Here is a 56800-nt window from a genome sequence, read left to right as displayed (position 1 = left end):
GCTGACCGGCCATGGCGACATTGCCCTGTCGGTGCGGGCGATCAAGGCCGGCGCGGTCGACTTTCTCGAAAAGCCGTTCGAGAAGGCCACCTTGCTGCGTGCCGTGGAGGAAGCATTCGAGCGGCTCGGCGCCGCACAGACCGGGCAGATGGATGCCGCCGCGGCCACCCTGCGCCTCGCTGTACTGACGCCGCGCGAGCGTGAGGTGCTTGACGGTATGGTGCGCGGACAGGCGAACAAGATCACCGCTTACAAGCTCGGCATCGCCACCCGTACCGTGGAAGTCCATCGATCGAACCTGACGCACAAGCTCGGTGTACGCAGCATTTCCGACGTGTTGCGCATAGCGTTCATCGCTGGTTTCGGCGGGCCACCGACCGGCGACTAGACGAGCGCTTGGTTTGGCGCCTCCGCGTTTTCGCGCAGTTTGGCTAATTGCGAACGATAAAGATCGGCCAATCCTTCATGCGACGCGCGACCGCATTCGCCCGAAGAATGTTCGGCCTGACGTAGCGTCCTGGCAAGGCGGGTTTCGAGATAGACGATTTCATTATGACGCTTCGGCATGGCGACCTCCTCATCGTTGAGCGGTGATGAGGCTCTAACCGGTTTTGTTTCGCGCTGGCCGGGTCGGAATCTACTTAGGGCTCCCCGCCACGATCTACGTGGTTTCCGACACTGATCGCGCGCGGTCGCGCCCGGTACATCCTCACTGGGGAAAGCCATTCCGATTAAGGGTAACCAGTGTGAACCAGACCAAGACAGGTGACATGCTCACCACGCGAACCGGTTTCCGTTTCCATGTCCGGCCCGCTTTGTACGAGGACGATGGAACGCTGAAGGATTTCTTTTCGCACGTCACCCGCGCCGACCTGCGCTTCCGTTTCCTGACTGGCCTGAACGAAGTCGGCGCGAGCCAGATCACCGCGCTGACTCATCTCGATCACGACCATGCGGAAAACTTCCTCGCCTTTACTGCCGACGGGTTGATGATGATCGCGACCGGCATGCTCGCGTGCGACACGAGGTTCGAGCATGGCGAGGTCGCGATCGCGATCCGCGAGGATCACAAGCGTCTCGGGATCAGTTGGGAATTGCTCGCCTATATCGCCCGCTATGCGGAGTCGAAGGGGGTGCACACACTAGAATCGATCGAAAGCCGCGACAATCACCAGGCAATCGAACTGGAACGCGACATGGGCTTCACTGCCGCGCCCTATCCCGGCGACCCGACCCTGATGCTGGTCAGCCGCCAGCTCGACCGGCGCTGACAGGTGATCGGAAAACACGCGTTATTGCGGTGCGGGGTCATGGTCGCACTGATGGGAATGACTACCGTTGCGACCGCGCAAACGCCGCCGGCATCGACCGATGGCGCGGTCGAAGCGCTCAAGCCCGGAGAGTTCCTGTGGGCACCGGACATCGCGCCGGACGGGCCGGTGACGATGATCGTCGGTCTCAAGACGCAGCGCGCCTATCTCTATCGCAACGGCCTCCCGATCGGAGTTTCGACGATATCGAGCGGGCGGCCCGGTTATCGAACCCCGACCGGCATCTTCACCATCCTGCAAAAGGATGCGGACCACAAATCCAATCTCTACAAGGATGCACCGATGCCGTTCATGCAGCGGCTGACCTGGGGCGGGATCGCGTTGCACGCCGGCGATCTGCCCGGCTATCCCGATTCCCACGGCTGCGTGCGGCTGCCCTTGGCATTTGCCAAATTGTTGTTCGGGGTCACCCGCCTGGGCCTGACCGTCATCATCACGGATAACGCGCAGGCGCCGGAAATATCGCCCGCGCCGGGCATCATCGCCGCAACGCCGGACGATCCGCGCCAACCTCCCCAAAGCTATATCTGGCAGCCGGACAGGTCGCCCGCAGGACCCATCTCCGTTGTCGTCAGCGGGCGAGATCGTCGCGTTGTGGTGCTGCGCAATGGCATAGAGATCGGATCCGCAGCCATCACGATCGATGGCCCGGTCGAGACGACGGAGGCTTTCACGTTGAAAAGCATCGATCCGGCCGGCATCCGCTGGCTGCGTCTGCCGCTGCCCGGAAAGCCAAAGCCGATTGCGCCGGAACTCACCCCGATCGAACGCGCCCGAGCGCATCTTCCCGAAGCCTTCCGCCTCCTGCTGGACGGTATTTTGAGTCCGGGCACAACCTTGCTGGTCACGCGCGACTCGCTTCGCAGCAGCGGCACCGGCACGAATATCGTTGTGCTTGCGGCGGACGGCAAAGGAACTGCAACGCCGTAAATCGGCCGTGAAGGTCAGTTTTCCGGAGATTTGTGCCGGTGCCGCCGCTGCACATCGGCTGCACGCTTTGACTCGATTCAGCTGGTGCTCGGACATCGTCACGTCGAATTCGTCAATGATCAGGCGCTGCGCGATATGGGCGGATAGGTCCGTATGCCCTCGACCACCGGCACCGGTCGCGCGCACCGACCTTCATCGGCGGGCTTGTAGCTGTCGGCACAGCCGATCGCGAAGGTTGGAATCTCGGCTGTTCTGGACGGAATCGTTCAAAAGCGAACTTGTGCTTTCAGATCACGTCGGCGTCAGCACTGATGCGACGATCGCTGCCGCTTTGGCATAAGGCGCATAGAAAGCATCGATCATATCGCCTTGCCCACGAACGACCACCCCGCGCTGGTTCGAGAATTCGCGGAAGCCCTCGATCCCGTGATGTCGCCCCATGCCGCTCATGCCCGACCCGCCAAAGCCCATCGACGGCAGCGCGCTTTGCACCGCGCATGTGTTGATCGCTGCGCCTCCGGACGTGGTCGCGGCAAGCACGTGGTCGGTCACCACCGGATCATCGCCGAACACGTAAAGGCCGAGCGGGCGGTCCCCGGCGTTGATGCTCTGGATCGCGTCATCGAGATTGTCATAGGGTACGACCGGTAGAATCGGCCCGAAAATCTCCTCGCGCATGATGCGCAGGTCACTGGGCGGGTCGAGCACCAGCGACATCGGCATACAGCGGGTCGCGCGGTCGGGCGTGTCGTCTGCCTCCAGTGTGACGATGCGGCTCTGGCGGTCCCGCGCTTCGGCCAGCATGTCGGCCATCCGGTCGAGATGGCGCTCCGATATCATGCCGGTGCATTCGTCGCCGCGCGCATAATCAGGCGCGGCTTTCGCCATGAATGCCGCAGCGAGATCAACGAACGCGTCCAGATCCGCCCGCGGCACCAGCGCATAGTCCACCGAAACGCACATCTGGCCGTTCTTGATGATCTTGGTGCCGATCACCGCCTCGACGCTCGCCGCGGTCACCGACCCAGGCGTCAGCAAAGCGGGGCATTTGCCGCCGAGTTCGAGCGTGACCGGGGTCAAATTCGCCGCCGCCGCCGCCATCACCTGGCGCCCCACGCCTGGGCTTCCGGTGTAGAGCAGGTGATCCCAGGGCACGCTGGAAAAGGCGCGCGCCAGATCGACGCCGCCGACCGCGACCGTGACAAGCGACGGATCGAACGTCGCTGCGATCATTTCGCTCAGCAGCTCGGCACAGGCCGGCGTATATTCCGAAGGCTTCAGGATCACGCGGTTGCCGGCTGCCAGCATCTCGGTCATCGGCCCTACCGACAGGTCGAATGGAAAGTTCCACGGCACGATATTGCCGATCACGCCTTTGGGCTGACACTGGACATAGGCGCTGGCCGAGCCGAACAGCCCGGCATCCATCTCGCGCGGGCTGGGGCGCATCCATTGGTCGATATGCTCAAGCACATATTGCGCGCGGCCGATCACGCCGAGCACCTCGATCAGGTCGGAAGCGGGCACCGGGTGCGCACCGAAATCGCTGGCGACCGCTGCGCTGATCCGCGCGCGATTGGTGACCATCATGCCGATCAGCGCCTGCAGCCGCTCCTGCCGCTCGGCCAGGGTCGGATTGCGATTGGCGGCGAACGCGGCGCGCTGCACCCCGAAGGCGCGGGTGAGTTCGGCGATCGCCGGCATATCGTCGGCAACGGGCGTGGCGGCATCGAGAATGGACATATCGGTTTCCTGATTTTCAGCCGGCGGCCTGCATCGCCGCAAGCAGGGCGGTGCGTTCTTCGCGGACGGTTTCGGGTTCGCTGACGACCTGTGCGTGGAAGTCGCGCAGCTCCTCCGGAATATACCAGTGCAGCGTGTCGGCATGATAGGCGGCCCACACCGTTTCGGCGACTTCGCGCGGCTTGACCAGGCGCCACATGCCGGCGGGGGGCGCCATCCGGCGCATGCCATCCGACAGCAACGGCGTGTCGATCAGGCCCGGGAGGAGATCGGCCGCGCGAACGCCGTAGCGCTTGAGCTCGATCGACAGCGCTTCGGTCAGCCCGCGCACCGCGTGCTTCGTGGCGGAATAGACGCCGATCCCGGCGGTCCCAAATATCGCCGACGAGGAAGATGTGGTCAGGCACAATGAACCGGGCGTCCGGCGCAACAACGGCACCGCCGCGCGAACCCCGATCATCACCCCGAGAAAGTTGATGTTCACGATGCGCAGGATGTCGTCCCAGCTCTGTTCGTCGAGCAGGCCACCCGCGCCGATACCGGCATTGTTGAACATCAGGTCCAGCGTTCCGCCGGTTGCTTCGGCGAATCCCTGCATCGCCGTCTCATAAGCGGCCGGATCGGCGACATCGAGCGTCGCGAACAAGCCGTTCGCCGCGCCGATCTCCTCCCTCAGCGCGTCGAGCCCGGCTGTATTGACGTCATAGGCTCCCACGAACCAGCCCTTTTCGGCAAACAGTAACGCTGTTTCGCGGCCCATGCCGGATGCGGCCCCGGTGATGAAGATCGACTTGCGCTTCTGGTCGTCGCTCATGATTTTGTCTCCTCGCGCGCATGGGCGCCGTTCAATTCCATTCCGGCCAAGTCGCCCTGCTCGCGCCATGCCTCAAGCAGTTGGACGAAGGCGATCGGCCCAGCGCCGAACGGCACGCTGCGCGCGCCCGCTTCGGAGGGCCGGCCTTCATTGTTGTAATAGCCCGGCGTGCAGGTCTCGGTGAATTTGCGGCGACTTTCGCCCATCCGCACGATCGCCTCGACCCAGTCACCCTCCGCCTCGGCGGTTGGTTCGATCGTGGCGATACCGTTCGCGGTGCAATGCTCGACGATGTGCGCGAGATGCCGGGTCTGCTCGCTCAGCATGTGCGGGAAATTGGGCGACATGCCCGATTGAGCCTGGCTGATGATGAAGCAATTGGGGAAGCCGCGTGTGTGCATGCCGTGCAAGGTCGACAGTCCGCCTGCCCATTTGTCGGTCAGCGACTGTCCGCCGACGCCGTGTATCTCCACGCCCGATCGCTTGGCATAGCTGGTCGAGACTTCGAAACCGGTGGCGAAGATCAGGCAGTCGAGCGGATATTCGATGCCCGCGACCACCACGCCGGTCGCTGTGATGCGCTCGACCCCGCGGCCGGCGGTATCGACCAGCGTGACATTGTCACGGTTGAACATCGACAGATAATCGTCGTGGAAACAGGGGCGCTTGCAATACAGGCTGAACCACGGCTTCAGCGCCTCCGCAGTTGCCGGGTCCGCGACGATATCGTCGATCCGCGCGCGAATCTGGGCCATCTTCTCAAAGTCGGACTGCTCGAGCAGCGTACCCGGATCGAGCCCGTCTGGATTGTCGGCGAGCTTCGCGCGTACCGCCCGCGCCAATACCGTCCAGCCATCTGCAACCTGGTCGTCGTGCGGCAACTGGGCTGTGAATTGCGCGGTGAAATTGGCCATCCGTTCCTGCTGCCAACCCGGCTGCAGGCTCGCCGCCCAGACCGGATCGGTCGGCGCATTGTCGCGCGCATCGACCGAGGATGGCGTGCGCTGGAACACGAATAATTGTTCGGCCGATCTGGCGAGCGGCGGTACGCACTGAACTGCGGTCGCACCAGTGCCGATGATCCCGACGCGCTTGTCCGACAGGCCAGTGAGCGGCTCGCTCGCGCTGCCGCCGGTATATGAATAATCCCAGCGGCTGGTGTGGAACGCGTGGCCGGCGAACGTCTCGACGCCCGGAATGTCGGGCAGCTTGGGCCGGTTAAGCGGCCCGGTGGTGAGCACGACGAAGCGCGCCCGCACATCGTCGCCGCGATCAGTGCGAACACGCCAGCGTGCCGTCCCGGCATCCCAATCGAGCGCCGTGACCTGGGTAGAGAACAACGCCTTGTCGTACAGGTCGAAATGCTCGGCGATGCGGCGGCAATGGGCGCGGATTTCCGCCGCCTTCGAATAGCGTTCGACCGGCATGTACCCGGTCTCTTCCAGCAATGGAAAATAGATGTAGGATTCGATATCGCACGCCGCTCCCGGGTAGCGATTCCAGTACCAGGTACCGCCGAAGTCGCTGCCCGCATCGGCGATGCGGATGTCGGTCAGGCCAGCTTCGCGCAACCGAGCCGCGGTCAGCAATCCGCCGAATCCGCCGCCGACGATGAACACATCGACGTCCTCGGTCAGCGCCTCGCGCGGCGGCGCGCTGCCATAGGGATCGACCAGCAGGTGCGAGAAACCCTGCTCCACGTCGCGATATTGCCGCTCGCCCGGATCCGCCGCCGTGCGGCGATCGCGTTCGAGGCGATAGCGTTCGCGCAAGCTTTCGATGTTCAAAGTTTCGGTATCTGCCATGTCGTATCCATTCGATAATCAGGTGCCGGCAAGCGGCGTGCCCGCCACGACCTTGGCCGCGGCGAGCCTGCGAAGATTGTCCTCGTGATCGCTACGTTCGAGCCGATACAGGCTGAGCACCGCGATCATGCCGAGCCACAAGGCGAGGATGGTGGGAACATAATAGGCGCCGAGCCGCCATAGCGTGTCCGCCGACACCTGCCCCTGCCGCGCGCCGACCGGAAAATCCGCCAGCGTCAGGATCAGCGAAGCGGCGATCAGACCAAGCCCGAGCACGGTCTTGCGCACGAAGGTGACCGCAGCGAAGAACACGCCTTCCGAGCGACGGCCGGTGCGCAGTTCGGATTGATCGACCAGGTCGGCGATCATCGCCGCGGTCAGGATCTGGAAACAGATGATCAGCCCGGTATCGAGCGTGTTGGTCACGAACACGAGCCAGAACACCGCCGGGTCGCCATTCTCGGGCAGAACCCCGATCAGGCGCAGGACGATCGGCAGGGGGGCGCCCAGAAATGCAATCAGCCCGATGATCATCGCGCCACGCTTCTTGCCCATCCGCCGCGACACGATCGGCGCGATGCCCGAACCGAGCGCGGCCGACACGAACACGCCGACGACGATGATGCCGATCTGTGCCGAATTGAAGCCCCAGAAATAGGTCGTGAAGTAGAATGTCAGCGATGCCGCCAGCCCGGTGGCGATCGCGCCCAGCATCGCGGCGGCGAACAATGCGACGAACGACCGGTCTGCCAGAGTCTGGTACATCTCTCGGAAGATCGTGGTCACCGTTATGCGGCGTTTGGGCGGGGCAGGGCTGAATCCTGCGATGCGCGAATGCGTGCCGATTGCCGAGACCATGATCGCGAAGAAGATCAGCACCGCGCAGATCACACCGTACTGCACATAGGCCTCGCGGTTGAACTGCCCGTTGGGGATGGTGGCGGTCACTGCGGCGGGGAAGATCACCGCGAACATCAGCACAGTCATCACATTGCCGCCGCTCCAGCCGAAGAACAGCCGCCAGCTGAGGATCGACGAGCGTTCGTCATAATCATCGGCGAGTTCGGGCGCGAGCGCGCTGCTCGGCGTCTCATAGAATGTCATGAAGATGCGGATCAGGACGCCGAGCACGAGCAGGTACCAGAAGGTCTGATGCAGGTCCCATCCCGCCGGGGGATTCCACAGCATGAGATAGGATAGCGCGGCCGGCAGCGCCGCTGCATACATGAACGGGTGTCGCCGCCCCCAGCGCGACCGCAGATTGTCCGACCAATAGCCGGCGATCGGATCGATGAACGCGTCGATCATCAGCGAAGCGGTGATCGCCAGCCCGACCAGCCGGGCGTCGATCCCGATCACCTGAGAATAGAAGATCAGCAGGAAATAATTGAAACCGGTTTCGGTCACCCCGCTCGCCATGCTGCCAAAGCCATAGGCGAACTTGGTCGTGGTCGACGGCCGTGCGAGCGTCGGCTCGGCGTAGATCGCCGGGTTAAGGCTCATTGGTTTCGGCCGCCACGCATCGCAAAAAATGCCCGTTCAAAAAAATGGCAGGTGCGGGTTCTCGGTCCGCACCTGCCAGGAGGAGAGCTCAGAACTTGAAGCGAACCGTGGCGCCATAGGTGCGCGGCTGGTTCCTGTATCCGAACACGCTGCCGCTCTGTGCGACGCCGTCGAATATCGCGGTGAGGTAGCGGTTGTTCGACAGGTTGCGGCCATACACGGACAGCTCGATGCCGTTGTTCAACTGCAGTGTCGCCGCCGCGTTGAATTCATTGACTTCGCGCGTATAGCGTCGCCCGATGGCCAGCGCGTTGGTGTAGTTCGGCACGCCGCCGGTCGTCGTAACGAAACCGGGCAGTCCTTGTACGACCTGTGTATCGCTCTGGAACTGATAGTCGCCGCGCAGGATGAACTTCATCCCGTTGTCGAACTTGTGCGTGAAAGTGGCACCAGCCGAGGTCGATAGCGGCGATACCCCGGCCACTTCCTGGCCCGAAATATTGCCCACCGCCGAATTGGCGAACGAGTCGAACTTCGCGTCGAGATAGGTCACGGCAAGGAACAGCGTCAGCGGATCGATCGGCGTGACCGTCCCTTCCAGTTCGAAGCCTTGCGTCGATTGCTTGCCGGCATTGGACAGCACGAAGCCGGTGCCGGTGAAGACATTGCCCTGGAAGCCCTTGATCGACTGTTTGAAGGCCGCGAAGTTGAACGACACGCGGGCGAAATTGCCCTTGATGCCGATTTCGTAGGATTCGGCGTTTTCCGGTCCCGCGAAGCGCGATCCAGTGGTCAAATTGGGTATTGCGAGACCGGCTGTACGGATCGGCGAACTGGCCGGGGACGACACCGGCGAGCCGGGGATGAAGTCCTGCGGCGAAGGCCGTGAATCGCGCGAAAGGTTGAACGAGCTAGCCTTGAACCCGGTCGCGTAGGTGGCATAGAAATTCAGTTCGCGGCTGAGCTTGTACGACGCGCGCAAGGTGTAGGAAAAGTCGCTGTCCCGTGTCTTGCCGTCTTCCACCGCGTTCGGAAAATTGAGGAACGGTGGCAGGAACTGCAGCGCGCGCAGCGGCAGCAGCGGATTGGCCGGAGTGTTGGCGAGCGCGGGCGGCACGCCGAGCGCCACGCCGAGCGCCACCAGATCGATCGCCGAGAATGGTTCGGTCGTGCGAACCGCCGATGTCACGTCCTTGCGGTCATGCGTATAGTTGAATCCTGCCGTCAGCGTCAGTCGATCGGTTGGCGTGAAATCGATCGTGCCGAACGCCGAATAGGCCTTGTTCTTGAACAGGAAATTGTCACTCGTCCCCTGGCCAGCCTGAAAGAATCTCCGGCCGACTGCGGGCGCGCCGCCGATGATTCCCTCGACCGCACTCAGTCCGCCCTGGCTGAGGATGTTGAGATAGGGCCGCGCATCCCGGCCGAGAATGACGTCGTTATTGAAATCGATCTTTTCGTTGAAATAGAACCCTCCAACCAGGAAGTTCAGCGGACCGTCGAAATCGGATGCGAGGCGCAATTCCTGAGTGAAGGTGTTGATCTTCGTATTGCTGGCCTGCGAGATGATCTCGGCTGCCGTGAAATCGCTATCGTCTGCGGTGCGTGTGCGAACTTGGCGATAGGCCGTGATCGAGGTGATCGAAACTTTGCCGAGATCATAGTCGATCTGCGCCGAGCCGCCATAATTCTGGATATGGTTTTCGGGCAGACGATTAAGGTTGATCGTCGTCGAAAAAGGAGCGTTCGGAATCACCGCGGGCGAACCGATCACCGCGCTCAGGATAGGCCCGGTCGGACCATTCAGCACGTTCGGCGCACCGCAGCATTTTTCGTCGATCTTGCTGTAATCGCCGATCAGCCGGATCGACAGGTCGCTTGATGGTTCGAACAGCAATTGCGCGCGCGCATCCCAGCGGTTGCGATCGTTGATATCGGCATTGCCCTGGTTCGCGACGTGGTAGTAGCCGTCACGCCGATTATAGCCACCGGCCAGGCTGAAGGCGATCGTCTCGCTGAGCGGGCCGGTGATGTCCGCCTTGGCGACCACCGTATTGTAATTGCCATAAGTGCCCGACACCGAGCCGCCGAATTTGAATTGCGGCTTCTGCGTGACCACGCTGATCACGCCAGCCGATGCGTTCTTTCCGAACAGCGTCGATTGCGGCCCGCGCAACACTTCGACGCGCTCGATATTGGGCAGATCGGTAATCTGCGCGGCGGAACGCGACCGGTACACGCCATCGATGAACACGCCGACCGATGGCTCGATGCCCGGGTTGTTGGCGCCGTTGCCGAAGCCGCGGATCAGGAATGTGGTCGCCGCGCTGTTCTGATTCTGGCTGACGCGAAGCGAAGGAACGACCGATTGCAGGTCGATCAGGTCGCGGATCTGCGCCTGTTCGATGGTCGCGGCGGTCGTCACGGATACGGCGATCGGCGTGTCCTGCAACGTCGTCTCGCGCTTCGACGCGGTAACGATGATGTCGCCATCGCGTTCATTTATCGGCGCGGATGCGGCATCGCCGGCCGGTGCTGTCGCTGTCGGTGACGGCGCGGCCGACTGGGCCAGTGCCGGCATGCTGGCGCCAAGCGCTAGAAGCGAAAGTCCGGAGGCGTAAAGAGTGCGCATTTCAATCTTCTCCCAGGCTGCGGGCGCCATGTCCTGCCGGCGCTTTGCTGTGTCATTCTATTTCATAATTAGAAATCTAATTCAAGGTAGAATTTATGCAATCTGCGCTTGCGCTTCCGGGTCGTGAAAGCGCACAGCCTCGTGATGACAAAAGCGCAGCGCACCGCGATGGGGGCGAACGACGATGTGCAGGCGGCCGAATCGGCACGCCCGTTCGCGCGCACGCGAAAATCGGAAAAAAAGCGGCACGCAATCATTCGCGCGGCCACCGATATCATCAACGCCAAGAGCTATGCGCTCGCGACGATGACGGAAATCGCGGCGGCGCTCGATCTGCGTGATGCGACGCTCTATTATTATTTCCCGAACAAGCAGGCGCTCGCCTATGCCTGTCACTGCCGCTCACTTCAGACGTTCGAGCGCTTGCTGCACATGGCTGATGAGCATGGCGGGCAGGGCGGGGAAAAGCTTGAGCGCTTTCTAAGTGGTATGCTGGAAGATGCCGAAATCCATGGCGCGCAGATCTACTTTGGCGACTATACCTATCTCGAAGCTGAGCAATGCGCGGTGATCGCCACTTGGCTGACGCGTCTCACCTCGCAACTCGAAGATTTTCTCAAGGCAGGCATAACCGATGGTTCGATCATGCCGTGCGAGACCCAGCTTGTCGTGCAATTGCTGGTCGGGATGCTGATGTGGCTGGCAAAATGGGCGCCTTCGGTCAAGGGTATGACGACCACTCGGCTAATGATGGCGATCAGTGCATTCAGTCTCGACGGTCTGAGGAACGTTCCGACCGCAACTTGATGCCCCGGCAATTAGTCATGGTCCGCGATCAGGTGCGTGCTGCGTATCACCGTGGACCAAGGAAACGAACGGTTAGGAAATAGCGCATTGGTGGTCGAATTACCTCGGGCAATTTCGTGTATGGATGCAATTTAGCGACCGGCATCCCAGCGCTCATCGTCAAGGATCGGCCTGATATCCAACCTTGCTGCTCATCTACAATGAAGCAGCCCTTGTGGACAATGATCGTTGGACTCGTCGAGCCAATTCAACAGGAGGAAGGAATGACGGGCGAAACACTATTGATTGCCGATCCAGTTCCCTTCGTAAGACTGCTGACCATAGATCGCCCCGACTTTCGCAACGCTCTTGCGACGCCTCTTCTTTGCCAGATAGCAGATGCTATCAAGGCGGCCGATGTGGACGAAACCGTGCGCGCGGTCGTCATCACTGGCGGCAGCACGATCTTCGCCGCAGGCGCTGATATCGGCGAGATCGCCATGCTCGGCGACGACGAACCATTGAAGAGTGAACGCTTCCTTGCCTGGCAGGCAATCCGCGGCTTTCGCAAACCGATGATCGCTGCGGTCGAAGGCTGGTGCCTTGGCGCCGGTATCGAACTTGCCATGGCATCCGACCTGATTATCGCCGGCGCCGATGCTCAATTCGGGCAGCCCGAGACTAATCTCGGCATCATCCCGGGTGGTGGCGGCACGGCTCTGCTGACCCGCCTTGTAGGTCGCTCATTGGCGATGCGCATGATCTTGACCGGCCGACCTATCGACGCGACGAGCGCCCTGGAGGCAGGGTTGGTGGCAACGGTCGTCGCAAAGGGAGACGCTACCTCCGTTGCTGTTCAACTCGCAGCCGAGATCGCCGCACGACCACCGCTCGCAATGGCGGCAGCCAAAGCCAGCGTGCGTGACGCATTTGAGCTTTCGCTGTCGGAACATTTCGGCGCCGAGCGGAAACGATTCATCGCCTTGCTTGGTAGCCATGACAAGGCCGAGCTATTTCTGGGGACTGACGCCGGCGCAGATCTCGCTTCTGGTCTCCGGAAGCTTCGTGTCGGCGGCGGTCGCGCTGGCCTTGGCGCCGCGGCTGTCGATCTGGTTCGACAAGCGCCGCGCCGCGATCGGCACGACCTGCGCGATCCTCCTGACCACGCCGGTGCCCCTGTTGCTCAGCCTGTTCGGACTGTTCCCGGCTAATGGATCGCCGGCATTGATGCCGTTGCTGCTGACCTCCGGCATCGTCTCGACCGCGCTGCTCATCATTCAGGGCATTTTGTTCACCGCCATGCTCGCCGATGTGGTGGAGGAGAATGAAGTGCGCACCGGCCTGCGCGAAGAGGGCGTGTTCTTCGCCGCCAATACCTTCGTACAGAAATGCGTATCGGGGCTCGGCGTGTTCACTTCGGCCGGTTTGCTCGCGCTGGCGGGCTTTCCCGCGCGCGCCGCACCCGGCAGCGTGCCGGGTGAAACGCTGACGCGGCTGGCGATCGGCTATGCGATACTCTTGATGGTGCTCAATCTGTGCGCGATCGGCTGCATCATGCTTTTCCGGATCACGCGCGTGACCCACGCGCAGAATCTCGCCGTGCTGGCGACGCGCCGCGTTGCGATGCCTGGCGGAGACAATTCATGACCGAATCGCGCTTGGTCGCTGCGGAACGGTCGGAATATTCGCCCGTCTACAAGCGCACCGTGCTTGGCCTGTTGGTCCTCGCTTATACCTTCAATTTCATCGATCGGACGATCATCGCTTCGATCGGTCAGGCGATAAAGGACGATCTCAAGATCACCGATACGCAGCTCGGCCTGCTCGGGGGCCTCTACTTCGCACTGCTCTACACCATCCTCGGTATCCCGGTGGCGCGGTTTGCCGAACGCTTCTCGCGCGTCAACATCATCACGGGTGCGATCGTCATCTGGTCCGGTTTCACGGCGCTGTGCGGCTTGGCGGGAAGTTATGCGGCGCTCGCCGCCTGCCGCTTTGGCGTCGGAGTCGGCGAGGCGGGCCTTTCGCCGCCGGCCCATTCGCTGATCAGCGACTATTATCCGCCAAACAAGCGCGCATCGGCCTTGTCGATCTATTCGCTCGGCGTGCCGCTCGGCGTCCTGGTCGGGGCGGTGGCGGGCGGCTGGCTGGCGCAGAATTACTCCTGGAGGATCGCTTTCCTCGCGGTCGGCTTTCCCGGATTGCTGGTCGCGCTGGCGCTCAAGCTTATCGTCCGCGAACCTCCACGTGGAAATTCCGACGTGGCGACGCCATTGGCCACGTCGATGCCAAAACCGGCCGCATCGCTGCGCGGTGAATTACGCGAAATCGCCAGCGTCGCCGGCATCCTGTTCGGGCGCTGGCCGATTCTCAATATGGTGCTGGGGATCACGCTGATCTCGTTTGCCGGTTATGGCGGCGGTCAATTTGTACAGCCTTATTGGATTCGCGCGTTCGGGCTCGATTATGCGCAAGTCGGGTTGATCACTGGGCTGATCGGCGCAAGCAGCCAGGCGGTCGGCGTGATCCTGGGCGGCTTTGTCACCGACCGGCTGGCGAAATCGGGCAGGGCGGCCTGGTACGGGCTGGTGCCCGCAATCGGCATTGCGCTCGCCTATCCTTTCATTGTCGGCATCTACACCGCTTCGACGTGGCAGGCTGCGGCGTTGTGGCTCGCATTCCCGGGCGCGCTTTCCTATGTCTATATGGGCCCGACGTACGGCGTGATCCAGAACATGGTGCCGGTGACGCGGCGGGCGACCGCAACCGCTGTATTATTCTTTGTCCTGAACCTGATCGCGCTGGGCGCCGGTCCGCCGCTCACGGGCTGGCTGATCGATCATCTGGCGGCATTCCATTACCTCAACCCAGCAAACCATGACGTCATTCCGGCACTCACAAACCTGTTCGCGGTCGATGCCGACGGCTTCCAGCTGTCCTGCCCCGGTGGTGTCGGACCGGTGGGCGCCGGGGCTATGGCGGACCAATCCTGCAAGGCGGCCGTTCGCCTCGCCACCCGGCAGGGCATATTGCTTGCTTACGCGGTCGGGCTGTGGGGCGCACTACACTATCTGCTGGCATCTTTTGGCCTGCGAAGCGCGCTGGCGAAAGCGCGTTTGGAGCGCGGCGAGGGTATCTCGCCATTATGATCGAGCGCCTCCGCTTCGAATGGAGACGGAGGCGCCGGTTAACGATGGTGTCGACCGGCGGGTTCGGGAGACATTGTCCAACACCAGAACTATTCCTGTACTCAAGGCCAAACTCACGATGGTCGATGCGAGGGGAGGGCATAGCCTTCCTGCCTTCCACAGCGACAATTAACATGCATTCAAGCCGGCGTTAGATGGCGCCAGCGTTGTGCATTTCGATCAGCTTTTCGGGCATTTCGCGACAATATTGGCTTCCGCGCCGCTGCCCAGGGCAACCCGCGACAGGCTGAAACCCAAACTTCCGTCGGTCACCAGGCGAAAGGGGGCGGTGATGCGAGTCATATCCGCGCCGGTTGCGAAACACTTCAGCGGTACCCCCAGCACACGCCACTGGCCGGGCGCCAGTTCGGCGAGCTCGGACAGGCGAAGCGGGCGCCCGCAGTCCGATCCGTCGCACCGAAGCGACATGGTAACGGGTGCCGAAGGAGGCGTATCGATCCGCATGGTGGCAAGCAACATGACGTCGCCGTTGGTCTCTCGCGACAGGTCGACGGCATCGTGCGTATTGATCTCGATCGCCGATCCGCCGGGACCGTCGGCGATGGCGAATTTTCGCGCACCTTCCTGGACGCCGTGATCGGTCGCGGTGACGATCGCCCGCCCCGAAAGGCCGGTGGCCGGGACTGTCGTCACGCGTAGTGAATCGCCGCCGTCGATCTGCGAGACGGTCAGCGACCATGACGCCGTCGCTATGCCCTTATCGAAATAGGCGCCGCCCCCGCTGCCGTCGTCGGCGACTTGACTATCCTCCAACAGCGCTTTCCATGGTTGCGGTCCCTCAGCGTAAGTCAGCCCATAGCCAAAGGGAAACAGCACAGGCCCGCCATGCTTTGCCGTCGCCGGCCAGGCCGTTGGCAGGCGACCCCGGAAGTCGAAGGCCGGTGCGCCGTTCTTGCCTGCGAACAACATGTCGGCGACGCCCGCGCCTTCGGATCCCGGCAACCAAGCGGTAACAAGGGCATCCGCCCCATTTAGCGCTTCATTGATATAGAGCGGCCGTCCGGTGATCATGACCGCGACCACCGGAATTCCCGCCGCTTTGAGTTTGCGCATCGTTGCGAACGGCCGACGCAATTCGGGGCGCAGCTGGAGCGACGGAATATCTCCCTGGAATTCGGCGTAGGGCGTTTCGCCAAAAATTACGATCGCGGCATCGGGACGCCGTTTATAATCGCCTTCTGGGGCCAGTTCGGCGCTGCCGCCCGCTGCGATGACCCGTTGCTCGATGCCGCGCCACAGCGACGTAGCGCCGGGGAAATTGCCGTTGTTAAGTCCCGTGCCTTGCCAGCTGAGGGTCCAGCCACCCGACTGGCGGGCAATGTCGTCGGCGCCGTCCCCGGCGACGAGAATATGCGCCTGCGGTTTGAGGGGAAGGATGCCGGTGTTTTTGAGCAGGACAAGCGACTTGCGAACGGCTTCGCGCGCCACGGCTCGATGCTCGGGCGCGCCGAGCAGATCGTAATGGCCCGAATAGGCGCGCGCGGATGGCTTGCCCGCTTCGAACAGACCCAGGCGCTGCTTGACGCGCAAGATACGAGCGACCGCATCGTCGAGTCGCGCCATTGGAATTGTGCCATCCTTCACCTGGGCCAATGTGCTTGCATAAAGTGCGCGCCAGCTGTCAGGGGCCATGAACATATCGATACCGGCATTGGCCGCGACGGGGCAGCTGGCATTGCTGCAACCCGCGACCTGCCCATGCGCGTTCCAGTCGGTGACGACAAAGCCACCAAACTTCATCCGGTCTTTCAATATGTCGGTGATCAGCCCCTTGTTGCCGGCAATCTTCACGCCCTGCCAGCTCGAGAAACTGGTCATGACGGTTGCGACACCGTTTTCGATCGCTGGAATATAGGGCGCACCGTGGACGACGCGCAGTTCACGTTCGGAAATGACGGCGTCGCCCTGGTCCTTGCCGCCCTCTGTCGCGCCGTCAGCGAGGAAATGCTTGGTGCTTGCAGCGACATGCGGCCCCGCAAGAATTGGCGTGGTCGATGGCGGCCCTTGCAATCCACGGATCATACGGCCGACATAAGAGGTAACGAGCGCGGGATCGGACGAATAGCCTTCATAGGCGCGCCCCCAGCGATAATCCTGCGGGACGGTGACGGTGGGGGCGAAGGTCCATTCCTGGCCTGTAACGCGAATTTCTATCGCCGTTACCTGACCAATGCGTTCGATCAGATCGGGGTCGCGCGCGGCGCCAAGGCCCACATTGTGAGGGAACAGGGTGGCTCCGACGATATTGCTATGGCCGTGCACGGCGTCTGTGCCCCACATGATCGGGATCGCCGGCTGACCCGGTGCGTGGTCCATCGACGCCGCGTAAAAGGCGTCAGCCAACGCCAGCCAGTCACGCGCGGGAGCGAGATCATTGCCGCGGGGTCCCGAGTTCCCGCCGTTGAGCACTGAACCGAGATGAAACATGCGCACATCATCGGGTGTCACGCTGCCGATATCAGCCTGGATGATCTGCCCGACCTTCTGTTCAACTGACATTTGGGCGAGCCGCGCCTGAACACCCGCTTCGCCGCCGGGAGAAACGACTCGCGGATAGGCCACTTCGGGCCATTGTCCGGGATGGACCATGGCTGGTGCCTTCGCGGGATAGTGATCATGCTGCGATGCCAATGCTGTCGGCGTCAAGGTTCCAACCAGAGCGGAGAAGATGGCGTAACGCACTGTTCTAACGAGCATAAAGTCACATCCTGGGGCTGTCGTTGCACATCATTTTCGAGCGATTCAGGCCTGACAACCTTGACAGAATTAAGCCGAAAATGACCCGTATTGGCATCATTATGAAACACTATTTGACAACGTTGACAAGCTTATGCAACAAAAAGTGCGCAGGGGTTTTGCTGGGCTGCAAGTCTGTTTGTCGGACTTCGCCGGGCCACTTCAACCCGCGCGATACAGACGTTCATTGTCCGCACGCCAAGATGCGGTTGGGAGGATAAAAATGATCAGCAAGACTTTGCATCACCGGAGAATGCTGCTGGCCGCGGCATCGGTTCTGGCCCTGGTGTTGGCAGGTTCGCCTGCATTCGCGCAGTCCGAACAGGTAGTTGAAGAGGGCGCAGGTGACGACATCGTCGTAACTGGCTTTCGCGCCTCGCTACAGAACGCGTTGAATGCCAAGCGCGATTCCAACCTGATCATCGAGTCGGTGACGGCCGAAGATATTGGGAAATTTCCCGACCAGAATGTCGCCGAATCGCTGCAGCGTCTTCCCGGAATTCAGATCGACCGCGAAAATGGACAGGGATCAAAGGTCCGTATTCGCGGTCTCGAACAGAATGTGACGCTGCTGAACGGCGAGCTTTTTGTCAGCGGACTCGAAGTCTACAAGGTCGGCGAGGGCAATTATAATCGCAACGACAGCCTTGAGGGCATTCCGTCGGAACTGATCGGCGGTATCGAGGTTTTCAAATCGCCCAACGCCTCGCTCCTCGAAGGCGGCCTGGGCGGCATCGTCAATCTAAAGACGCGCAACCCGCTCGATCTCAAGGACGGCCTTACCATCGGCGGCAATTTAAAGATGAGCCAAGGCAGCGAAATCGAGGGATGGAAACCTGCCGGCGCAGCTGTGCTGGGCTATAATTTCAACGATCGTTTCGGGATCATCGCATCGTTCAGCTACGAAAAGACCAACAATCACGTCAATGTCTTGGGCGGCGACAATCGCGGCAACTGGGCATTTGCTGGTGGACGCCGTGACACGGCGACCGTCCCGACTAATTATTATGCGCCCGAATATCGCTATATTACCGACCGCGACCAGTATCGCCGGCGCTGGGGCGCGTCGCTGGGAGTCAATTTCAGGCCCACCGACGAACTTGAAGTGAGCGCGCAATATTTTCGGTCGGATCTGAAAATCGATACGCGCGAAGCGTCGGTCAAATTTCCGTTCGGGCAGGGTGAATCACAGGGCCTGATCGGCAATTATAATATCAACGACAACGGCGTCCTGCTCGAAGGGACCGTCCGCGCGCAATCGGCCGAAGCCATCTCGTTCGTCGATGTCTCGAATATCAAATCGGACAATCTCCAGTTTAAAGTCGACTGGGACAATGACAGCAATTTCCGTGCGTCGATCATGGCCGATTATTCAGCGTCCAAGATGAACCGCGAAGTGGCGAATAACGACGTGCGCTACACCGCTTACGGCGTTCGCGGTCCTGGCACTTCAGGACCGCAGCCGGGATTCGTACCAAACGCTGCGGCGCCGGCGACGTTTGATTTTACCTACCGGAACGGCGATTTCCCCAGCTTTGGCATCGGTGCGGGCAGTCCGCAGGACCTGTTCAACAATCCGGCCTATGGCTTCTTCAAATCGCATTGGGCCTTTGGCGATCGGTCCGATATCAAGGGGCATTCGATCCGTGCGGACTTTGCCTATGACGTTGATAACGGCAATACGAATACCATCACCTTGAGCGCAGGCTTTCGATACGGGCAACGCACGGTCGACTTCACTTCAGGCCGTTATCTCGCCGACTATAGCGGCAGGGGTGAACTCGATGCGACCGCGATCCCCGCTGCCAACCGCGTGCCCGGTTTCTCATATAACTGGACGCCCTATGGCTATTTTCAGGATGGGGCGATCGGTTTTAAAATCTGCGATCTGCCCGAAGTAAATAGACCCGCGGCCTTTGCAGGATGCACTCGCTTTGGCAATTCGCCGGCATTGATCACGCCATACGATACCTTGATCAGCAATCCCGGGCGGGTAGAGGCGATCACCCATTTTGGCGGCGGCGGCCACGTCCCGGGCGACACGGTGCTGGTGGCCAACCGGTCCCAGATGACCAATGCCCTGCAATGGATCCAGTCGCTCTATCCCGACACTCCGTTCACCTTCTTTAACGATCCGTTGCAGACCTATCGGGTCAAGGAGGAGACGAAGTCGGGCTATATCATGGCCGACATGGGTGGGGCCGACGATCCCTATCACGTCAATGTCGGCCTTCGTGTTGTGAACACCAATTTGACCATCGACCAGAACCAGCCCGCCAACGCCGATCCAAGCTATTGGGGAACGGACAGCTGGAATGGCGTGCTGCGTGATTTCACCACGGCAACGGTGGTTCGCCGCTACACTGACTTTCTGCCCAGCGTGAACGCGGTGTTCGATGTGCGCGACGGCGACAAAATCCGCTTTTCCGCGGCACGGGTCGTTGCCCGCCAACCGCTCGTATCGCTGGGGCAGGGCTTCTCTACCCAATTTACGCGCGACCCTGTCGATAATCTGTTCAAATTTACCAATGGCAGCCGCGGAAACGCCGATCTCGATCCGTTCCGGGCTTATCAGTTCGACCTCGGCTTTGAACATTATTTCGGAAGCCAGGGCCTATTGTCCGCGGGCCTGTTCTGGAAGGAAGTCGACAGCTTCATCGTCAACGAAACGGTCGCTGTGTTCGTGAACGACCAGGCCGGGGGCAGGCTAGGGCCGGTTTCGCAGCCCGCGAACGGATCGGGCGGTCGGGTCAAAGGTTTCGAGCTCGCGGCGCAATATGGCTTTGATTTCGGCCTTGGCTTTACCGCGAACTATACATTCTCGGATACCAGCACCAATTTCAGCACCAACTTCGATGACAAATTGCCTCTGCCGGGCGTGTCGAAGCATTCGGCTAACGGTCAGCTTTATTTCGAGAAATATGGTTTTGCCGCGCGCGCCTCATACAGCTGGCGTTCCAAGCAATATCTTGGGAATTTCGGATTTTCCGACGGACCAATAACGCGCAATCTTGGCATTTTTCAGAAATCCTATGGCCAGCTCGACGGCCAGATCAGCTACAAACTCACTAAGAATTTCGAGATATTTGCCGAGGCGATCAATATCGCCAAAGCCGACACCCGCGTTTATCTGCAATTTCCCGAACTGCCCTTCCGCTACGAGTCCGGCTCAAGGCGGGTTTATGGCGGCGTGAAATTCAACTTCTGATTTGATGTTTTTGGATGACGGGCGGCCCCTCAATGAAGGGCCGCCGCTGTCTCGCGCCATGCTCTAATCCGTGACGATATTCGTTGTCGGATAACGAACAACGTACGCTTAGGAGTGAGGTGAGCATCGACCGATGCCCAAATCGACGCGCTGTCGATCTGAAGTCTGGCCGAATTGTCCCTCGCGCGCGATCACCGGTCTGACGCTTAGGCCGGCGGCGGCGCAGCCGTCAGCCGCTCGACGAGCTGGTGCGCATGAATGACCATGCCGCCCGGGTCTTCGCCTGCTAGGTCGCGCAACAGCATGTCGGCGGCCGTCTTGGCCATCTCCACGATCGGTTGCCGGACCGTTGTCAGGCGCGGCCATATCATGCGTGCAATTTCGGAATCGTCGAAGCCAACGACGGTCAGATCGGCCGGAACATCAAATCCAAGCTCGCGCGCTGCCGACATGGCCCCGACCGCCATATCGTCATTCTGCGCTAATATGGCAGTTGGGCGCAGCTTGCGCGACAGGAGGCGCTTGGTTGCCTCATACCCCGATTCAAAGCTGAAATCGCCGGTTTCGGCCAGCTCGGGAAGTCGTGCTATCCCATTGGCATCGAATGCCCGATGATAGCCGATCAGGCGCTGGGCGCTGGCGGCATGGGTGGGATCGCCGATGATGATCGCGATTGTCCGGTGGCCGAGGCCGATGACATACTCGGCGATCTCGCGTGCGGCCGCCACATCGTCCATCGCCGTCGACAACCCGATTTCAAGCTGCGATTGCGGGGCGATTCGCGCGAAAGGAATACCCGCCTCGGAAAGACCTTCGATAATATCAGGGTGGTCCGACGCCGGTGGGGCGAGGATGACACCGTCAAGCGCCGCTGATCGTACCAGACTAACCACTTCGCGCGGGCGGTCCATGACGGATTCAACCGGGAGCACGATCAGCCGATAACGTTCGCCATGTAATCGTTCGAGCGCGCCCCGCTGCAGTTCGACCACATAGCTCGGACTGGGTTTTTCATAGATTAAACCAATGAGGTATGATTGTCGCCGAACCAGGCCTTGAGCGAGAACGTTGGGGTGATAGTTGAGCCCCTTGGCTGCATGGAGCACCTTTTTACGCAGCGCAGGCGAAATGTGCGGCTCGTCATTAAATACGCGCGATACGCTTTTGGGCGACACCTGCGCCAGCTTGGCAACGTCGATAATCGTTGAACGTTTCTCACCGCGCGCCATGCTCAGATCGGTGGCGAAATTGTCTTTCGTTGTCAATTGGGCGGAGGATATATTGATTTGCTTCCGACGGGAGTCGAGTTTTTGAGTCCGGAGAAGTTGCCGCCTCGCGGCTCTGGGGCGCAGATTTGGACCGGATCACGAGGATTCAGGGTGGTGCCCCCGGCGAGATTCGAACACGCGGCCTACGGTTTAGGAAACCGTTGCTCTATCCGGCTGAGCTACGGGGGCACGATGGCGGTTGGTAAGCGACGGCGCCGGGGTGGTCAATCGGTCACCGAGGCAATTTGGTCCATGTCGCGGATCGGCGCCTTCCCGGGTACCAGACATGGATCGGGCCCGGGCAGATTGCGCTGCCGGGCCCGATCTTTTTCGAGTGCCGCCGATGCGTGAGCATCCGCGGCGACCGATCACGCCTTGACGTGCTGTGCGATGTACTTGTTCATTTCGAACATCGTGCACTTGTCGCGACCGAAGACCTTCTTGAGCTTCTCGTCAGCCAGAATCTCGCGCTTGTTGGCGGGGTTCTGGAGGTTGTTTGCCTTGATGTATTCCCAGACCTTGCTGATCACCTGGCTGCGGGGCAGCTTGTCGTTGCCGACGATCGCGCCGAGTTCGGGCGATGGCTGCACCGGTGCGTGGATACCGCCGGTCTTGGGGGGGGTCGTCGCCATATAAAGTCCTTCCTGATGTGCCGTTCAAGCCGACATCGATTCACGCCTTCTTAAGCGCGCCCTCCTTGTGCGCCGCCTTTTGGTCGTTGTCACTCTCTACGATGTATTGCGGATCATCCTCCGTCGCACGAACCTGATGACCCTTGATCCTGGTATCGCGGGTCTGTTTTTTGACGACCGTTCCATGGGCGGTGCCGCCGTGCGATTTCCAGCTGACCTTGTCGCCCGTCTTCATGCTCGCCATTGCCGTCTCCCGATTGAACCGGACAAGCGCAGATCGGCGGTTTTGGTTGCATTTCCGCCATTTTCGGGGCCATCGCCGCCACGCGCTTGCATCGCCGCAGTCATCGCGGCATCTGGTCCCGGCTTGCCTGAAAGGATGATCGATGAAGACCCGCGCCGCTGTTGCATTCGAGGCCAGGAAGCCGTTGGAGATCGTCGAACTCGACCTCGAAGGGCCCAAAGCGGGTGAAGTTCTGGTCGAGATCATGGCGACCGGAATCTGCCATACCGATGCCTACACGCTCGACGGACTCGATTCGGAAGGACTGTTTCCCAGTGTGTTGGGGCATGAAGGCGCCGGAGTCGTGCGCGAGATTGGCGCTGGCGTGACCAGCGTGAAGCCGGGCGATCACGTCATCCCGCTCTACACGCCCGAATGCCGCCAGTGTAAATCATGCCTCAGCGGCAAGACCAATTTGTGCACCGCGATCCGCGCCACGCAAGGGAAAGGGCTGATGCCCGACGGCACCAGCCGCTTCAGCTACAAGGGGGAGACGATCTTCCACTATATGGGGTGTTCGACCTTTTCGAACTTCGCCGTGGTGCCGGAGATCGCCGTGGCGAAGATTCGTGAGGACGCACCGTTCAAGGCCAGCTGCTATATCGGTTGCGGCGTGACCACCGGCGTTGGTGCTGTGGTCAACACCGCCAAGGTCCAGGTCGGCGACAATGTCATTGTGTTCGGCCTTGGCGGGATCGGCCTCAACGTGCTGCAGGGCGCGCGGATGGCGGGGGCGGGGATGATCATCGGCGTCGATATCAATCCCGACCGCGAGGAATGGGGCCGCAGGTTCGGCATGACCCATTTCGTCAACCCGAAAGAGGTCGGCGACATTGTCGCGCATCTCGTCGCGTTGACCGATGGCGGGGCGGATTATACCTTCGACTGCACCGGCAACACGACCGTGATGCGCCAGGCCTTGGAGGCATGCCACCGCGGCTGGGGCACCAGCATCATCATCGGTGTGGCCGAAGCGGGCAAGGAGATCGCAACACGGCCGTTCCAGCTGGTCACCGGACGCAACTGGCGCGGCACCGCGTTCGGCGGCGCCAAGGGACGCACCGACGTGCCGAAGATCGTCGACTGGTACATGAACGGCAAGATCGAGATCGACCCGATGATCACCCATGTGCTGAGCCTGGAGGAGATCAACAAGGGCTTCGACCTGATGCATGCCGGCGAGAGTATCCGCAGCGTCGTGGTGTATTGAGCAACGCGCCCCGCGCGGATGGATGCCCGAGGTAATAAAAAACCCCGGCGCGCGGCACCGGGGTTTTTATACGATCGGGAGCGGGCGAACCCGCTCCCCAGTCAGCAAATCAGAACTTGAACCGACCCGACATACCATAGGTGCGCGGCGGGCTGGGATAGGCCGACAAGGTACCGGGCTGCGCCACACCCGGGAAGATGACGGGGTTGTATTTCGGTTTCGTCAGGTTGCGGCCCCAGACACTGATTTCAAGGCCCTTGGTCAGCGCCAGCGCGATCGATGCGTTGAGCGATTCCGGCTCTGCCTTGTAGCGCAGACCCTGCGCAATCTGGAACGAACTGTTGTGCGCATAATCGACGTGGAAGATGAGCGCCGTCTCTCCGGCAAGCCGCGCCGTATAGGTGGTGCCGACCGCGACCGAATATTTCGAAATGCCTGACGGTGTTTTGCCGGTCAGGTTGGTCGAGGTCACGTTATTGGTCACCGGGTTGAAGGCGGAACCGCCGGTAAACAGATCGAACTTCGGATCGAGATAGGTCAGTGATGCGGTGAAGTTGAGATCCCTGATCGGAGAGACCGTCGCGTCCATTTCGATGCCGAAGGTCGATTGTTTTTCCGCATTGCCGAGAACGAAGCCGGTCCCCTGGAAGACATTGCTCTGGAAGCCCTTGAGGATTTGCTTGAACACGGCGACGTTGAACCCAAAGCCCTGGAAATTGCCCTTCAGCCCGACTTCATAGACCGTCGCATCTTCAGGGCCGGCATAACGCGTGCCGGACGTGAGGTTGTTGACGGCCAAACCGGCTGTGCGGATGGGTGAGGTGGCAGGAGCGGGGCTCTGTGCCGGCGAACCCGGAATGAAGTCGCTCGCGAACGGGCGGCTGTCATATGACAGGTTGAACGACGACGCCTTGAAGCCCGTTGCATAGGTGGCATAGACGTTGATCTTCGGGCTGAACTTATAGGCAACCCGCAACGTATATGACAGGTCGTTGTCGCTGGTCTTGCCATCCTCCACCGCGTTGGGGAAGTTCAGGAACGGCGGCAGGAACTGCAGCGCTCGCAATCCCAGGAACGGGTTGGCTGCCGGGTTGGTGGCGGATGCCGGCGGCACGCCAAGACGGACACCGGCAAGGACCAGATCCAGTCCCGAGAAGACGTCGGTGCTGTAATTGTTGGTCGCGACCCTCTTGCTATCGTGCGTGTAGTTGAGCCCGCCGGTAAAAATCAGCCCGTCGACAGGTTCGATATCGACCTGGCCAAAGAGCGAATAGGATTCGTTCTTGTAATCATAATTCTCGAAACGGCCCTGACCCTGAGAGCCGAATGCTCCGGCGGGAGTACCGGGAAGAAGGAAGCGAAGAGTCGGCTCGAGCCCACTGTAATTGCCGCCACTCAACGCGTTGGCGTAAGCTTGGAAATTCCGCCCGAAGGTCAGCGAGGCACTGCTGTCGATGCCCTCGTTGAAATAGAACCCACCGACCAGGAAGTTGAAGATCCCATCGAAATTCGACGCTACGCGCACTTCCTGCGTGTAGGTATCGATCTTGGTATTGTTCTGGTTCGAACCGATCAGATCGGCGCTGGTGAAATCCGAATCGGCATTGGTGTCGGAATCGACACGACGATATGCACTGATGCTGGTCAGGGACAGCTGGTCAGCGAAATCCCAGTCGATCTGTCCCGAGACGCCATAATTGTCGATCTTGTTGGTCGACGGGAAATTGGCATAGCTGTCGTACGAAAATGGCTGGTTCGAATTGAGCCGCCCGCCGACCGCGCGAACGGCACCGCCGGTAGGTCCGTCCAGCAGATTGGACACCGTGCAACAAATCTCGTCGATCTTGTCGTAGTCGCCAATGATCCGCACCTTGAACGTGCTGCTCGGCTGCCACAGCAATTGCCCGCGGAATCCGTAGCGGTTGCGGTTGTTACCATCGATATCGAGATTGACGTAGTGGGAATAGCCGTCGCGCTTATTGTAATTGCCCGCCAGGCTGACTGCCAATGTTTCGGAGATCGGGCCGGTTATGCTGCCCTTGAGGACGATCGCGTTGTAATTGCCGTAAGACGCCTCGAGATTGCCGCCGAATTCGAACTGCGGTTCCTCGGTCACGATACTGATGATGCCGGCGGACGCGTTCTTGCCGAACAGCGTCGATTGCGGGCCGCGTAGCACTTCGACGCGTTTGATATTGGGAAGGTCGCCGATCTGGGAGGCCGAACGCGAGCGATAGACGCCGTCAATGAACACGCCGACCGACGGCTCGATGCCGACATTGTTCGCGCCGTTGCCGAAGCCGCGAATGATGAAATTGGTATTCGCCGAACTTTGCAGCTGGCCGACCTTCAGCGAAGGCACCAGCGTCTGCAGGTCGATAAGGTCGCGCACCTGCGAGCGTTCGATCGATTCCGCCGAGGTGACCGCAACCGAGATCGGCACGTCCTGCAGTGTCTGTTCGCGCTTACCGGCGGTGACGATGATGTCGTCGCTGGTGTCGACCGCTTGTTCGTCTTGGGCGGCGGTCGCCGGCGGTGCGGTCTGGGCAGATGCCGGAACCGCATAAATCAGCGCGAGTGCCGACGCGGCAAGCAATTCATATTTCTTCATGAGAACATCCCCTCCTGTTTTACGTTGCCGATCTTTGCCGGCCGACGTGTTCGTAAATTAGGTATGTGAAGTTAGCGCTCCGCCGAATCGCACGTCAATGGATATCACACGCAAATCTGCGGGGTTGCGGCGCTGTTGCCTAAATGAGACAGTTCCGTAATTGAAGATCATGACACCGGAATGTCGCTTGCCGTAGCGTCGCTTGCGAATCGCCGCAAAGGAACCCCGAATGCCCGACCTGACGAGCAGCCCCGACGATGGAGATCTTGTCGCTCCAACGCCCAAGATTCCCATACCCGACGAGGTTGCGGACGCGGTGCGGACCTTGATTCGCTGGGCCGGTGACGACCCGGCACGCGAGGGTTTGATCGACACACCGGCGCGGGTCGCGCGGGCGTGGAAGGAATATTGTCAGGGCTATACCGACGATCCCGCGCACCATCTGTCGCGCGTGTTCGAGGAAGTCGGCGGCTATGACGAGATCGTGTTGCTGAAGGACATCCCGTTCCAGTCGCACTGCGAACATCACATGGCGCCGATCATCGGCAAGGCGCACATCGCCTATCTGCCGAGCAACTGGGTGGTGGGCATCTCCAAGCTGGCGCGCGTGCTGCACGCCTATGCGCGCCGGCTGCAGGTGCAGGAGCGGCTGACCGCAGAGGTCGCCAATTGCATCTGGGACAATCTCAAGCCGGTCGGCGTCGCGGTGGTGATCGAAGCGAGCCATGCCTGTATGAGCGCGCGCGGTGTACGCACGCCGGGCGTGGCGATGGTCACCAGCCGGATGATGGGCGTGTTCAGGGAAGATGAACGGAGCCGCAAGGAAGTGCTTGCGCTGATGGGTTTTTGATCGCGACATGACGGATAACGGTCGAACAATTCTGGTGACCGGCGGCGCGCGCCGGATCGGCGCGGTCATTGCCCGTCATTTGGCTGGACAGGGATGGCGGGTCGCGATCCATCACTGGAAATCGCATGACGAGGCCGAAGCGCTTGCAGCCGAATTGCCGGGAGCGATGGTCGTGACCGGCGACCTTGCGTTGCCGGGTACCGCATATGAGCTGATTGCCGAAATACGCGAGCTGTCGGGCCGCCCGGTTTTCGGCATCATCAACAACGCGTCGATCTTTCAGTTCGACCGTCCGCCGCTTTCCGATGGCGAGGCCATGACGGCGCATATGACGGTCAACCTCACCGCACCCGCTCTGCTCGCCTCGGCGATCGCGGCGCAGGATGATCTGGCGGAGGGGGCGGTGGTCGATATTCTCGACCAGAAGGTTGCGAACCTCAATCCCGACTTCTTTTCCTATAGCTGTTCCAAGGTTGCGCTGGCAGGGGCGACCGTGATGCTGGCGCAAGCACTTGGCTCCCGTATTCGCATCAATGCGGTTTCGCCCGGCCTTTCGTTGCCGAGCCTTGACCAGAGCGAGGCGGAATTCACGGCGGTGGCAAGCCGGAACCTGCTCCGGCGTCCGGTAGATACTGGCGCGATCGCCCGCGCGGTCGCTTTTCTACTGACCGCGCAGGGGATCACCGGGCAGAATATCTTCGTGGACAACGGCCAGCATTTCCTGCCGCGCGATGGCGACGTGATGTTCGAGGGGCGGCGCGCCAATGGCTGATACAATACGCTTCACCACCATCCTCGACGGACTCGAGCTGGTCATGGGCCTGGGTATTCATCCCGAGGAACTGGCCGGGCCGCAGCGCGTGATCCTCAGCGTGCGCATGGAGATCGACTATCCAGTGGCGCCCGCCGAGGACCGGATCGAAGCGGTGCTCGATTATGATTTCGTGCGCACCGGTATCCGCGAATTGGTCGCCGACCGACATTTCAACCTGCAGGAGACGTTGTGCGAGGCGGTGGCGACGCTGTGCCTCGGCGATCCGCGTGTGCGCGAAGTGACGGTGCGATCGTCCAAGCCCGATATCTATCCCGATGCCGCGATCGGCTGCGAGATCGTGCGGCGCGCCTGACGCGATAACATCTTACGGTCACGGCGCTGGTTGGGCTTCATCATGTCAAAGAACGTATCGGCGGTCGATGTGACGCCGGGTGGAGTTGCAATGGACGGGATTGCGGCGCGCTTGAATCGAGCGAGTGGTGCTCGACAATGCCGGGCACATTCAGCCCGCCGCCACGACAAATAGCCCCTGTCGTAAATTGAGTTTCCCGCAGCTGCGGGAAGCCCTGCGTGAAAATGCTTTTTTGGGCCTTCTGCGGGAAGCTGCGGGAAAAACTGCGGGAAAATCGATATTGCCGCACGGGAAAACCGCAGTCGCGCTGCGGGAATATCGGGAAATGCCAGGGCAATAGTCATGGTCTGCTCGATTCAAAGGGGTCGGTCGGATGTGCTTTACCCGTGACGCGCGATGCGCCCACGCCAGAGAGCCGCCATGACGCCATGACGACACCAGCGAAAGGTTTGAATCGAGCAAAGATGCAGCGGGGCTGGCGTCGTTGAATCCGAAGGCGCGGAGGACCGCGCTCAGTGCGAGCTCCAATATGAATAAAGAAAGCCGCCGCCCGATCGCGGGCAGCGGCTTTCGAAATATCAGCTGCGATTCGCCGCACTAAGCGCCGCGCGCACCGTCGCCGTCGCGACGTCGCCATCGATCCCGACCCCGAACACGGTCCTGCCATCGGCGGTCCGGCATTCGAGATAGGCCGCCGCCTGAGCCTCGGCGCCGACGCCGATCGCGTGTTCGTTGTAATCGGTCACGTCGAGGTCGACGCCGCATTCGTCACGCAGCGCGGCCAGCACGCTGGAGATCAGGCCGTTGCCGCGCCCGCTGATCGAGCGTTCCTCGCCATCGAGCCTGACGCGCCCGACAAAGGTACGCGGCGGGCCGCCGCCAGGGGCGTGGTTTTCCTGATAGTCGATCAGCGCGAAGCGGTCGCGGCCCGAGGGCAAATAGGTCTCCTCGAACAACTGCCAGATATCGGCGGCGTTGAGTTCGCGGCTGCTCTCATCGGCGAACGCTTGCACATGACGGCTGAAATCGGCCTGCAGCCGCTTGGGCAGTTTCAGCCCCTTGTCCTGTTCGATCACCCAGGCGACGCCGCCCTTGCCGCTTTGTGAATTGACCCGGATCACCGCTTCATAGCTGCGACCGAGATCGGCAGGGTCGATCGGCAGATAGGGGACTTCCCAATATTCGTCGTTGCGCTCCGCCTGCGACGCGAAGCCTTTCTTGATCGCGTCCTGATGGCTGCCCGAAAAGGCGGTGAATACCAGGTCGCCGGCATAGGGCGTGCGCGGATGGACAGGCAGGCTGGTGCAATAGTTCACCGTGCTGACGATCTCATCGATGTTGGAAAGGTCCAGTTTGGGATCAACGCCTTGTGTGTACATGTTGAGCGCGACCGTCACCAGATCACAATTGCCGGTACGCTCGCCATTGCCGAGCAGGCAGCCCTCGACCCGGTCGGCGCCGGCCATCAGGCCGAGCTCCGCGGCCGCGACGCCGGTGCCGCGATCATTATGTGGATGCAGTGAAATGACGATGCTGTCGCGGTTGCGGATGTTCTTGCCGAACCATTCGATCTGGTCGGCATAGATGTTGGGCGTGGCGCATTCGACCGTCGCGGGCAGGTTGAGGATGATCGGGTGGTCGGGGGTCGGGCGCAGTACCTCCATCACCGCCTCGCAGACCTCGACCGAAAAATCGAGTTCGGCGGTCGAGAAGGTCTCCGGCGAATATTCGAAATGCCAGTCGGTGTCAGGCTGGGCAGCGGCCTGATCGCGCAGGATCATCGCGCCTTCGACCGCGATCTGGCGTACCTCGTCACGAGTCATGCCGAAAACGATCTTGCGCCAGGCCGGGCTGACCGCATTGTAGAGATGGACGATCGCTTTGGGCGCACCGCGCAGCGAGGCGAAGCTGGTTTCAATCAGATCGCGGCGCGACTGGGTCAGCACCTGGATCATCACATCGTCGGGGATGCGGCCGTTCTTCACCAGGCCGGAGATGAAGTCGAATTCGGTCGCGCCGGCGCTGGGAAAACCGACCTCGATCTCCTTCAGGCCGACTTTCACCAGCAAGTCGAACAGGCGGGTCTTCTTTTCCGCATCCATCGGGTCGATCAGCGCCTGATTGCCGTCGCGCAGGTCAGTGGAAAGCCAGCGCGGCGGTTGCGTGATGGTGCGCGACGGCCATTGCCGGTTGGGCAAGTCGATCTGGGGGAAGGCGCGGTATTTTACGGAAGGGTCACGCAGCATGGTTCGGTCTCGCACGGTTCGCTTGTCGTCGTTTGGGGCGATTAGTCCCTTAGCGGGAAGTCCCTTAGGCGGGTCGCGCACGCCCAAGGCGCACGGCGGGGGTCGCGCCTAAGGGCGCGTAAGTCGAGGCAGCGAAAGGCGAAGAGCCTGCGTCATTGCCATCGCGTTACCGCTTCATTGCGGCATCTGTCTAGGGTTCAGATCGAATAACTGATCAAGCGGGCTTCGCGGCAAGATCCAGAAGATCGCGACGATCGCGGCACAGGCGATGCCAAGCCATGGCGAGACGAATATCGTCAGCGGAATGCCGAGCAGATACAGGAGCATTGCGAACAATCCCTTGCGCCGAGTCTGCCGGTGATAGGTATTCGCTGCGGCGCTTTGGGTGCCGGTGGTGCGGATCGTCGATTGCAGCCAGATATAGGCGAAGGCGGGCAGGATCATCGTCAGCAGATAAAGCAGGGTCGCTTCGCGGTTGAAATGATGCTCGCCGAGATAGGATGTCGAAAAAGGCACCAGCGAGAGCGCGAAGAGCAACAGCATGTTCGACCAGATCAGGCCATTGCAGATATGTTTGGCATGGGTGAACAACCGGTGGTGGTTGACCCAGTAAATCGCGACATAGGCATAGCTGAGAATATAGGCGAGGAAGACCGGCCACAGCGTCCAGAGCTTGTCCATCCCGTCGGAAATGGGCGGATGGAGTTCGAGCACCATGATCGTGACGATGATTGCGATCACGCCGTCGGAAAAAGCCTCGACCCGGCCGACACCGGGTGGGCCTTCTTCGTCGCCATCAGTGGCGAGGTTCGTTTCGCTCATTTTGCCTCGAACCCGGCATTGATCACCAGGTCGATGCGGTCGGACACCAACGGCACGCCCGAGCCCATGCCGAAATCGCTGCGCTTGATCGCAGTGGTCGCCGCAAAACCGACATTGGTCTTCTTCTCGCCCCAAAAGGCCTTGCCCGCACCGATCAGGCGCGCATTCAGCGTGACAGGTTTGGTGATGCCCTTGATCGTCAGATTACCGGTGATGATGGCGGTCGTGCCCTTGGCCACCACCTTGGTAGACACGAAGGTGATGGCCGGAAATTTGGCTGCATCGAAGAACTCGGCGCTCTGCAGCTTGGTGTCGAGTTCCGCGACCGTCGTCGAAACCTTGGCGACCGGGAAGCTTATGCTGACCTTCGACGCTGCAGGGTGGGCGGGGTCGAGCGTCAGGGTGCCGGTCGGGGTGGTGAACTGGCCGGAATATTCGGTGAAGCCGAGATGGTTGACGGTGAACAGCACCTGGCTGTGGGCGGGGTCGAGCGTGTAAGTGCCAGCGACGACCTGCTTTGCGTCGAGTTTGCCTGGCGCTTCGGCGGCATCTGCATCTGGGCAAGGAGAGGAGCCGAAGCAAGGGCGAGGACGGCGGTCTGGGCAGCGATCGGGAAGGGGCGCATGATGCTCTCCGGGCATGGAAAAGGGGCCGCGCCAATGTGACGCAGCCCCCGGAACCAAGCAAGCGCCGAAGCGCTGTCGTTCAGTTCTTGTCTTTATCGACCAGCTTGTTGGCGCCGATCCATGGCATCATCGCACGCAGTTCGGTGCCGACCTTCTCGATCGGATGCGCCTCAGCCCGCTTGCGTGCCGCTTTCAATTCGGGCTGGCCGGCGCGGTTATCGAGCACGAAATTCTTCACGAACCGGCCGCTCTGGATATCGTCCAGCACGCGCTTCATCTCCGCCTTGGTTTCGCTGGTGATGATGCGCGGTCCGGTGGTGATATCGCCATATTCCGCGGTATTGCTGATCGAATAGCGCATATTGGCGATGCCTCCTTCATAGAGCAGGTCGACGATCAGCTTGGTTTCGTGAAGGCATTCGAAATAGGCCATTTCCGGCGCATAGCCCGCTTCGGTCAGCGTCTCGAAACCGGCCTGGATCAGGTGGGTGATGCCGCCGCACAGCACGGCCTGCTCGCCGAACAGGTCGGTTTCGCATTCCTCGCGGAAATTGGTTTCGATGATGCCCGAGCGGCCGCCGCCGACGCCGGAGGCATAAGCGAGCGCGATGTCATGCGCGTTGCCGCTCTTGTCCTGGTCGATCGCGATCAGGCAGGGCACGCCGCCGCCGCGGACATATTCGCTGCGCACGGTATGGCCCGGGCCCTTGGGTGCGATCATGATCACGTCGAGATCGGCGCGCGGTTCGATCAGACCGAAATGCACGTTCAAGCCATGCGCGAAGGCGAGGGCGGCGCCTTGCTTCATATTGGCGTGATAATCGTCGGCATAGATTGCCGCCTGATGCTCGTCGGGCGCGAGGAACATGACGATGTCGGCCCAGGCGGCCGCTTCGGCGTTCGACTTGACCGCGAAGCCGGCGTCGATCGCCTTCTTTGCCGTGGCCGAGCCTTGGCGTAGTGCGATGGCCACGTCCTTGACGCCGCTGTCGCGCAGATTCTGCGCATGGGCATGGCCCTGGCTGCCATAACCGACGATCGCGATCTTCTTGTCGCTGATGAGGTTCAGATCGGCGTCGCGATCGTAATAGACACGCATTTCTAGTTCCCTTTCTGCTCCTCTCCCCCTGTGGGAGAGGATACGAAGCCTTGGCCTCGCGAAGCGAGGGTCAGGCGAAGCTGGTAAGGGGGCAGGGCAGGGAGTTCCCCTCACCCTCCCGCTGCTGCGCAGCGGGCCCCTCCCTCTCCCACAAGGGGAGAGGGGATTTTCAGGCGGGTTCTTTCCCCCGCGCGATGGCGACGATGCCGGTGCGCGCGACCTCGATCAGGCCGACCTCGCGCATCAGCGTGATGAAGGTATCGATCTTTTCGCGCCCGCCAGTGACCTCGAACACGAAGCTCGACGTGGTCGCATCGACCACGCGGGCGCGATAGACATCGGCGAGGCGCAGCGCCTCGATACGGTGATCGCCCACGCCGGCCACCTTCACGAGAGCGAGTTCGCGCTCGACATGCGGCCCGAGCGTGGTGAGATCGGTCACCGAATGAACCGGGATCAGCCGGTCGAGCTGGGCGAGGATCTGCTCCATCGTCTGGTCCGATGCGGTGGTGACGATGGTGATCCGGCTGACCGCATGGTCGGCGGTCACGTCCGACACGGTCAGGCTCTCGATGTTATAACCGCGCGCAGTGAACAGGCCGGCGATCCGCGCCAGGATGCCCGGTTCATTGTCGACCATGATCGCCAGCGTGTGCCGCTGGGCGGCTTCCGTCTTGATGTGCATCAGACCAGCGCCTTCGCTTCGTCGTCCATCTCGCCGGTCACTTCATTGGCCTGGAGGATCATGTCAGTATGGGCCGCTCCGCTCGGGATCATCGGGAAGCAATTGGCGAGCTGGCTGACCATGCAATCGACCAGAACCGGTCCGTCATGCGCGAGCATCGCGGCGATGCCGTCATCGAGCTCACCCGGCTTTTCGATCTTGATGCCTTGCCAGCCATAGGCCTCGGCAAGCTTGACGAAGTCCGGCAGGGAGTCGCTGTAGCTTTCCGCATAGCGGCTTGAATAGGTCAGTTCCTGCCACTGGCGGACCATCCCCATATACTGGTTGTTGAGGATGAAGACCTTGACCGGCAGACGATATTGCGTCGCCGTCGCCAGTTCCTGGATGTTCATCTGGATCGACGCTTCGCCGGCAATGTCGATGACCAGCGCGTTGGGGTTGCCGATCTGCGCGCCGATCGCCGCAGGCAGTCCGTAGCCCATCGTGCCGAGCCCACCCGAGGTCAGCCATTTGTTCGGCGCTTCGAAATGATAATGTTGCGCGGCCCACATCTGGTGCTGGCCGACCTCGGTCGTAATGATCGGCGATTGCTTGTGCGTCGCCTCCCACAAGGCGCGGATCGCGCGTTGCGGCATGATTTCGGTCTTGCTGTCGGTGAAGTCGAGGCTGCCGACCGCGCGCCAGCCCTCGATCCGGCGCCACCAGTCGGTGAGGTCGGGCTTGGGATGACACCGCGCCTTGTACACGCGGATCATGTCCTCCAGCGCATGGCCGACATCGGCGACGATGGGCAGGTCGATGCGCACCGTCTTGTTGATCGACGAGCGGTCGATATCGATATGGACCTTGCGGCTGTTCGGGCTGAACGCGTCGAGCCGCCCGGTCACCCGGTCGTCGAAGCGCGCGCCCATCGCGATCACCAGGTCGGCCTGGTTCATCGCCCAATTCGCCTCATAGGTGCCGTGCATGCCGAGCATGCCGAGCCACTGGTCGGACGAGGCGGGGAATGCGCCGAGACCCATCAGCGTCGAAGTAACCGGCGCGCCGGTGATGCGCGCCAGTTCGCGCAGCAACTGGCTTGCCGCCGGACCCGAATTGATGATCCCGCCGCCGGTGTAGAAGATCGGCCGTTCCGCCGCCGCGAGCATATCGACGACCTGCTCGATCGCCGACTGGTCGGCCTTGACCTGCGGGCGATAGGTCTTGTGCTTGATCGGGCCGGGCTTGGCGTAGCGCGCGGTCGCGACCTGCACATCCTTGGGGATGTCGACCACGACCGGGCCGGGACGGCCCGAGGTCGCGATGTAAAACGCCTCATGGATGATGCCGCCGAGCTGGGCCGGATCCTTTACGAGGTAATTATGCTTGGTGCAGTGGCGCGTGATGCCGACCGTATCGGCCTCCTGAAACGCGTCGGTACCGATCAGCGCGGTCGGCACCTGGCCGGTGATCACGACCATCGGGATCGAATCCATCAGCGCGTCGGTGATGCCGGTCACCGCATTGGTCGCGCCGGGGCCGGAGGTGACGAGCACCACGCCGGGCTTTCCGGTCGAGCGGGCATACCCTTCCGCGGCGTGCGTTGCCGCCTGTTCGTGACGCACCAGGATGTGTTTGATCCGCCCCGAACGGAAAAGAGCGTCGTAAATCGGAAGTACCGCACCGCCGGGATAGCCGAAGACGACCTCCACGCCGAGATCGCACAGCGCCTCGATCAGGATATCGGCTCCACTCTTCTCGGTCATGACTCGTCCTTCATCGCCTGAGCTTTGGGTTGCAGCGCAACAATGCAATGCGAAGCGCGCTGCTAGAGATGTAAAATGCGGTCGTCAACCTCAGTCGCGTAATCTAGTTTCAATATCAGTGAGTAGTATGTTCGAATCTGTCTCGGGCAATCGTGACCACATAGCGGGAGGCTGGTTGCGAAACCACGTAAATTGTCGCTTCGCGTATTGGCGGGTGGCGAGGCGGGCGCGGGCAAGCGCTTCATCTCGATCGATCTCGCCGCGGAGCAGCGCCGCAATCTCCGGCACGCCGATCGCGCGCAGCACCGGCGCGAGCGGCGGGATGTCGCGGCGGGTGAAGAGCGTCTCGACCTCGGGAATCGCGCCATGGTCGAACATCCAGGCGAGGCGGGTGTCGCAACGATCGAGCAGCCATTCGCGATCGGGCAGCAGAATGGTTGCGGTCAGGCGGACAGCGGCACCAATGCCGCCGATCTTGTCCTGCTGCCAGTCGGCGAGCGGCCGGCCGGTCGACCGCACGACCTCGAGCGCGCGCGCGACGCGCGTCGTATCGGCCGGCGCGAGACGTTGCGCCGCGCCGGGATCGGCCTCGGCCAGCAAGCGATAGGCCTGGGCGACGGGCAGGGCGCGGATCTCTTCGCGGATTGCCGGGTCGATCGGCGGAACCGGTGCTATGCCCTCGAGCAGGGTGCGGATATGGAGACCGGTGCCGCCGACCAGCACGGGCAGCCGGCCTGCGGCGTGCGTCTCGGCGATGACGTGTCGCGCGTCGGCGGCCCAATGCGCGGCGGAACTGCTTTCGGCGCCATCGACATAACCGAACAGGCGATGCGGCACGCGCGCCTCTTCCTCGGCGGTCGGTCGCGCCGAGAGGATGCGCAGGTCGGCATAGACCTGCGCCGAATCCGCATTGATCACCACGCCGTCATGGCGTTCGGCGAGGATCATCGCGAGTGCGGACTTGCCGCTGGCGGTCGGCCCTGCAATGAGCGCCAGCGAGGATAGGGAATTTTCGATGTTCATCGCGACGCTGATAGCACCCGGCACACTGGCTGGGAGCGATATTTCCGCTGCAAGCGACGTGCTGAGCGATGCCGGCTGTGCGCCGGGTGGTAGCCAGTGGCTCGATGACGGTTTCGCGGCCGACATTTTGTTCGACGCCGCGCCGCAACGCGCCCGTGAAATGCTCGAGGCGGCGTGCATCGCGATCGATATCGTGGTTCAGCCGGTAGCGGCGCGCGCCAAGGCGCTGCTCATCGCCGATATGGATTCGACCATGATCACGGTCGAATGCATCGACGAACTGGCCGATTATGCCGGGATCAAGCCGCAGATCGCCGAAATCACCGAGCGCGCGATGCGCGGCGAGCTCGATTTCGAAGCCGCGCTCGATGCGCGTGTGGCGCTGCTCAAAGGACTTGACGAGGCGGTGATCGAGCAATGCCTGGCCGAACGCGTCGCGATCATGCCCGGGGCGGTGCCGCTGATCCGCACGATGCGCGCGCGCGGCGCGCTGACCATTCTCGTGTCAGGGGGTTTCACGCGCTTTGCCGAGCCGGTGGCGAAGATCATAGGCTTCGACCGCGCGATCGCGAATGTGCTGGAAGTGGCGGATGGCATGCTCACTGGGACGGTGACCAAGCCGATCGTCGGGTCGGATACCAAGTTGCAGACATTGCTCAACGCTTCGGCCGAAACGGGTCTCAAGGCGGAACAGACGCTTGCGGTCGGCGACGGGGCCAATGACCTGGCGATGATCAAGCGTGCCGGGCTTGGTGTCGCCTATCGCGCCAAGCCGATCGTCGCGGCGGCAGCGGCCGTGCGGATCAGCCATAACGACCTGACCGCGCTGTTATATGCGCAAGGGATCGCCAAGGCGGATTGGGTGACGGCCTAGCGGTCGCGTATCAGGGTCCGACCGGTACGCACGGTTTGACCGCCGCACAGGCGCGTGACGCTTCGGCGCGCGAACCGAACGGCCCGACCAGCAGGCGGGTCAACGCGCCGCTCTTCATATAATAGGGCTGACGGCCTGCGAAACGCCCCGCGACCTGGCCCCAGAGCTTGCGCGCATTGTTGGCGTCGCCGAAGGCACCAAGCTGCGCACGCCATCCGCCGGCCGTGGCCGGACGCGGCGGCGGCGCTTGCGTGGCGAGGGGCGCCGGGCGCGGCTTGGGCCGTGCGGCAGCCCGTACCGGTACTTCGGCGGCCGGTGGATTATCCGCGCTCTGATCGTAGCTCGATGCAGGCACGTCGGCGCCCCGCATCGCGGTCTGCGTGCCGGAGCCGGAGATTTCCGGCGGCAATTGCGGCCGCGCATATTCCGTTTCGTACTGCCGCGCGAGAACCAGGCCCCTTTGGCGCTGATCTTGTGGGATATATTGGTCCATTTGCGCCTGCACGGTCGAAGCCTGAGGCAGGCCCGATGCCGCGGCGCGGACCATCAGCGCATAGGCACGCGGCCAGTCGCGCGGCACGCCATCGCCATTATAGAGCATGGTGCCAAGCACGAGCTGAGCGCGTGGTTCGCCGCGTGTGGCGGCCTTTTCGAGCCAGGGCAGCGCTTCGGAGCGCTTGGCGTTCTGGAACAGCACCAGCCCGTAATTGGTTTCGCTCTGCGCGTGACCCTGCAGCGCGGCCTTGCGGTACCAGCTTTCCGCCATCGGCAGATCGACGGCAACGCCGCGCCCGAGCTTATAGGCCTGGCCCAAATTGAACTGCGCGTCGGCATCGCCCGCGATCGCGTCCGGCCGCCATTCATCAACGGCTTTCTTGTATTCGCCGCGCCCCCAGGCATCGACGCCGGCCTTGACGTCGGCCGTGGCGGGTGCCGCCAAAGCGATGATGATGCCGGTCAGGCCAAGAGCCACCGGTCGAAGTGCGCTGCGCATAATCTGTTCCGTCCTCGCTACACCACTTGAGGCTGATAATGCCCTCTATCGCGGATTTGGCAAAGATTTCGTTAGCCATGGCGTATCGATACGGGCCGCGCGGCAACGCTCTCATCGACGTTAACCGGTTCTTGACGTGTCCCATGGCATCTCAGCCTCTGGATTTAGCGGGAGTTCTAGGGGCACATGCGCGTTCTCGCGATGGCATCACAAAAAGGCGGGTCGGGTAAGACCACGCTCTCCGGACATCTGGCCGTACAGGCACAGCTGGCCGGAGCCGGTCCGGTCGTTCTGATCGATATCGATCCGCAAGGGTCGTTGTCCGATTGGTGGAACGAGCGGAGCGCGGAATATCCGGCATTCGCCCAGACAACGGTTGCGCGGCTTTCTGCGGACCTGGAGGTGCTGCGTCAGCAAGGCTTCCGTCTGGCGATGATCGATACGCCGCCGGCAATCACCATGGCGATCCAGAGCGTGATCCAGGTCGCGGAACTGATCGTCATCCCGACGCGACCATCGCCGCACGATCTGCGCGCCGTCGGTGCCACCGTCGATCTGTGCGAACGCGCCGGCAAGCCGCTGCTGTTCGTGGTCAATGGTGCGACGCCCAAGGCGAAGATCACCTCCGAAGCCGCGGTCGCGCTGTCGCAGCACGGCACCGTGGCGCCAGTGACGATCCATCACCGCACCGATTTCGCCGCGTCGATGATCGACGGCCGCACCGTGATGGAGGTCGATGTCAAAGGCCGATCCAGCCAGGAAGTGCAGGCGCTCTGGTCGTACATCTCCGATCGGCTCGAAAAGAATTTCCGCCGCACCGTTTTCTCCGCCCCGACGGCGGCGAACGGCTATGCCACGCAACGTCCGGCCGCAGGCGGCTTCGGCCGCCGCGTGATGAGCTGAGGGGGCCGACATGATTGGACAGCCCAAACCTCTCGCATCGCTTTCCTCGACCTTGCTCGCTCGCAAGGGCACGGCGCGTCCCGCCATGCGCCCGCAAGGCTATGGTGGCTTTGGCTCGCTTCAGGGGCAGGACGATCTCGGCTGGAACGACATGGGCGATATGCATGCGGCGCACGCCCATGACATGGAGCAGCCGGTCTTCAATCCTCCCGCCTTTAATGCCCCCGCTTTTAGTGGTGGCGTTCCACCGGTGCTGATGCAGCGCGAAGTGTTGAAGGAAGAGTTCGAGCCTTCGTTCGCAGCGCCGCTGCTCGATCCGGAATTGGATGATCCGTTCGGAGAGGAATCCGCCGAGAGCGATTTCGAGGATGACGCGCCTGTGTTCGAATCCGTGCTGGCCGTAAAGCCGCTGAGGACTGTCGAAAAGCTGGTCGCCGAACAACCGGCTCCGGCAGAACCTGTCGCGGCTCTGGCCGAGTCCGTCGTCGTTCAAGTCGAAGATGTCGTTGCCGAAGCGGTCGTTCCACAACTCGTCACGCTCCCCCCGGCGCGCGCGGCACGGATCGCCCGCGAGACGAAAACGAAGCAGGCCAAAGCGGCATTCACGCTGCGCCTCGACCATGACCGCCACCTTCGTCTGCGCCTAGCGAGCGCGCTCACCAACCGTTCCGCCCAGTTGCTCGTCACCGAGGCGCTGGACGCATTTCTCAATACTCTGCCCGAGGTAGCAGTGCTGGCGAACCAGCTGCCACCACGGGCCGCACGCTGATCGATTTGGGGAAAATCCGATGAAGACCCGGGCCTTGTTCACCGTTGGAATGTCCGCACTCGCACTCGGCGGCACCGTTTTTGGTGGCGCGATGGTGCAGGGCGGAATTGCCACCGCCGGCACCCGTTCGGCGACGAACGGCGAAAAGCAGGCGGCCAAGGAAGTCGCGACGGCGCGCAAGGCGCTGGCCAAGGGCAAGTACGACCAGGCGGTCGCCCATGCCGAGGCCGCGGTCGGTTTCGGCCCGCAGGTCGTGAGCTATCGTATGGTGCTCGCGCAAAGCTATCTCAAGGCGGGCCGGTTCACGTCCGCGCGGCAATCCTTCGCCGACGTCCTTGCACTTGATCCGTCGAACGGCGGGGCTGCGCTGCAGCTCGCACTGGCCGAGATCGCCGAGGGCAATTGGGATGGCGCACGCCGCACGCTCGATGCCAACGCTTCGATCATCCCGGCGAGCGATCGCGGCCTTGCCATCGCGCTGGCCGGCGATCCCGGCGCTGCGGTCGAAATCCTGATGGCCGCGGTCCGCACGCCGGATGCCGACGCCAAGACTCGCCAGAATCTCGCGCTGGCGCTGGCGCTGGCCGGCCGCTGGCAGGACGCCAAGACGCTGATCGCGGTCGATGTCGCCCCCGGCGAGGTCGATAAGCGGATCATGGAATGGGCAAGCTTTGCGCGCCCGACATCGGCCTCGGATCAGGTCGCTGCGCTGCTTGGCGTGACGCCGGTTCAGGACGCCGGCCAGCCGGTTGCGCTTGCGCTCAACATGACCAGCGGAACGGCACTGGCGAGCAAGGATCCCGCGCCGATCGATACTTTCATGCCGGGCACACCCGCCAATGCGGTTGCCGTCGCCGCCGACATGGGTACGCCCGTCGCCCCGCCCTTCGCCTCGCCGGAAACTTCGGTCGCGTCGGTGGCCGCGCCGGCTTCCTATGTCAGCTTTGGCCCGCGCCAGGAAATGCTCCAGGCAATCCCGGCACGCGTTGCACGGGTGAAATCCGAACCGCGCGTGGCGCCCGGCGCTGTCGTGCCGCAAGTCGCCCGTATGGCCGTCGCAAAGCCCAAGCCGGTGGCTGGCGCGGCGGTAACTCCTCGCGCCGTTGCCAAGGGTAATTTCTTCGTCCAGCTCGGCGCTTTCGACAGCGCGGCTGTGGCGAAGGATGCTTGGGGCCGGATCGCCAAGCGCAATGAAAGCTTTGGCGCACACACCCCGTCGGGCATGCCGATCAAGTCGGATGCCGGCAGTTTCTACCGCCTTTCGGTCGGCGGTTTCGCCCGCGAAGATGCCAGCGCATTGTGCCGCAGCTACAAGGCCAAGGGCGGCACCTGCTTCGTGCGCGCCAGTGCCGGCGATCAGGTCGCCAGCTGGGTGAAAGCGCGCTGATTTAAAGCAGCGACGCGCCGCCCTTGAACAGGCGGCGCACCTTGCCCTGCACCGGCAACCCGTCGAACGGCGTGTTGCCGGCGATCGCCACCATATGGTCGGTGTCGATCAGCCAGGGCGCATCGGCATCGAACAGCATCAGATCGGCAGGCATGCCCGCCGCAAGCGTGCCGGTTTCCAGCCCGAGCACTGTCGCCGGGTTGAGCGAGAGCAGCGCGATCAGCCGCTCGATCGTGATCAGTTCGTCGCGAACCATGCCGAGCGACAGCGCAAGCAATGTCTCTGCGCCCGCCATGCCTGGAGCCGAATCGGCGAAGGGCAGACGCTTTTCCTCAGGGCCGCGCGGGTCGTGGCCCGAACACAACACATCGATCGTCCCGTCGGCGAGCGCGCGCAACGCGGCCTGCCGATCGCTTTCGTCGCGTAACGGGGGCGAGAGGTGAGTGAAGGTGCGGAAATCGCTCATCGCGATGTCCGACAGCAGCAAATGGGCAGGGGTGATGCCGCAGGTCACCGCGACCCCGCGGTGTTTCGCGGCGCGGACCAGATCGAAGCCAGCCGCCGTGGTGACCTGGCGCAGATGCAGCTTCGCACCGGTTTCTTCGGCCAGCATCAGGTCGCGCGCGATCGCCAGCGCTTCGGCGATCGCCGGTGCCGAGGGCAGGCCCATCCGCGTTGCGGTTTCGCCCGATGTCGCCACCGCGCTGCCCGTGATACCGCCGTCTTCGGAATGCGCGACGACGGTCAGGCCGAGATCGCCGGCATAGGCGAGCACTTTGCGCATCACGCCCGAATCGGCGATCCAGCGTTCCCCCGTGCCAACCGCGCGCGCGCCCGCATCGCGATTGATCGCCATTTCGGTCAGGTCTTTGCCGGCAAGGCCGCGCGTCGCAGCGGCGATCGGGTGAATCCACAGGCCCGGACGACCGATCAGCGCGGCGCGCTGCACCACGCCGGGTTCGTCGAGCACTGGCGTCTGATCGGGCATCAGCCCGACCCGGACGATGCCGCCGGCGTGGCAGGCGGGGATATCGATCGTGAACACGCCCAAGTCGACGATCGCCGGTGCGAGCATCGCCCCCCGGCAGTCGATGACTTCGGCGTCCTTGGGAATCTTGATGACACCACTTGCGGCGATCGTCTCGCCGCGTACCAGCACGGCGCCCTTGCTGGTGCCAGCCACCGGGCAGACCAATATGGCGTTGGTCAGGGCAAAGGTACGGCTCATGACCAGCCCTTTACGCGGCGCGCGCGGCGCGTCAGCACATCGAGACAAGCCATGCGCACCGCGACTCCCATCTCGACCTGTTCGGTGATGGCGGAATGGACGACATGGTCGGCGACCGCGGAATCGATCTCGACGCCGCGATTCATCGGCCCGGGGTGCATCACCAGCACATCGGGTTTCGCCCGGGCGAGGCGCGCGAGCGTCAGGCCGTAGCGCAGGTGGAATTCGCGGTTGGACGGGATGAAGGCGCCGCTCATCCGTTCATTCTGCAGTCGGAGCATCATCACCACATCGGCGCCGTCCAGCGCCTGATCGAAATCGGTAAAGGGCGTGACGCCCATCCGCTCCATCCCCGCCGGCATCAGCGTGGAGGGAGCGCAGACGCGCACCTCGGCGGCGAGCGCGGTCAGCGCTAGGATGTTCGAGCGTGCGACGCGACTGTGCAAGATGTCACCACAGATCACCACCCTCTGACCCGCGACCGATCCGCGACGCCGCCGAATGGTCAGCGCGTCGAGCAGGGCTTGGGTGGGATGTTCATGCTGCCCGTCGCCGGCATTGAGCACCGGGCAATCGACCTTGTCGGCGATCAGCCGCACCGCGCCCGAACTCTGATGACGGATGACGATCACATCGGCGCGCATTGCGTTCAGCGTCATCGCCGTATCGATCAGCGTCTCACCCTTCTTCACCGAAGACTGGGCGGCATGCATGTTGACGACATCGGCACGCAGCCTTTTGCCCGCGATCTCGAACGAGAGCAGGGTGCGGGTGCTGTTTTCGAAGAACGCGTTGATCTGAGTCAGGCCACGTAGCTGCTTGTGACTCTTGTCGCGGCTGCGGTTGCTGTCGATCCACTGCTCCGATTCGTCGAGCAGAAACATGATCTCATGCGGCTGCAGCCCGTCGATCCCGGTGAGGTGCCGGTGCGGGAAAACGGCGCTTCCGGCGAACTGCGAAGCGGGGCGATGATCGGATGCTGACATTAAAGGGATCGGGTAGCGGGGGGCGGGCTGCGGCGCAAGCTCGGTTTGGATTGTCGGACTGCGTGGTCGCGTCATGAGAAATCGCCCCGCTTCCCAGCTTGCCGAAAGCGCCGGTATCAGCCCGGCAAGAGATGACATGGCCGATCCTGTGCCATGGTTGAATCGCCGCGGGCGACAAGGCTGAGGGAATGAGCGGCGAGAGATATGTTACACCGGTATGTGACATATCCTGTCCCGTCATTGGCTCGGCGAGCAGATTGTATAATTCGTTGTATATCAAATATTTAGATTGATATTTTGCCCGATCCGCTGCGTAACGAGTGGTGCTCTAAGTGCTCACCAGCGCGTCGATCGCGCCCTGCAGAATATAAGCGGCTGCCATCTTGTCGACCAGTTCGGCGCGCTTGGCGCGGCTGGCATCCTGTTCGATCAGGGTGCGCGTCACCGCCTGGGTCGACCAGCGTTCGTCCTGCAAGAAGATCGGCAGGCCGAGATCCTCCATATTGCGGGCAAAGGCGCGGCTCGATTGGCTGCGCGGGCTTTCACTGCCATCGGTCAGGTTGAGCGGCAGGCCGATGACGATGCCCTTGACCTGCTGCTCGGCGATCAGCGCGATGAGCGCGAGCTTGTCCTTCTGGAACTTGGTGCGGCGGATCAGCGTGGCCGGCGAAGCGAAGCTCCAGCCCGCGTCGCACAAGGCGGTGCCGATCGTCTTGGTGCCGACATCGAGCCCGATCAGCCGGCCGCCCGCCGGCAGCGCTTCGCGGAAAACAAGGCGGTCGGTGCTGATCATTTCGCCTGAAACGCTGCCAACCGCCGCGCCGCATCCGCACGGACATTGGCCCAGAACAGGCTATAGTCATAGACATGGTAATTGTTGCCGGGCAGCACATAGCTGCCCATGTTCGGGCCTTCGCCGATCAGCAGCAATCCGCGCCCCTCGCATCGTGCCGGAACCTGGCCCGCCACGACCGTCGCGGTGGAAAGGTCCGCAGACGGCAGCAGCGTGCCGAGGTTCGCTGTCGCGGGCGCGGCGGCATTGGCCGTGCCGGTGAGCGGGTTGGTGCAGACCATCGGCGTATCCTTGCGCGGCTGACCGTTGAAGCCGGTGGTCGCATCGAACGTCGCGATGATCAGCGCGGGTTCGGCCGGTTCGGCGAAGCTCTGCCAGGACAGAATGCACCCGGCCTGGTCGGCGCGGGTGCATTCGCTCAGGCCCATCAAGGGCAAGTCGGTGGTGCGCGAAACCGGCCAGCCGACCACATAAGCCGCGACGATACGCTTCGCGAGCGGCGTGCCGGCGATCCGGTCGCGCAGCAGCCGGGTAAGGTGCAGCGCACCCTGGCTATGCCCGGCAAGGATGACCGGGCGGTCGCCGGCTTCCTCGAGGAACTGGTCGAACGCGGCGTTGATGTCGCGATAAGCGATGTCGAGCGCCTTCTGTGCCTCCGTCTGGCTGGTCAGGAACGCTCCGAAAGTCGCCTGGCGATAGCGCGGGGCCCAGATCGCACCGCTGTCGTTGAACGCCGTTACCTGACCGCGCAGGAACAATATGGCGCGATCATTGGCTTCGGTGTTGTCGAGCGGGGCGTTCCAGCGCGACCGGTCGAGATAGGATGTCGGGTGGATGTAGAAGACGGCGGCGACCGGTGCGGCAGCGGGGGCGTATCCGGCGGGAGTCCAGCGCGCGGGACTGTTCGGTCGATCGGGCCGTGCTAACCACATCTTCGGATCGGCATAGGCATTGGCCGGCTGCGGCGGCAACGGCTCGAATGCGGCCGATGGCACCGTCGCGAAACGGATCAGCTGCGGTCCCGACAACCGGTAAGTCACAAGCGATGCTATCGCCAGCACGATGATGAAAGCGATGACGTAGAGGAATTTCCGGGCCAAACGCCAAACTCCATTATGCGGTGCGACATGTCCGCCAGCCGAGCACAATCGCAAGCTCCGTGCATGATGAATGCAAGGCTTGCAATCGCGATCGCACGCGGCTCCACCGGGCGCGAAAAGGGGCGGGCCGGTCGCGAACCGTTCGAATAGGTTGCACGGGCGCAGGGGCCTCTGCTAGCCGCAACGCCATGTCAGTCGATACCGCAACCGTCAGAAAGATCGCGAGCCTTGCCCGCATCGCGATCACCGAGGAAGAGGCCGCGCGTATCGCGCCCGAACTCGATAATATCATGGGCTGGATCGAGCAGTTGGGCGAGGTCGATGTCTCCGGCATCGAGCCGATGACTGCGGTCATCCCCAACCATCTGAGGCTGCGCGACGATGTCGTTACCGATGGCGGCGTGCGCGACGCGGTGCTGTCCAACGCCCCGCAGGCCGAACACGGCTTCTTCACCGTGCCCAAGGTGATCGAATAATGATCTTCTCCACGTCCGTTCGCCCTGAGCTTGTCGAAGGGTATTTCTCCATAAGCAGCTTCGACCGGCTCAGCTCGAACGGAGCAGCACAGTGACCGACCTGACCGATCTGGGGGTTGCGGCGATCCGCGACGGGGTGCGTCTCGGCACCTTCTCCGCCCGCGAAGTGGCCGATGCGTTTATCATCAAGGTGAGCAAGGCCAAGGCGCTTAATGCGTTCCTGGTGGAAACCCCCGACCATGCCATCGCCGCCGCCAAGGAGGCGGATTCCGCACGTGCCGGGGGCGAAGCGCTCAAGCCGCTCGCCGGTGTGCCGATCGGCATGAAGGATTTGTTCTGCACCAAAGGCGTCGCGTCGACCGCGGCGAGCCATATCCTCGAAGGCTTCACCCCGCCGTACGAATCGACAGTGTCGGGCAAGCTGTGGGAAGCCGGAGCGGGGATGCTCGGCAAGCTCAACATGGACCAGTTCGCAATGGGATCGTCGAACGAGACCAGCGCGTTCGGCAATGTCATTTCGCCCTGGCGCCGCGCCGATGGTGGAAATGCGCCGCTTGCGCCGGGTGGCTCGTCCGGCGGCAGCTCGGCGGCGATCGCTGCGCGGTTGTGCCCGGCGGCGACCGGCACCGATACCGGCGGTTCGATCCGTCAGCCAGCCGCATTCACCGGTATATCGGGGATCAAGCCGACCTATGGTCGCTGCTCGCGCTGGGGTGTGGTGGCATTCGCCTCGTCGCTCGACCAAGCCGGGCCGATGGCGCGCGACGTGCGCGATTGCGCGATCATGCTGGAGGCTATGTCGGGTTTCGATCCGAAGGATTCGACCTCGCTCGAGCTCGACGTGCCCAAATGGGAGCAGGGCCTGTCGGGCAATCTGCGCGGCAAGCGCGTCGGAATTCCGAAAGAATATCGCGTCGACAATATGCCGGGCGAGATCGATGCGCTGTGGCAGCAGGGTATCGACTGGCTGAAGGACGCCGGCGCCGAGATCGTCGAAGTGTCGCTGCCGCATACGAAATATGCGTTGCCCGCCTATTACATCATCGCGCCGGCCGAAGCGTCGTCGAACCTCGCGCGTTATGACGGCGTACGTTATGGCCTGCGTGATTTGCCCGAAGGCGCGAACCTGCAGGATATGTACGCGGCGACGCGCGCGGCGGGCTTCGGGCCCGAGGTCAAGCGCCGCATCCTGATCGGAACCTATGTGCTTTCGGCTGGCTTCTACGACGCCTATTATACTCAGGCGCAGAAGGTGCGGACGTTGATATCGCGTGATTTCGACCGGGCCTGGGAAAGTTGCGACCTGCTTCTCACCCCGACTGCGCCGTCGGCGGCGTTCGCGCTGGGCGAGAAACTGGCGGATCCGCTGGCGATGTATCTCAACGACGTGTTTACCGTGCCCTCGTCACTCGCCGGCCTGCCGGCGATGTCGGTGCCGGGCGGCCTCGACAAGAGCGGCCTGCCGCTCGGGCTGCAGATCATCGGCAAGGCGCTTGATGAGCAGGGCGTGCTCAATGCCGGCCTGGCTCTGGAGGAACGTGCCGGGTTCGTGGCGCGTCCGGAGGCGTGGTGGTAGCGCCGGAAGGATTTCGCGATCGCAACCTTGAGGTTCTGCGCGAGGCGCAGACCGCGCTGAACGTCGCGTTCGGCGCGATCCTCAGCGCTTATATCGGCAATTCGCTGGCCGAGATCGACAATGGCCCGTTCGACCATAGCGCGCTGGCGAAGTTCTTCGTGTTCATCGCCATCTTCATCATCGGGCTGTGCGTCGGCAACAGCGTGATCCTGCGCGGCGAATTCCGTCTCGGCGCATTCTTCTTGGTGATCGCAGCGGGCGCGGCGACCGCCGCGCACAGTCAGGGACGATCGCTTGGGTTCGAAGTGGCCATTTTGCGCATCCTGGCCGGGTGCTGGGTCGGCGCGCTTCTGGGCAGCAATGCGGTTCTGACCGCAATCCATTATATTCATCATCGGAATCGGAAATGAGCGACTATCGCATCCAGGGCGCGACCGGCGAATGGGAGGTCGTGATCGGCCTCGAAGTCCATGCCCAGATCACCTCGAACGCAAAGCTTTTCTCTGGCGCGGCGACGGCGTTCGGCGCCGAGCCCAATACGCAGGTGTCACTGGTCGATGCGGCGATGCCCGGCATGCTGCCGGTGCCGAATCGCGAATGCATCCGCCAGGCGGTCCGCACCGGTATGGCGATCGATGCTCAGATCAACAAATGGTCGCGCTTCGACCGCAAGAATTACTTCTATGCCGATTTGCCGCAGGGCTATCAGATCAGCCAGCTTTATCATCCGTTGGTGGGCGAGGGCGCGATCGATATCAGCCTCGATGAAAAGAACCCCGATGCCAGCGGCAAGCGCATCGGCGTCGAGCGCATCCATGTCGAGCAGGACGCGGGCAAGCTGATGCACGACCAGCATCCGACGCGATCCTATGTCGATCTCAATCGATCGGGCGTCGCTTTGATGGAAATCGTGTCCAAGCCGGATATGGCTTCTCCCGCCGAAGCAGGTGCTTATCTGCGTAAGCTCAGATCAATTCTGCGCTATGTCGGTAGTTGCGACGGCAATATGGAAGAAGGCTCAATGCGCGCCGACGTCAATGTCAGCGTGCGCAAGGCGGGAGACCCGCTCGGCACCAGGACCGAGACCAAGAATGTCAATTCGGTCCGCTTCGTCATGGCGGTCGTAGAGCAGGAAGCGAGCCGCCAGGTCGGTGTGCTCGAAGAGGGCGGGCGCATCGTCCAGGAAACGCGGCTCTACGATCCCGACCGCAACGAGACGCGGTCGATGCGGTCGAAAGAAGACGCGCATGATTACCGCTATTTCCCCGATCCCGATCTGCTGCCGTTGGAACTCGACGAAGCGTTCCTGGCCGAATGTCGCGAAAGCCTGCCCGAGTTGCCCGACGCCAAGCGCGCGCGCTATGAGGCCCTGGGCGTCACGCCCTATCACGCAGCGGTGCTCACCGCCGAGGTCGAGACCGCGCGCTGGTTCGATGCGCTGCTCGATGCGGGCGCGAAGGCGGGACCGGCGGCCAACTGGCTGACGTCGGAACTGTTCGGCGCACTCAATCGGCTGGGCAAAGGGTTGGAAGAGAGCCCGGTCAATCCCGCTCAGGCGACCGAATTGCTTGCCCTCGTCGCCGATGGGACGCTGTCGGGCACGCTCGCCAAGCAGGTTTTCGAGGTCATGCTCGAAACGGGGCAGGGTGCGAACGCGATCGTCGAGGAACGCGGGCTCAAGCAGACCAGCGACACCGGTGCGATTGAGAAAGTCATCGCCGATGTGATGGCCGCCAATCCCAATCAGCTCGGACAATATCGCGGCGGCAAGGAAGCGCTGTTCGGGTTCTTCGTCGGTCAAACGATGAAGGCGATGGGCGGCAAGGCGAACCCGGCAGTGGTCAACGAATTGCTGAAAAGGATGCTGGGCTGAACTTCCCGGTCGGCGATAGCTCCGGCTACCTGCAGGAGAGCCGAGGCGCGACGTGGCGGAGGTTTGACAGATCGAGGGAGACGGGCCGGGAATTCAGCCCGTCTCCCTTTGGCATTATCGCTGGTTCAGCTCTTCTTGAGCGTCATCGATTTACGCGCATTCCCGGAATATTCGTCGAAGTTCTTCTTGAACACCGAGACGAGCTCATCGAGCGCTGCGACCGCATCCTCGCCTTCCTTGGCGGGAAACAGCTTCAGGCCATTGCCGCCCCAGGCCTTGTATTCGTAATCGATCTTCTGGTCGTTGCCGAAATTGCGCAGCATGAACAGCGTACGCAGCGAACGCCCGTAGATTGCCGCCTTCTGGTAGAACACATCGGCAACGATCAGTTCCGAATAGCAAGTCGCGGTCGAATCCGACCGACGCGTCTTGATCTTGTTCATCGTCTTGCGTTCTAGCGGTGCTTCGTGCCGAACGATGGTGGTGCCGGGCTGAAGCTTGAGCAGCGTCAGCAGATCAAGCGACTGCAGGGCATCGAGTTGCGAGGGGCTGTCGAGCGCACTTGCCAATTGCGCCTTGTTGCTGGCGTCCTTGCCGCTGTGGAGCGCTGCGTCGAGCAGTCCGCCGCCCAGCAGGCCAGTGGTCATCGAATTCATCCGCTCCGCCGGCCAGACATGCAATTCGCAGCCGTTGGGCGCTGCCGGAGTCGCCGCCGGTGCGGCATCCTGCGCGTTGGCCGCCGATGACAAGAAAATGAGTGTGGCCAGCGCCGTGGTCGCGCCATATTTTACCTTGATGGTCATGGTTTCCCCTGTTGAGTGTTGGTGATTGAACCTGTTGCTGGCGGCCTCTTTGCCAGAAGAGCGGAGAAGGCCGTCGCATTGCTTCGGAGTGCCGAGGCAATTTCTTCGAGCGCCGCAGCGCTCGAATTTGGTGGATCGATCGAGAAGATCCGCAATTTGGTCTGCGTCCATGTGCCGAAGCTTCGTACCGGCGATGCCTGGCTTGCGAAGTCGCAGAAACAGAAAAAAGTCTTCAGATTCTGGCCCCGCGCATATTCTCGCGAATAGACGACGTCATCGAGGACGAGATCGGCATAGCAGGCTGCCTGCATCTCGAAATAACGCGTTTTGACCGTGCGGATCGTGCGGCTGTCGAGCAGGCCATCGTGCATGACGACGCGATAACCCGCTAGCCCCAGCAGCGAGGTAAGCGGTATGTTGGCAAGCACCGAAATTTGCTCTGGCGGAGACAAAGGAGCGTCCTCCCTAGGGGCGAAAGTTCGGACGACGGCGGAATTATTGTCGATACTATTTTTGGGTGAATATAGCCGATAACCCTGCGGGCTACTCGCCAAGAGATTGTCGCCGGCGCGTTGAAGAACGGAGGCAAGACCCTCGGAGGGCCAGACGTGCAATTCGCATTGCGATGCCGACGCGGCATTTTCCTGAGCTCGTGCGGAAGCCGCTGAGAACAATACGGCGAGTGCCACAAGTCCGGAGATGGTTGGGTGCATCATGCCGCTCCGATTTCCAGATCAGCGCTTTTGCTTAACTGGCTTATGCAGTGCGTCGGCAAACAGCGCGATGTTGTGCATGTAGGCGGTCTTGAACTCCTGCTGCGATGCGGGAAGGTCCTGCGGCGACTTTGGCGGGAACAGTTTGAGCCGCGTCTTGACCCAGGTACCGAACACCCGTTGAGGCCAGGAAGCAGTGCCGAACTGGCGATAGCGAAACAAGGTCTTCAGAAAGGCGCCGTCGATGACATCCTGCTGCAGGAAGACGTCGTCCACGATCAGTTCGGCATAGCAGGGCGCAGTCGAGGGATCGAGGCGCGCGGTGGCGCTGCGAATTTCGCGGCTGGTCAGCGCGGCGGTATGGACGACAAGCGTGTCGTTACTGCGTTGGAGCAGTCCTTGAGGACGCGCTTCATTCAACAACGCTACCTGAGCCGGGGTATCGACGGGATCCGCCGGTACTTCGGGGTAGCCGTCACGGCCGGTCACTGCGCCATTGACGATGCCGCCATGGAACCAGCCGCTATAGACCGAATTGAGGCCGGAAGCCGGCCAGGCATGGAGTTCGCAAACCTCAGGCGAATCATCGGTTGCAGGCCGTGGGGCCGTAGCGTCCTGCGCGGATGCCATGCACGGTAACAGCAAGGCAGCTAAAGCTGCCGTAATCAATCGCCCCCGCACAAAACGCCCCCGCGCCAACAGTATAATATCGCGCGATATTATGGATCGGCGCCGCGCTAGGCAAACGAAAACGACCTTGCGCGATGAAAGAGGCGCGGATTCCTTCGACTATGCGGACCCGCGACGCGACTCCTATTCCCGGGCGCTCACATTAATTTTGCCGGTGCTGGCGGTCGGAGCGGCGCACGCAATCGCTTATGCGAAATCCCCCAGATCGACGGGTTGTCCCGGCGCATCGCCCGGGCCGGTATCTGGTTGCGGGGCAGGGATGTCGATATCCGGCGGGGTCGGATTGACCTCCGGTGGGGCCGGCACAGGTTGGGCGGGTTGGCTCGGCTGGGGCGGCACTTCGGTCGGGGGGGTGGTGGCCATAATCTATCTCCTCGGGCTTTCCAACGCCCCGGAGTGCCGTCGGTTGCCTCAGCACTTGCCAGCGATCACGATATTGCTATGGCATGCCGCTTGCCCCGCGACGCGGGGCTGGTATAGACGCCGCGCAATCGGCGGTGTCCCATGCGGGCGTGGCGGAACTGGTAGACGCGCCTGGTTTAGGTCCAGGTATCGCAAGATGTGGGGGTTCGAGTCCCTTCGCCCGCACCAGTCCCGCTACTCTGGGCGGGACCCTTGCTCCTTCGAATTTTCGTATAAGGTTTGAGTAGTTACCATGCAGACTGTCGAGACGTTGAACGAGGGCCTGAAGCGCGCCTACACGCTGAAGATCACCGCCAAGGACATCGATTCCAAGGTCGATGCCGAACTGAAGCGTGTTGCACCGCAAGTGCGCATGCCCGGTTTCCGCCCTGGCAAGGTGCCAGCGAATCTGGTGCGCAAAATGCACGGCCCGGCGCTGGCGCAGGACGCGCTCAACAGCTCGATCCAGGAAGGCGTGCAGCAGCTGCTCGCCGAACAGAAGCTGCGTCCCGCGATGCAGCCCTCGGTCAGCCTCGAGAATGATTATGAGCCCGGCAAGGATGCCGAGCTCAAGGTGGAACTGGAAGTCCTGCCCGACGTGCCGACGCCGTCGATCGATGGCCTGACGCTTGAGCGGCTGACCGTCGCGACCGACGAGACCGCGCTGAACGAGCAGCTGCAGACGTTCGCCGACCAGCAGAAGCGCTGGGAAGACGCCAAGGCCACCTACAAGGCCAAGATCGGTGATCTCGTGGTGATGGATTTCCTCGGTAAGGTCGGCGATGTCGCGTTTGATGGCGGTACTGGCGAAGACATGTCGGTCGAACTCGGCACCGGTCGCCTGATTCCCGGTTTCGAAGACCAGGTCGTCGGCGTGAAGACCGGCGACGAGCGTCAGATCAACGTGACGTTCCCCGACGATTACAATGTCGACACGCTGAAGGGCAAACCCGCCACGTTCGACCTGAAGATCAAGTCGGTGAAGACCGCCGGCGAAACCAAGATCGACGACGAACTGGCGACCTCGCTCGGTCTCGAAAGCCTTGAGCAGCTCAAGGGATTGCTCAAAGGGCAGATCGATCAGGAGCTGAACGGCCTGACGCGCACTCATATGAAGCGCAAGCTGCTCGATCAGCTCGCCGAGGGCCACGATTTCCCGGTTCCGCCATCGATGGTCGAAGCCGAGTTCAACCAGATCTGGTCGCAGCTCGAGCATGAAGCCAGCCATGAGGAAGATCCGGCGGCAGCACTCGCCGAGATGGAAACCGAGCGGGCCGACTATCACAACATCGCCGAGCGCCGCGTGCGCCTCGGCCTGCTCCTGTCGGAAATCGGCCAGGCCAATGGCGTCGAAGTCAGCCAGCAGGAAATGAACCGCCTGATCGCGCAGGCCGCACAACAGTACGGCCCCGAGGACCGCCAGCGTTTCATGACCTACGTCCAGCAGGAGCCGATGGCGGCCGCCCAGCTGCGTGCGCCGCTGTACGAGGACAAGGTAGTCGATTTCCTGTTCGAGAAGGCGACGATCACTGACCGTGAAGTGACTCGCGACGAGCTGGAAGCGGCGATCGAGTCGGAAGATGGCCATGTCCACGGTCCGGATTGCGGCCATGATCACGATCATGGCGCCAAGCCTAAGGCGAAAAAGGCAGCAGCCAAAAAGGCTGCGCCCGCCGAAGAAGCACCGGTCGAGGCCAAGCCGGCAAAGAAGGCCGCAGCCAAGAAGGTCGAAGCTCCTGCCGAGGTCGTCGAGGAGCCGGTAAAGGCCGTCGCCAAGAAGGCAGTCAAGCCGAAGACCGAAGCGGCTCCGGCGGAAGAGGCTGCGCCGGCAGAGGAAGCTACGCCGGCCAAGAAGCCTGCTGCCAAGAAACCAGCGGCGAAGAAGGCCTGAACCTGATACGATTTACCGTCATCTCCGCGAAAGCGGGGATCCCGCTTCATTCTACGAGCTGCGGGGCAAGGCAGCGGGATTCCCGCCTTCGCGGGAATGACAAGGGGTGTTGTGATGCAGACAGCTAGCAAGCCCAGCATTGCCGTGCTGTTGCCGTGCTACAACGAGGAGGCGGCGATCGCGCAGACGGTCGCCGGCTTTCGCGCTGTGCTTCCTGACGCAGCAATCTATGTCTATGACAATAACAGCCGCGACCGCACGATCGAGGTCGCGCGCGGGGCCGGCGCGATCGTGCGCAGCGAGCGAATCCAGGGTAAGGGCAATGTCGTCCGCCGCATGTTCGCTGACGTGGACGCCGATATCTATGTCATGGCCGATGGCGATGCGACCTATGACGCCGCCTCCGCGCCCGCGCTGATCGCGCGCGCGCTCGACGAACAGCTCGACATGGTGGTCGGTTCGCGCGTGACGCAGGAGACGGCCGCCTATCGCCGCGGGCATCAACTCGGCAATCGCGCGATGACCGGCATTCTCGCGCGCCTGTTCGGGCGCAGCTTCACCGACATCTTCTCCGGCTATCGCGTTTTTTCGCGCCGTTTCGTGAAGAGTTTTCCGGTCCTCTCGTCAGGATTCGAGATCGAAACCGAGATCAGCGTCCATGCGCTCGAGCTGAAAATGCCGGTCGGCGAGATCGAGACGCCTTATTATGCGCGACCTGAGGGATCTGAATCGAAACTCAATACGTATCGCGATGGCTTCCGCATCGCGCGCACCATTGCGACGCTCTACCGGATCGAGAAACCGATGCTGTTCTTTGGCATCATCGGCATGCTGCTCGCGCTTGCCGCGGTGATCCTCGCGGTGCCGCTGGTTCTGACCTATATGCACACGCATCTCGTACCGCGCTTCCCGACCGCGATCCTGGTGACCGGCCTGACGATCCTCGCATCGCTCAATCTGTTCGCGGGGTTGATCCTCGATACGGTGGTGCGCGGACGGCGCGAGATGCGGCGGCTGGCCTATCTGGCACATCCCGCGCCGGGCAACGGGGCTTGAACTCGCTTTCGCCAAGGCCGATGTATGGTCCCGCAAGGGCATAAAGGATTCAAGGCTTCCATGCAAAACCCGTTCGACACCGGCGACTTCATGCGTCCCCTCACTACCGCCGGCTTCGCTGCGCAGGATACTCAGTCGGGTTTGGTCCCGATCGTGATCGAGCAGTCCAACCGCGGTGAACGCAGTTTCGACATTTATTCGCGCCTGCTGCGTGAACGTATCATCTTCGTGACCGGCGGCGTCGAGGATCATATGGCCTCGGTCATCAGCGCGCAGTTGCTCTTCCTGGAGTCGGAAAACCCCAAGAAGGACATCTTCATGTACATCAACTCGCCGGGCGGTGTCGTCACGGCGGGCATGGCGATCCATGACACCATGCAGTATATCCGTCCGCGCGTCGGCACGGTGTGCATGGGGCAGGCCGCCTCGATGGGCAGCTTCCTGCTCGCCGCCGGCGAACCAGGTATGCGCGTGGCGCTGACCAATTCGCGTATCATGATCCACCAGCCCTCGGGCGGTGCGCAGGGTATGGCGTCCGACATCGAGATCCAGGCGCGCGAGATCCTGCGCATCCGGGCCCGCATGAACGAGCTCTATGCGCACTATACTCGCAAGCCGGTCGAGGAGATCGAGCGTGCGATGGACCGCGACAAATTCATGTCGTCGGATGAGGCCAAGGAATTTGGCCTGATCGACGAGGTGTTCGATAAGCGTCCGGCGGTCACGGACGAATCCGGCACGCCGGTACTCCCGGCGTCTTAAGGCGATTTTTGACAGCATTCATCGTAAGATGATTTTGATTATTGTAGGATTGAAGTCGGGCGGTCTACGATGGCCGCCCGCACTAGCGCGCCCAAAGGGGCTGCGAAGGATGATTTGAATGACGAAGCTCAGCGGTGGCGATTCGAAGAGCACGCTATATTGCTCGTTCTGCGGCAAGTCGCAGCACGAGGTGCGCAAGCTCATTGCGGGGCCTACCGTGTTCATCTGCGATGAGTGCGTCGAGCTCTGCAACGACATCATTCGCGAGGAGACCAAGTCCGCGCTCGTCTCGAAAAAGGACGGGGGCGTGCCGACGCCGCAGGAAATCTGTGACGTGCTGGATGACTATGTGATTGGCCAGAAGCGCGCCAAGCGCGTCTTGTCGGTGGCGGTGCACAACCATTACAAGCGCCTCAACCACGGCCAGAAGGGTGCGGATGTCGAGCTTGCCAAGTCGAACATCCTGCTCGTCGGGCCGACCGGCTGCGGCAAGACCTTGCTCGCCCAGACGCTGGCGCGAATCCTCGACGTGCCGTTCACCATGGCCGATGCGACGACGCTGACCGAGGCGGGTTATGTCGGCGAGGATGTCGAGAATAT

51 protein-coding genes, 2 tRNA genes and 1 pseudogene (2 of these 54 running past the window's edge) are annotated in these 56800 nt (G+C 62.1%); 26 read left to right on the top strand and 28 right to left on the bottom strand.

Annotated elements, in window-relative coordinates; all coding sequences use genetic code 11:
- Nucleotides 1–388, top strand: the 3' portion of a protein-coding gene (locus ACVWZA_RS15465; protein WP_457312147.1) for a response regulator transcription factor. It extends 242 nt beyond the left edge of the window; 388 of the gene's 630 nt are visible here — the last part of the coding sequence; its start codon lies off the left edge, out of view; its stop codon occupies nt 386–388.
- Here the strand turns inward: ACVWZA_RS15465 and ACVWZA_RS15460 are convergent.
- Nucleotides 385–567 (bottom strand): hypothetical protein, encoded by a 183-nt coding sequence (locus ACVWZA_RS15460; RefSeq protein ID WP_457312146.1) that lies wholly within the window; start codon nt 565–567, stop codon nt 385–387. The two genes, ACVWZA_RS15465 and ACVWZA_RS15460, sit on opposite strands and share 4 nt — an antisense overlap.
- Before the next feature lie 179 nt (nt 568–746).
- Between ACVWZA_RS15460 and ACVWZA_RS15455 the strand changes: the two genes are divergently transcribed.
- Complete coding sequence (locus ACVWZA_RS15455; protein WP_457312145.1) at nt 747–1271, top strand: N-acetyltransferase family protein; 525 nt, start codon at nt 747–749, stop codon at nt 1269–1271.
- A 3-nt stretch (nt 1272–1274) separates the two neighbouring features.
- Nucleotides 1275–2261, top strand: coding sequence for a L,D-transpeptidase (locus tag ACVWZA_RS15450; RefSeq protein WP_457312144.1), 987 nt, complete (start codon nt 1275–1277; stop codon nt 2259–2261).
- Between the two features lie 291 nt (nt 2262–2552).
- Here the strand turns inward: ACVWZA_RS15450 and ACVWZA_RS15445 are convergent, their stop codons facing one another.
- The 5 genes from ACVWZA_RS15445 to ACVWZA_RS15425 form a co-directional block, all read right to left on the bottom strand.
- Complete coding sequence (locus tag ACVWZA_RS15445) at nt 2553–4004, bottom strand: aldehyde dehydrogenase family protein (RefSeq protein ID WP_457312143.1); 1452 nt, start codon at nt 4002–4004, stop codon at nt 2553–2555.
- Between the two features lie 16 nt (nt 4005–4020).
- Nucleotides 4021–4818 (bottom strand): SDR family oxidoreductase, encoded by a 798-nt coding sequence (locus ACVWZA_RS15440; RefSeq protein ID WP_457312142.1) that lies wholly within the window; start codon nt 4816–4818, stop codon nt 4021–4023.
- Nucleotides 4815–6623: a flavin-containing monooxygenase gene (locus tag ACVWZA_RS15435; RefSeq protein WP_457312141.1), complete on the bottom strand. Its 1809-nt coding sequence runs from the start codon at nt 6621–6623 to the stop codon at nt 4815–4817. Before ACVWZA_RS15435 ends, ACVWZA_RS15440 begins: the two co-directional genes overlap by 4 nt.
- Nucleotides 6624–6641: 18 nt before the next feature.
- Nucleotides 6642–8126 carry an MFS transporter gene (locus ACVWZA_RS15430; protein WP_457312140.1) on the bottom strand — a complete coding sequence of 495 codons (1485 nt, stop codon included), beginning with the start codon at nt 8124–8126 and terminating at the stop codon, nt 6642–6644.
- 88 nt (nt 8127–8214) lie between these two features.
- Entirely contained in the window at nt 8215–10758 is a 2544-nt protein-coding gene (locus ACVWZA_RS15425; protein WP_457312139.1) for a TonB-dependent receptor, read from the bottom strand.
- Between the two features lie 144 nt (nt 10759–10902).
- Here ACVWZA_RS15425 and ACVWZA_RS15420 point away from each other — a divergent pair, with 144 nt between their 5' ends.
- From ACVWZA_RS15420 to ACVWZA_RS15405, 4 genes and pseudogenes are all read left to right on the top strand, one after another.
- The gene (locus ACVWZA_RS15420; RefSeq protein WP_457312182.1) at nt 10903–11565 is read left to right on the top strand and encodes a TetR/AcrR family transcriptional regulator; all 663 of its coding nucleotides are present in this window, start codon (nt 10903–10905) and stop codon (nt 11563–11565) included.
- Nucleotides 11566–11765: 200 nt separating this feature from the next.
- A pseudogene (locus ACVWZA_RS15415) lies at nt 11766–12473 on the top strand (enoyl-CoA hydratase-related protein); the annotation flags it as partial.
- 67 nt (nt 12474–12540) lie between these two features.
- Nucleotides 12541–13191 (top strand): MFS transporter, encoded by a 651-nt coding sequence (locus tag ACVWZA_RS15410; RefSeq protein WP_457312138.1) that lies wholly within the window; start codon nt 12541–12543, stop codon nt 13189–13191.
- Nucleotides 13188–14693 carry a spinster family MFS transporter gene (locus ACVWZA_RS15405; protein ID WP_457312137.1) on the top strand — a complete coding sequence of 502 codons (1506 nt, stop codon included), beginning with the start codon at nt 13188–13190 and terminating at the stop codon, nt 14691–14693. Before ACVWZA_RS15410 ends, ACVWZA_RS15405 begins: the two co-directional genes overlap by 4 nt.
- Nucleotides 14694–14912: 219 nt before the next feature.
- Here ACVWZA_RS15405 and ACVWZA_RS15400 read toward each other — a convergent pair whose 3' ends face one another.
- Nucleotides 14913–17450 (bottom strand): glycoside hydrolase family 3 protein, encoded by a 2538-nt coding sequence (locus ACVWZA_RS15400; RefSeq protein ID WP_457312136.1) that lies wholly within the window; start codon nt 17448–17450, stop codon nt 14913–14915.
- Nucleotides 17451–17712: 262 nt separating this feature from the next.
- On the opposite strand from ACVWZA_RS15400, the gene ACVWZA_RS15395 reads away from it, so the two are divergent.
- Nucleotides 17713–20697, top strand: coding sequence for a TonB-dependent receptor (locus tag ACVWZA_RS15395; protein WP_457312135.1), 2985 nt, complete (start codon nt 17713–17715; stop codon nt 20695–20697).
- Nucleotides 20698–20903: 206 nt separating this feature from the next.
- Here the strand turns inward: ACVWZA_RS15395 and ACVWZA_RS15390 are convergent, their stop codons facing one another.
- The 4 genes from ACVWZA_RS15390 to ACVWZA_RS15375 all read right to left on the bottom strand — a co-directional run bounded on the left by ACVWZA_RS15390 (nt 20904) and on the right by ACVWZA_RS15375 (nt 22841).
- A complete protein-coding gene (locus ACVWZA_RS15390; RefSeq protein ID WP_457312134.1) occupies nt 20904–21962 on the bottom strand; it encodes a LacI family DNA-binding transcriptional regulator in 1059 nt (352 codons plus the stop codon).
- Between the two features lie 115 nt (nt 21963–22077).
- Nucleotides 22078–22154, bottom strand: a tRNA-Arg gene (locus ACVWZA_RS15385).
- Nucleotides 22155–22333: 179 nt separating this feature from the next.
- The gene (locus ACVWZA_RS15380; RefSeq protein WP_457312133.1) at nt 22334–22597 is read right to left on the bottom strand and encodes an SWIB/MDM2 domain-containing protein; all 264 of its coding nucleotides are present in this window, start codon (nt 22595–22597) and stop codon (nt 22334–22336) included.
- Nucleotides 22598–22637: 40 nt separating this feature from the next.
- Complete coding sequence (locus tag ACVWZA_RS15375) at nt 22638–22841, bottom strand: DUF2945 domain-containing protein (protein ID WP_457312132.1); 204 nt, start codon at nt 22839–22841, stop codon at nt 22638–22640.
- A 142-nt stretch (nt 22842–22983) separates the two neighbouring features.
- On the opposite strand from ACVWZA_RS15375, the gene ACVWZA_RS15370 reads away from it, so the two are divergent.
- Nucleotides 22984–24090 carry an S-(hydroxymethyl)glutathione dehydrogenase/class III alcohol dehydrogenase gene (locus tag ACVWZA_RS15370; protein WP_457312131.1) on the top strand — a complete coding sequence of 369 codons (1107 nt, stop codon included), beginning with the start codon at nt 22984–22986 and terminating at the stop codon, nt 24088–24090.
- A gap of 109 nt (nt 24091–24199) precedes the next feature.
- Here the strand turns inward: ACVWZA_RS15370 and ACVWZA_RS15365 are convergent, their stop codons facing one another.
- The gene (locus ACVWZA_RS15365; protein WP_457312130.1) at nt 24200–26701 is read right to left on the bottom strand and encodes a TonB-dependent receptor; all 2502 of its coding nucleotides are present in this window, start codon (nt 26699–26701) and stop codon (nt 24200–24202) included.
- Nucleotides 26702–26930: 229 nt separating this feature from the next.
- Between ACVWZA_RS15365 and folE the strand changes: the two genes are divergently transcribed.
- From folE to ACVWZA_RS15345, 4 genes are all read left to right on the top strand, one after another.
- Nucleotides 26931–27551, top strand: coding sequence for a GTP cyclohydrolase I FolE (gene folE, locus ACVWZA_RS15360; RefSeq protein ID WP_457312129.1), 621 nt, complete (start codon nt 26931–26933; stop codon nt 27549–27551).
- Nucleotides 27552–27558: 7 nt separating this feature from the next.
- Nucleotides 27559–28323, top strand: coding sequence for an SDR family oxidoreductase (locus ACVWZA_RS15355; RefSeq protein WP_457312128.1), 765 nt, complete (start codon nt 27559–27561; stop codon nt 28321–28323).
- Nucleotides 28316–28678: a dihydroneopterin aldolase gene (locus tag ACVWZA_RS15350; protein ID WP_457312127.1), complete on the top strand. Its 363-nt coding sequence runs from the start codon at nt 28316–28318 to the stop codon at nt 28676–28678. Before ACVWZA_RS15355 ends, ACVWZA_RS15350 begins: the two co-directional genes overlap by 8 nt.
- Nucleotides 28679–28805: 127 nt before the next feature.
- Nucleotides 28806–29018, top strand: coding sequence for a hypothetical protein (locus ACVWZA_RS15345; protein ID WP_457312126.1), 213 nt, complete (start codon nt 28806–28808; stop codon nt 29016–29018).
- A 238-nt stretch (nt 29019–29256) separates the two neighbouring features.
- Here ACVWZA_RS15345 and leuA read toward each other — a convergent pair whose 3' ends face one another.
- The 7 genes from leuA to miaA all read right to left on the bottom strand — a co-directional run bounded on the left by leuA (nt 29257) and on the right by miaA (nt 36924).
- Nucleotides 29257–30924 carry a 2-isopropylmalate synthase gene (leuA, locus tag ACVWZA_RS15340; RefSeq protein ID WP_457312125.1) on the bottom strand — a complete coding sequence of 556 codons (1668 nt, stop codon included), beginning with the start codon at nt 30922–30924 and terminating at the stop codon, nt 29257–29259.
- A gap of 174 nt (nt 30925–31098) precedes the next feature.
- Nucleotides 31099–31746 carry a TMEM175 family protein gene (locus tag ACVWZA_RS15335; protein WP_457312124.1) on the bottom strand — a complete coding sequence of 216 codons (648 nt, stop codon included), beginning with the start codon at nt 31744–31746 and terminating at the stop codon, nt 31099–31101.
- Complete coding sequence (locus ACVWZA_RS15330) at nt 31743–32216, bottom strand: YceI family protein (protein WP_457312123.1); 474 nt, start codon at nt 32214–32216, stop codon at nt 31743–31745. Before ACVWZA_RS15330 ends, ACVWZA_RS15335 begins: the two co-directional genes overlap by 4 nt.
- A gap of 235 nt (nt 32217–32451) precedes the next feature.
- Nucleotides 32452–33471, bottom strand: coding sequence for a ketol-acid reductoisomerase (ilvC, locus tag ACVWZA_RS15325; RefSeq protein WP_457312122.1), 1020 nt, complete (start codon nt 33469–33471; stop codon nt 32452–32454).
- 169 nt (nt 33472–33640) lie between these two features.
- Complete coding sequence (gene ilvN, locus ACVWZA_RS15320) at nt 33641–34156, bottom strand: acetolactate synthase small subunit (RefSeq protein WP_457312121.1); 516 nt, start codon at nt 34154–34156, stop codon at nt 33641–33643.
- Complete coding sequence (locus ACVWZA_RS15315) at nt 34156–35901, bottom strand: acetolactate synthase 3 large subunit (protein ID WP_457312120.1); 1746 nt, start codon at nt 35899–35901, stop codon at nt 34156–34158. Before ACVWZA_RS15315 ends, ilvN begins: the two co-directional genes overlap by 1 nt.
- A 90-nt stretch (nt 35902–35991) precedes the next feature.
- Nucleotides 35992–36924: a tRNA (adenosine(37)-N6)-dimethylallyltransferase MiaA gene (gene miaA, locus ACVWZA_RS15310; RefSeq protein WP_457312119.1), complete on the bottom strand. Its 933-nt coding sequence runs from the start codon at nt 36922–36924 to the stop codon at nt 35992–35994.
- On the opposite strand from miaA, the gene serB reads away from it, so the two are divergent.
- On the top strand, nt 36917–37798 hold the full coding sequence (gene serB, locus ACVWZA_RS15305; RefSeq protein ID WP_457312118.1) for a phosphoserine phosphatase SerB: 882 nt from the start codon (nt 36917–36919) through the stop codon (nt 37796–37798). The genes miaA and serB overlap by 8 nt on opposite strands.
- Before the next feature lie 10 nt (nt 37799–37808).
- Here serB and ACVWZA_RS15300 read toward each other — a convergent pair whose 3' ends face one another.
- Nucleotides 37809–38792 (bottom strand): SPOR domain-containing protein, encoded by a 984-nt coding sequence (locus ACVWZA_RS15300; RefSeq protein WP_457312117.1) that lies wholly within the window; start codon nt 38790–38792, stop codon nt 37809–37811.
- A gap of 186 nt (nt 38793–38978) precedes the next feature.
- Here ACVWZA_RS15300 and ACVWZA_RS15295 point away from each other — a divergent pair, with 186 nt between their 5' ends.
- From ACVWZA_RS15295 to ACVWZA_RS15285, 3 genes are all read left to right on the top strand, one after another.
- Nucleotides 38979–39695 (top strand): AAA family ATPase, encoded by a 717-nt coding sequence (locus tag ACVWZA_RS15295; protein ID WP_457312116.1) that lies wholly within the window; start codon nt 38979–38981, stop codon nt 39693–39695.
- 85 nt (nt 39696–39780) lie between these two features.
- On the top strand, nt 39781–40464 hold the full coding sequence (locus ACVWZA_RS15290) for a hypothetical protein (RefSeq protein WP_457312115.1): 684 nt from the start codon (nt 39781–39783) through the stop codon (nt 40462–40464).
- A 19-nt stretch (nt 40465–40483) separates the two neighbouring features.
- Nucleotides 40484–41851, top strand: a complete 1368-nt coding sequence (locus ACVWZA_RS15285) for an SPOR domain-containing protein (RefSeq protein ID WP_457312114.1) — start codon at nt 40484–40486, stop codon at nt 41849–41851.
- Between the two features lies 1 nt (nt 41852).
- Here ACVWZA_RS15285 and ACVWZA_RS15280 read toward each other — a convergent pair whose 3' ends face one another.
- The 4 genes from ACVWZA_RS15280 to ACVWZA_RS15265 form a co-directional block, all read right to left on the bottom strand.
- Nucleotides 41853–43079, bottom strand: coding sequence for a dihydroorotase (locus ACVWZA_RS15280; RefSeq protein ID WP_457312113.1), 1227 nt, complete (start codon nt 43077–43079; stop codon nt 41853–41855).
- Entirely contained in the window at nt 43076–44065 is a 990-nt protein-coding gene (locus tag ACVWZA_RS15275) for an aspartate carbamoyltransferase catalytic subunit (RefSeq protein WP_457312112.1), read from the bottom strand. The genes ACVWZA_RS15280 and ACVWZA_RS15275 overlap by 4 nt, the downstream gene beginning before the upstream one ends.
- A gap of 328 nt (nt 44066–44393) precedes the next feature.
- A complete protein-coding gene (gene ruvX, locus ACVWZA_RS15270; protein ID WP_457312111.1) occupies nt 44394–44858 on the bottom strand; it encodes a Holliday junction resolvase RuvX in 465 nt (154 codons plus the stop codon).
- Nucleotides 44855–45958 (bottom strand): DUF3089 domain-containing protein, encoded by a 1104-nt coding sequence (locus ACVWZA_RS15265; protein WP_457312110.1) that lies wholly within the window; start codon nt 45956–45958, stop codon nt 44855–44857. The genes ruvX and ACVWZA_RS15265 overlap by 4 nt, the downstream gene beginning before the upstream one ends.
- Nucleotides 45959–46146: 188 nt before the next feature.
- Between ACVWZA_RS15265 and gatC the strand changes: the two genes are divergently transcribed.
- From gatC to gatB, 4 genes are all read left to right on the top strand, one after another.
- Nucleotides 46147–46434, top strand: coding sequence for an Asp-tRNA(Asn)/Glu-tRNA(Gln) amidotransferase subunit GatC (gene gatC, locus ACVWZA_RS15260; RefSeq protein ID WP_457312109.1), 288 nt, complete (start codon nt 46147–46149; stop codon nt 46432–46434).
- 91 nt (nt 46435–46525) lie between these two features.
- Nucleotides 46526–48010: an Asp-tRNA(Asn)/Glu-tRNA(Gln) amidotransferase subunit GatA gene (gene gatA / locus ACVWZA_RS15255; RefSeq protein ID WP_457312108.1), complete on the top strand. Its 1485-nt coding sequence runs from the start codon at nt 46526–46528 to the stop codon at nt 48008–48010.
- Nucleotides 48004–48420 carry a hypothetical protein gene (locus tag ACVWZA_RS15250; RefSeq protein WP_457312107.1) on the top strand — a complete coding sequence of 139 codons (417 nt, stop codon included), beginning with the start codon at nt 48004–48006 and terminating at the stop codon, nt 48418–48420. Before gatA ends, ACVWZA_RS15250 begins: the two co-directional genes overlap by 7 nt.
- Complete coding sequence (gene gatB, locus ACVWZA_RS15245; protein ID WP_457312106.1) at nt 48417–49883, top strand: Asp-tRNA(Asn)/Glu-tRNA(Gln) amidotransferase subunit GatB; 1467 nt, start codon at nt 48417–48419, stop codon at nt 49881–49883. The genes ACVWZA_RS15250 and gatB overlap by 4 nt, the downstream gene beginning before the upstream one ends.
- Before the next feature lie 125 nt (nt 49884–50008).
- Here the strand turns inward: gatB and ACVWZA_RS15240 are convergent, their stop codons facing one another.
- The 4 genes from ACVWZA_RS15240 to ACVWZA_RS15225 all read right to left on the bottom strand — a co-directional run bounded on the left by ACVWZA_RS15240 (nt 50009) and on the right by ACVWZA_RS15225 (nt 52452).
- Nucleotides 50009–50686: a hypothetical protein gene (locus ACVWZA_RS15240; RefSeq protein ID WP_457312104.1), complete on the bottom strand. Its 678-nt coding sequence runs from the start codon at nt 50684–50686 to the stop codon at nt 50009–50011.
- Nucleotides 50683–51402: a hypothetical protein gene (locus tag ACVWZA_RS15235; RefSeq protein ID WP_457312103.1), complete on the bottom strand. Its 720-nt coding sequence runs from the start codon at nt 51400–51402 to the stop codon at nt 50683–50685. The genes ACVWZA_RS15240 and ACVWZA_RS15235 overlap by 4 nt, the downstream gene beginning before the upstream one ends.
- 18 nt (nt 51403–51420) lie before the next feature.
- Nucleotides 51421–51888 (bottom strand): hypothetical protein, encoded by a 468-nt coding sequence (locus ACVWZA_RS15230; RefSeq protein WP_457312102.1) that lies wholly within the window; start codon nt 51886–51888, stop codon nt 51421–51423.
- Nucleotides 51889–52275: 387 nt separating this feature from the next.
- Complete coding sequence (locus tag ACVWZA_RS15225; protein WP_457312101.1) at nt 52276–52452, bottom strand: hypothetical protein; 177 nt, start codon at nt 52450–52452, stop codon at nt 52276–52278.
- 143 nt (nt 52453–52595) lie between these two features.
- Here ACVWZA_RS15225 and ACVWZA_RS15220 point away from each other — a divergent pair.
- The 5 genes from ACVWZA_RS15220 to clpX form a co-directional block, all read left to right on the top strand.
- Nucleotides 52596–52680: transfer RNA gene (locus tag ACVWZA_RS15220), tRNA-Leu, on the top strand.
- 64 nt (nt 52681–52744) lie between these two features.
- Nucleotides 52745–54382: a trigger factor gene (tig, locus tag ACVWZA_RS15215; RefSeq protein WP_457312100.1), complete on the top strand. Its 1638-nt coding sequence runs from the start codon at nt 52745–52747 to the stop codon at nt 54380–54382.
- Between the two features lie 114 nt (nt 54383–54496).
- Complete coding sequence (locus ACVWZA_RS15210) at nt 54497–55438, top strand: glycosyltransferase family 2 protein (RefSeq protein ID WP_457312099.1); 942 nt, start codon at nt 54497–54499, stop codon at nt 55436–55438.
- Between the two features lie 90 nt (nt 55439–55528).
- Entirely contained in the window at nt 55529–56200 is a 672-nt protein-coding gene (clpP, locus tag ACVWZA_RS15205; RefSeq protein ID WP_457312181.1) for an ATP-dependent Clp endopeptidase proteolytic subunit ClpP, read from the top strand.
- A 118-nt stretch (nt 56201–56318) separates the two neighbouring features.
- Nucleotides 56319–56800, top strand: partial view of an ATP-dependent Clp protease ATP-binding subunit ClpX gene (gene clpX, locus ACVWZA_RS15200; RefSeq protein WP_457312098.1) — the beginning only. It continues 787 nt past the right edge of the window; 482 of the gene's 1269 nt are visible here — the first part of the coding sequence; the start codon lies at nt 56319–56321; its stop codon lies off the right edge, out of view.

Source organism: Sphingomonas sp. UYAg733, from assembly GCF_054057355.1.
Note: the sequence above shows the minus strand (reverse complement) of the source record. Positions and strands in the feature narration are given on the sequence as shown.

Coding starts and splice junctions, on each gene's coding strand:
- ACVWZA_RS15460 (WP_457312146.1), bottom strand. CDS start 567: ATGCCGAAGCGTCATAATGAAATCGTCTATCTCGAAACCCGCCTTGCC.
- ACVWZA_RS15445 (WP_457312143.1), bottom strand. CDS start 4,004: ATGTCCATTCTCGATGCCGCCACGCCCGTTGCCGACGATATGCCGGCG.
- ACVWZA_RS15440 (WP_457312142.1), bottom strand. CDS start 4,818: ATGAGCGACGACCAGAAGCGCAAGTCGATCTTCATCACCGGGGCCGCA.
- ACVWZA_RS15435 (WP_457312141.1), bottom strand. CDS start 6,623: ATGGCAGATACCGAAACTTTGAACATCGAAAGCTTGCGCGAACGCTAT.
- ACVWZA_RS15430 (WP_457312140.1), bottom strand. CDS start 8,126: ATGAGCCTTAACCCGGCGATCTACGCCGAGCCGACGCTCGCACGGCCG.
- ACVWZA_RS15425 (WP_457312139.1), bottom strand. CDS start 10,758: ATGCGCACTCTTTACGCCTCCGGACTTTCGCTTCTAGCGCTTGGCGCC.
- ACVWZA_RS15420 (WP_457312182.1), top strand. CDS start 10,903: ATGACAAAAGCGCAGCGCACCGCGATGGGGGCGAACGACGATGTGCAG.
- ACVWZA_RS15410 (WP_457312138.1), top strand. CDS start 12,541: ATGACAAGGCCGAGCTATTTCTGGGGACTGACGCCGGCGCAGATCTCG.
- ACVWZA_RS15405 (WP_457312137.1), top strand. CDS start 13,188: ATGACCGAATCGCGCTTGGTCGCTGCGGAACGGTCGGAATATTCGCCC.
- ACVWZA_RS15400 (WP_457312136.1), bottom strand. CDS start 17,450: ATGCTCGTTAGAACAGTGCGTTACGCCATCTTCTCCGCTCTGGTTGGA.
- ACVWZA_RS15395 (WP_457312135.1), top strand. CDS start 17,713: ATGATCAGCAAGACTTTGCATCACCGGAGAATGCTGCTGGCCGCGGCA.
- ACVWZA_RS15380 (WP_457312133.1), bottom strand. CDS start 22,597: ATGGCGACGACCCCCCCCAAGACCGGCGGTATCCACGCACCGGTGCAG.
- ACVWZA_RS15375 (WP_457312132.1), bottom strand. CDS start 22,841: ATGGCGAGCATGAAGACGGGCGACAAGGTCAGCTGGAAATCGCACGGC.
- ACVWZA_RS15370 (WP_457312131.1), top strand. CDS start 22,984: ATGAAGACCCGCGCCGCTGTTGCATTCGAGGCCAGGAAGCCGTTGGAG.
- ACVWZA_RS15365 (WP_457312130.1), bottom strand. CDS start 26,701: ATGAAGAAATATGAATTGCTTGCCGCGTCGGCACTCGCGCTGATTTAT.
- folE (WP_457312129.1), top strand. CDS start 26,931: ATGCCCGACCTGACGAGCAGCCCCGACGATGGAGATCTTGTCGCTCCA.
- ACVWZA_RS15355 (WP_457312128.1), top strand. CDS start 27,559: ATGACGGATAACGGTCGAACAATTCTGGTGACCGGCGGCGCGCGCCGG.
- ACVWZA_RS15350 (WP_457312127.1), top strand. CDS start 28,316: ATGGCTGATACAATACGCTTCACCACCATCCTCGACGGACTCGAGCTG.
- leuA (WP_457312125.1), bottom strand. CDS start 30,924: ATGCTGCGTGACCCTTCCGTAAAATACCGCGCCTTCCCCCAGATCGAC.
- ACVWZA_RS15335 (WP_457312124.1), bottom strand. CDS start 31,746: ATGAGCGAAACGAACCTCGCCACTGATGGCGACGAAGAAGGCCCACCC.
- ilvC (WP_457312122.1), bottom strand. CDS start 33,471: ATGCGTGTCTATTACGATCGCGACGCCGATCTGAACCTCATCAGCGAC.
- ilvN (WP_457312121.1), bottom strand. CDS start 34,156: ATGCACATCAAGACGGAAGCCGCCCAGCGGCACACGCTGGCGATCATG.
- ACVWZA_RS15315 (WP_457312120.1), bottom strand. CDS start 35,901: ATGACCGAGAAGAGTGGAGCCGATATCCTGATCGAGGCGCTGTGCGAT.
- serB (WP_457312118.1), top strand. CDS start 36,917: ATGTTCATCGCGACGCTGATAGCACCCGGCACACTGGCTGGGAGCGAT.
- miaA (WP_457312119.1), bottom strand. CDS start 36,924: ATGAACATCGAAAATTCCCTATCCTCGCTGGCGCTCATTGCAGGGCCG.
- ACVWZA_RS15300 (WP_457312117.1), bottom strand. CDS start 38,792: ATGCGCAGCGCACTTCGACCGGTGGCTCTTGGCCTGACCGGCATCATC.
- ACVWZA_RS15295 (WP_457312116.1), top strand. CDS start 38,979: ATGCGCGTTCTCGCGATGGCATCACAAAAAGGCGGGTCGGGTAAGACC.
- ACVWZA_RS15290 (WP_457312115.1), top strand. CDS start 39,781: ATGCGCCCGCAAGGCTATGGTGGCTTTGGCTCGCTTCAGGGGCAGGAC.
- ACVWZA_RS15285 (WP_457312114.1), top strand. CDS start 40,484: ATGAAGACCCGGGCCTTGTTCACCGTTGGAATGTCCGCACTCGCACTC.
- ACVWZA_RS15280 (WP_457312113.1), bottom strand. CDS start 43,079: ATGAGCCGTACCTTTGCCCTGACCAACGCCATATTGGTCTGCCCGGTG.
- ACVWZA_RS15275 (WP_457312112.1), bottom strand. CDS start 44,065: ATGTCAGCATCCGATCATCGCCCCGCTTCGCAGTTCGCCGGAAGCGCC.
- ruvX (WP_457312111.1), bottom strand. CDS start 44,858: ATGATCAGCACCGACCGCCTTGTTTTCCGCGAAGCGCTGCCGGCGGGC.
- gatC (WP_457312109.1), top strand. CDS start 46,147: ATGTCAGTCGATACCGCAACCGTCAGAAAGATCGCGAGCCTTGCCCGC.
- gatB (WP_457312106.1), top strand. CDS start 48,417: ATGAGCGACTATCGCATCCAGGGCGCGACCGGCGAATGGGAGGTCGTG.
- ACVWZA_RS15240 (WP_457312104.1), bottom strand. CDS start 50,686: ATGACCATCAAGGTAAAATATGGCGCGACCACGGCGCTGGCCACACTC.
- ACVWZA_RS15235 (WP_457312103.1), bottom strand. CDS start 51,402: ATGATGCACCCAACCATCTCCGGACTTGTGGCACTCGCCGTATTGTTC.
- ACVWZA_RS15225 (WP_457312101.1), bottom strand. CDS start 52,452: ATGGCCACCACCCCCCCGACCGAAGTGCCGCCCCAGCCGAGCCAACCC.
- tig (WP_457312100.1), top strand. CDS start 52,745: ATGCAGACTGTCGAGACGTTGAACGAGGGCCTGAAGCGCGCCTACACG.
- ACVWZA_RS15210 (WP_457312099.1), top strand. CDS start 54,497: ATGCAGACAGCTAGCAAGCCCAGCATTGCCGTGCTGTTGCCGTGCTAC.
- clpP (WP_457312181.1), top strand. CDS start 55,529: ATGCGTCCCCTCACTACCGCCGGCTTCGCTGCGCAGGATACTCAGTCG.